Source organism: Mesorhizobium sp. M1338 (assembly GCF_040318045.1).
Taxonomy (GTDB): domain Bacteria; phylum Pseudomonadota; class Alphaproteobacteria; order Rhizobiales; family Rhizobiaceae; genus Mesorhizobium.
Window position 1 is genome coordinate 1 of record NZ_JAMYLL010000017.1, and the last position, 57,671, is coordinate 57,671.

The 57,671-nt window shown below is 59.1% G+C and carries 37 protein-coding genes and 3 pseudogenes (1 of these 40 running past the window's edge); 15 read left to right on the forward strand and 25 right to left on the reverse strand.

Annotated elements, in window-relative coordinates; genetic code table 11:
* Positions 1–646: 646 nt before the first annotated feature.
* The 3 genes from NKH19_RS17025 to NKH19_RS17035 all read left to right on the forward strand — a co-directional run bounded on the left by NKH19_RS17025 (position 647) and on the right by NKH19_RS17035 (position 3,003).
* Positions 647–850: a hypothetical protein gene (locus tag NKH19_RS17025; protein ID WP_352982430.1), complete on the forward strand. Its 204-nt coding sequence runs from the start codon at positions 647–649 to the stop codon at positions 848–850.
* A gap of 225 nt (positions 851–1,075) precedes the next feature.
* Positions 1,076–2,161 carry a PIN domain-containing protein gene (locus NKH19_RS17030; RefSeq protein ID WP_352841104.1) on the forward strand — a complete coding sequence of 362 codons (1,086 nt, stop codon included), beginning with the start codon at positions 1,076–1,078 and terminating at the stop codon, positions 2,159–2,161.
* 20 nt (positions 2,162–2,181) lie between these two features.
* Positions 2,182–3,003, forward strand: a complete 822-nt coding sequence (locus NKH19_RS17035) for a hypothetical protein (RefSeq protein ID WP_352982431.1) — start codon at positions 2,182–2,184, stop codon at positions 3,001–3,003.
* Positions 3,004–3,412: 409 nt separating this feature from the next.
* Here NKH19_RS17035 and NKH19_RS17040 read toward each other — a convergent pair whose 3' ends face one another.
* Together NKH19_RS17040 and NKH19_RS17045 are read right to left on the reverse strand one after the other, a co-directional pair.
* Positions 3,413–5,332 (reverse strand): hypothetical protein, encoded by a 1,920-nt coding sequence (locus tag NKH19_RS17040; protein ID WP_352982432.1) that lies wholly within the window; start codon positions 5,330–5,332, stop codon positions 3,413–3,415.
* On the reverse strand, positions 5,316–9,905 hold the full coding sequence (locus tag NKH19_RS17045; RefSeq protein WP_352982433.1) for an HTH domain-containing protein: 4,590 nt from the start codon (positions 9,903–9,905) through the stop codon (positions 5,316–5,318). The genes NKH19_RS17040 and NKH19_RS17045 overlap by 17 nt, the downstream gene beginning before the upstream one ends.
* A gap of 489 nt (positions 9,906–10,394) precedes the next feature.
* On the opposite strand from NKH19_RS17045, the gene NKH19_RS17050 reads away from it, so the two are divergent.
* Complete coding sequence (locus NKH19_RS17050) at positions 10,395–11,102, forward strand: hypothetical protein (RefSeq protein WP_023829598.1); 708 nt, start codon at positions 10,395–10,397, stop codon at positions 11,100–11,102.
* A gap of 474 nt (positions 11,103–11,576) precedes the next feature.
* Here NKH19_RS17050 and NKH19_RS17055 read toward each other — a convergent pair whose 3' ends face one another.
* From NKH19_RS17055 to NKH19_RS17070, 4 genes are all read right to left on the reverse strand, one after another.
* Positions 11,577–13,151, reverse strand: coding sequence for a hypothetical protein (locus tag NKH19_RS17055; protein ID WP_155923847.1), 1,575 nt, complete (start codon positions 13,149–13,151; stop codon positions 11,577–11,579).
* 11 nt (positions 13,152–13,162) lie between these two features.
* The gene (locus tag NKH19_RS17060) at positions 13,163–16,126 is read right to left on the reverse strand and encodes a TrlF family AAA-like ATPase (protein ID WP_352982434.1); all 2,964 of its coding nucleotides are present in this window, start codon (positions 16,124–16,126) and stop codon (positions 13,163–13,165) included.
* On the reverse strand, positions 16,123–17,175 hold the full coding sequence (locus NKH19_RS17065; RefSeq protein WP_352841088.1) for a hypothetical protein: 1,053 nt from the start codon (positions 17,173–17,175) through the stop codon (positions 16,123–16,125). Before NKH19_RS17065 ends, NKH19_RS17060 begins: the two co-directional genes overlap by 4 nt.
* 541 nt (positions 17,176–17,716) lie before the next feature.
* Positions 17,717–18,070 carry a plasmid partitioning protein RepB C-terminal domain-containing protein gene (locus NKH19_RS17070; protein WP_245270344.1) on the reverse strand — a complete coding sequence of 118 codons (354 nt, stop codon included), beginning with the start codon at positions 18,068–18,070 and terminating at the stop codon, positions 17,717–17,719.
* Here NKH19_RS17070 and NKH19_RS17075 point away from each other — a divergent pair.
* Positions 18,051–18,359 carry a hypothetical protein gene (locus NKH19_RS17075; protein WP_155923848.1) on the forward strand — a complete coding sequence of 103 codons (309 nt, stop codon included), beginning with the start codon at positions 18,051–18,053 and terminating at the stop codon, positions 18,357–18,359. The two genes, NKH19_RS17070 and NKH19_RS17075, sit on opposite strands and share 20 nt — an antisense overlap.
* A 148-nt stretch (positions 18,360–18,507) precedes the next feature.
* On the opposite strand, the gene NKH19_RS17080 is transcribed toward NKH19_RS17075, so the two are convergent.
* From NKH19_RS17080 to NKH19_RS17120, 9 genes and pseudogenes are all read right to left on the reverse strand, one after another.
* Positions 18,508–20,103 (reverse strand): glycoside hydrolase domain-containing protein, encoded by a 1,596-nt coding sequence (locus NKH19_RS17080; RefSeq protein ID WP_352982436.1) that lies wholly within the window; start codon positions 20,101–20,103, stop codon positions 18,508–18,510.
* 361 nt (positions 20,104–20,464) lie between these two features.
* Positions 20,465–22,195: an amidohydrolase family protein gene (locus NKH19_RS17085; RefSeq protein ID WP_081731035.1), complete on the reverse strand. Its 1,731-nt coding sequence runs from the start codon at positions 22,193–22,195 to the stop codon at positions 20,465–20,467.
* 495 nt (positions 22,196–22,690) lie between these two features.
* A complete protein-coding gene (locus tag NKH19_RS17090; protein ID WP_023829607.1) occupies positions 22,691–22,822 on the reverse strand; it encodes a hypothetical protein in 132 nt (43 codons plus the stop codon).
* A 29-nt stretch (positions 22,823–22,851) separates the two neighbouring features.
* Positions 22,852–23,298 carry a hypothetical protein gene (locus NKH19_RS17095; RefSeq protein WP_352982438.1) on the reverse strand — a complete coding sequence of 149 codons (447 nt, stop codon included), beginning with the start codon at positions 23,296–23,298 and terminating at the stop codon, positions 22,852–22,854.
* Positions 23,288–24,388, reverse strand: coding sequence for a hypothetical protein (locus tag NKH19_RS17100; RefSeq protein ID WP_352982440.1), 1,101 nt, complete (start codon positions 24,386–24,388; stop codon positions 23,288–23,290). Before NKH19_RS17100 ends, NKH19_RS17095 begins: the two co-directional genes overlap by 11 nt.
* A gap of 795 nt (positions 24,389–25,183) precedes the next feature.
* The gene (locus NKH19_RS17105) at positions 25,184–25,366 is read right to left on the reverse strand and encodes an effector-associated domain EAD1-containing protein (RefSeq protein ID WP_352982477.1); all 183 of its coding nucleotides are present in this window, start codon (positions 25,364–25,366) and stop codon (positions 25,184–25,186) included.
* 178 nt (positions 25,367–25,544) lie between these two features.
* Positions 25,545–26,060: pseudogene (locus NKH19_RS17110) on the reverse strand (caspase family protein); the annotation flags it as partial.
* Positions 26,061–26,625: 565 nt separating this feature from the next.
* The gene (locus tag NKH19_RS17115) at positions 26,626–28,041 is read right to left on the reverse strand and encodes a mannose-1-phosphate guanylyltransferase/mannose-6-phosphate isomerase (RefSeq protein ID WP_023776443.1); all 1,416 of its coding nucleotides are present in this window, start codon (positions 28,039–28,041) and stop codon (positions 26,626–26,628) included.
* A gap of 195 nt (positions 28,042–28,236) precedes the next feature.
* The gene (locus tag NKH19_RS17120) at positions 28,237–29,268 is read right to left on the reverse strand and encodes a nodulation protein NodZ (protein ID WP_023735778.1); all 1,032 of its coding nucleotides are present in this window, start codon (positions 29,266–29,268) and stop codon (positions 28,237–28,239) included.
* A 973-nt stretch (positions 29,269–30,241) separates the two neighbouring features.
* Between NKH19_RS17120 and gmd the strand changes: the two genes are divergently transcribed.
* The 3 genes from gmd (at position 30,242) to NKH19_RS17135 (ending at position 34,030) form a co-directional block, all read left to right on the forward strand.
* Positions 30,242–31,312, forward strand: a complete 1,071-nt coding sequence (gene gmd, locus NKH19_RS17125) for a GDP-mannose 4,6-dehydratase (protein ID WP_023692482.1) — start codon at positions 30,242–30,244, stop codon at positions 31,310–31,312.
* The gene (gene fcl / locus NKH19_RS17130) at positions 31,312–32,256 is read left to right on the forward strand and encodes a GDP-L-fucose synthase (protein ID WP_023689384.1); all 945 of its coding nucleotides are present in this window, start codon (positions 31,312–31,314) and stop codon (positions 32,254–32,256) included. Before gmd ends, fcl begins: the two co-directional genes overlap by 1 nt.
* A gap of 352 nt (positions 32,257–32,608) precedes the next feature.
* Complete coding sequence (locus tag NKH19_RS17135) at positions 32,609–34,030, forward strand: phosphomannomutase (protein ID WP_023735779.1); 1,422 nt, start codon at positions 32,609–32,611, stop codon at positions 34,028–34,030.
* A gap of 168 nt (positions 34,031–34,198) precedes the next feature.
* Here NKH19_RS17135 and NKH19_RS17140 read toward each other — a convergent pair.
* The 4 genes and pseudogenes from NKH19_RS17140 to pdxR form a co-directional block, all read right to left on the reverse strand.
* A pseudogene (locus NKH19_RS17140) lies at positions 34,199–36,597 on the reverse strand (transketolase).
* 51 nt (positions 36,598–36,648) lie between these two features.
* On the reverse strand, positions 36,649–37,599 hold the full coding sequence (locus NKH19_RS17145; protein ID WP_023735781.1) for a PDR/VanB family oxidoreductase: 951 nt from the start codon (positions 37,597–37,599) through the stop codon (positions 36,649–36,651).
* A gap of 6 nt (positions 37,600–37,605) precedes the next feature.
* The gene (locus tag NKH19_RS17150; protein WP_023735782.1) at positions 37,606–38,097 is read right to left on the reverse strand and encodes an MOSC domain-containing protein; all 492 of its coding nucleotides are present in this window, start codon (positions 38,095–38,097) and stop codon (positions 37,606–37,608) included.
* Between the two features lie 159 nt (positions 38,098–38,256).
* Positions 38,257–39,762, reverse strand: coding sequence for a MocR-like pyridoxine biosynthesis transcription factor PdxR (gene pdxR, locus NKH19_RS17155; protein ID WP_031249775.1), 1,506 nt, complete (start codon positions 39,760–39,762; stop codon positions 38,257–38,259).
* 74 nt (positions 39,763–39,836) lie between these two features.
* Here pdxR and NKH19_RS17160 point away from each other — a divergent pair, with 74 nt between their 5' ends.
* The gene (locus tag NKH19_RS17160; protein ID WP_023672390.1) at positions 39,837–41,069 is read left to right on the forward strand and encodes a trans-sulfuration enzyme family protein; all 1,233 of its coding nucleotides are present in this window, start codon (positions 39,837–39,839) and stop codon (positions 41,067–41,069) included.
* Between the two features lie 52 nt (positions 41,070–41,121).
* Complete coding sequence (locus NKH19_RS17165; RefSeq protein ID WP_023735784.1) at positions 41,122–42,024, forward strand: dihydrodipicolinate synthase family protein; 903 nt, start codon at positions 41,122–41,124, stop codon at positions 42,022–42,024.
* A gap of 253 nt (positions 42,025–42,277) precedes the next feature.
* Here NKH19_RS17165 and NKH19_RS17170 read toward each other — a convergent pair whose 3' ends face one another.
* Positions 42,278–42,418, reverse strand: coding sequence for a hypothetical protein (locus NKH19_RS17170; RefSeq protein ID WP_023689392.1), 141 nt, complete (start codon positions 42,416–42,418; stop codon positions 42,278–42,280).
* A gap of 3 nt (positions 42,419–42,421) precedes the next feature.
* Positions 42,422–42,802 carry an ATP-dependent DNA ligase gene (locus tag NKH19_RS17175; RefSeq protein WP_023689393.1) on the reverse strand — a complete coding sequence of 127 codons (381 nt, stop codon included), beginning with the start codon at positions 42,800–42,802 and terminating at the stop codon, positions 42,422–42,424.
* 391 nt (positions 42,803–43,193) lie between these two features.
* On the opposite strand from NKH19_RS17175, the gene NKH19_RS17180 reads away from it, so the two are divergent.
* The 3 genes from NKH19_RS17180 (at position 43,194) to NKH19_RS17190 (ending at position 49,074) form a co-directional block, all read left to right on the forward strand.
* The gene (locus tag NKH19_RS17180; RefSeq protein ID WP_023689394.1) at positions 43,194–43,652 is read left to right on the forward strand and encodes a (2Fe-2S)-binding protein; all 459 of its coding nucleotides are present in this window, start codon (positions 43,194–43,196) and stop codon (positions 43,650–43,652) included.
* 3 nt (positions 43,653–43,655) lie between these two features.
* Positions 43,656–45,866: a xanthine dehydrogenase family protein molybdopterin-binding subunit gene (locus NKH19_RS17185; protein WP_023776439.1), complete on the forward strand. Its 2,211-nt coding sequence runs from the start codon at positions 43,656–43,658 to the stop codon at positions 45,864–45,866.
* Positions 45,867–47,010: 1,144 nt separating this feature from the next.
* Complete coding sequence (locus NKH19_RS17190) at positions 47,011–49,074, forward strand: carbamoyltransferase family protein (RefSeq protein WP_023689396.1); 2,064 nt, start codon at positions 47,011–47,013, stop codon at positions 49,072–49,074.
* Between the two features lie 148 nt (positions 49,075–49,222).
* On the opposite strand, the pseudogene NKH19_RS17195 reads toward NKH19_RS17190, so the two are convergent.
* The 3 genes and pseudogenes from NKH19_RS17195 to NKH19_RS17205 form a co-directional block, all read right to left on the reverse strand.
* Positions 49,223–49,883 (reverse strand): annotated as a pseudogene (locus NKH19_RS17195) (transposase); the annotation flags it as partial.
* Positions 49,884–50,681: 798 nt separating this feature from the next.
* Positions 50,682–51,320, reverse strand: a complete 639-nt coding sequence (locus NKH19_RS17200; RefSeq protein ID WP_352982441.1) for an FMN-binding negative transcriptional regulator — start codon at positions 51,318–51,320, stop codon at positions 50,682–50,684.
* A 49-nt stretch (positions 51,321–51,369) separates the two neighbouring features.
* The gene (locus NKH19_RS17205) at positions 51,370–52,014 is read right to left on the reverse strand and encodes a helix-turn-helix domain-containing protein (RefSeq protein WP_352982443.1); all 645 of its coding nucleotides are present in this window, start codon (positions 52,012–52,014) and stop codon (positions 51,370–51,372) included.
* 89 nt (positions 52,015–52,103) lie between these two features.
* On the opposite strand from NKH19_RS17205, the gene NKH19_RS17210 reads away from it, so the two are divergent.
* Entirely contained in the window at positions 52,104–53,249 is a 1,146-nt protein-coding gene (locus NKH19_RS17210; protein WP_352982445.1) for a trans-sulfuration enzyme family protein, read from the forward strand.
* 543 nt (positions 53,250–53,792) lie between these two features.
* On the forward strand, positions 53,793–55,439 hold the full coding sequence (locus NKH19_RS17215) for an MFS transporter (RefSeq protein WP_023809301.1): 1,647 nt from the start codon (positions 53,793–53,795) through the stop codon (positions 55,437–55,439).
* A 752-nt stretch (positions 55,440–56,191) separates the two neighbouring features.
* Here the strand turns inward: NKH19_RS17215 and rlxS are convergent.
* A protein-coding gene (rlxS, locus tag NKH19_RS17220; RefSeq protein WP_352982447.1) for a relaxase/mobilization nuclease RlxS crosses the window boundary here: on the reverse strand, positions 56,192–57,671 show its 3' portion. It continues 491 nt past the right edge of the window; 1,480 of the gene's 1,971 nt are visible here — the last part of the coding sequence; its start codon lies beyond the right edge, outside the window; the stop codon is at positions 56,192–56,194.

Consider the following 57,671-nt stretch of genomic DNA (forward strand, 5'->3'; position numbering starts at 1 on the left):
GAAATCCCCATAGCCATCGACTGTGGCCCGCGGGTTCCTTCCTCGGGGACTTTCGTACGCCTGCCGGCGCCCGAAACTCTTCACGAGAGCGGACTGGCAGCTTACAGTATGATGATGTTCGGACGCAGCCGTTCCGCTGTTGGCCCGCGAGCTGACGTCAAAAACTCCTCGGGCATGCCGGAAAGTGTGAAAATCGCATTTTACACTCACAGACCATTCGAAATATGAGCGGCTTGGCGGCGCCTTCAGGTGCGCCTAACCCGGCAGCCAAGAGCTTCCTGGACTCGCAGAGCCACATCTTTGTGGATGACTTCAGCAAGTAGGTTTCAGACGTGTATAAGGTCCTCGACGGAGGCCTCTTGGGTTTTGAATGGTGGCACATGGCAAAGAAAATCGTTTGGAGAACGGATGGCCGGCTTTTTGAGCCCGGTGACGAGATGACCTCAGCCGGCGACCATGCGCTGACATCCCTGAATGCAGGTCACGCTCCGACCGAGCAGGCTTTCCGGGATGGAATCCCAAATGGACACGACCTTCGCGAACATGGCGAGATGAGAGTTGGGCGCGGTGGACCTGGGACCACGAACCGGACAAGTTTCTCTACAAGCTTGAGATTGACGAGGACGAAACCAGGCACACCGGCGACGTGTGCTGGTATTCCGCAGCCAGGACGCTCATCGGGGAGGGCAAATCTCCCGCCGAAGCCGTGGACGCCTATGCGATCAGCCAACCCCATATCCAGGACCAGCACTACAAGCCGAGGGTGGAAATCCTAGTCAAGCGCGCGACCGTGCTGGAGCGCTACGAAAAGAAGTCCAGGAACGGCCCTTGCGGGCTTGGTACGGGCTAGGACAAGCGGACCAAGATGGGCCTAACACCGTGCTCTGCCTGCGGTGCTTGAGACGCAGGCTGCTCGCAATCCGCTTGACCCCCGAGAACCGGCTAGCCTTTCCCGGATACATGCATGGCGTACGCTTCCCGATATTGGAGTCTTCCGCGCGACCTTGGACGCGTGTACGGAACAAGTTATTAGAACGCAGTCCCGGCAACAGCGCAAATAAAAAGGCCGCTTTGCATGAAGTCTCCAAAAAAAGAAGTTGACGAAGAGCGGATGAAGACCAGGCACGTTTTCCTGGACACCCAGGTTTACCGCGCCTTGGGGCACAGCCCCGCTAATCCGGCCCTGCAACAATTGCAGGCGTTGATACAGGGCGGCCGCGTCGTCCTCCACATCACCGACATCACCTTTGCCGAGGTTGCCCGGCAAATCCGGGAGAAAGTGAATAGCAAAAATCGTGAGTTGCGAGCCATCGAGAAGGAGCTTGCCATCTGGAGAAAGCGAGCGCCCAAGGGGTTTCCAAAGGGCAACTTCGACTTCGACACGAAGGAAGTGACCTCTGCCCTCCAGAATCAGTTCAACGAGTTTATTCTCAGGGAGTGTGACGCCAAGCATCACCAAGCATCTCACCAGACAGCCGAGGCCGTTTTAATCGACTACTTCGACCGTCGGCCACCATTCGACGCCCCGAGCAGCAAGGAGTTTCCGGACGCTTTTGCGCTGAAGGCCCTCGCGGATTGGTGCAGCGCAAACGACAGCCATATGTATATCGTCACCGAGGATAAGGCATTCACAAACGCCGCACTCGCTGAGCCCGAGCTGTTCTTCCACCTCAACTCGATACACAAGGTATTGGATGCGGCGGCAGACCTGGGAGCGGAAGGCGAACAGGCGGTCGAGCAAGCTATCAATCAGCCCGATTTCGACACCACCTTTGAGAGAAGGTTGGGCCTGGAATTGAAGGACGCTCATATCGTCTACATGGGGGATTTAGCCGAGGGTAACGCCTTCGACCCCAGGCTGCTAAAAATCTTCAGTGTTGAGTTCGAGGCTGTCGTTGCCTTGAGCGACAAGCTGGTAGTCGCCACAATGGTGGCAGAGGCTGAAGTTGAGGTTGACCTGGAATATGAAGACCACAGCGAGGGCGGTTACGATAGCGAGGACGGCGTTTGGCACGGCGCCCAAACCGCTACAATCGCGCTGGCTGAGCCGGTGAAAATACGAGTTATGGTTGAGATTGACCGAAACAGCGGCAAGGTTCGGGACGCTAAGCTTATCAAGCGAGATATCTATATGCACCACTCGCTGTACGAGTATCAGTAAGTGCGGCTTGGGGGGCGCAGATGTCTATTGCCGGCTGGTTTCGCACGAAGGTTTTTATCATCGCCTTCAGGTTAGCCCTGACTAAGGCTTCGCCCGGCGGCTTTACCATTGACGAGACCAACGACTTTTTGTCGGTCCGGCTTATCGATAAGGTAACTGACAAGAAGTTCCTGCTGACCGGCTTGGTCAAAGAGGGCGCCGAGGGCCTGTGGTTCAATGGTCATAACGAACACGGTCTTGAGTGCGTTATCCCCATGAAGAACCTTCGGGATTTCAGTTTTCTCGGCATCCACCACTACCGTGGCTATAACATCAAGTGGGACAACGCCCTCGCCTTCGTTTGGAGTTACTACACCCTGGGTTCTTGGAGAATCGAGAAGAAGGATAAGCGCGAGCAAGGCCGATTTAACAAGCGGACGTTGGCGCGGCAGGACCGGATGCAGGTGCTGGCCACTTTTGTCCAGCAGACGATCAAAGACCCGGACTTCAGAGCCAGTTCGTTTGCCTTGTTGGAGATCCTTTACACCCGTCGGTGGTTTCGGCACCCGGAGCAAGAAACCACCGGAGCCTACTACGATTTGGTGCTGGATTCGCTCATCGCCAGCGGCGACCTGAAGAAAGCGGATAATCTTATCTACTCCCTCCAGTCTCAGGGCCTCACCACGCTGGCCAACTACGAGTTGGAGGAGCGAAGGTTTCGAGATGCCGATACCCAGCAGCGGCGGATAGGCTGGCTTACAGCCGTGCTAGTGATTGTCGGGATAGTCCAAGCACTGGCGACTTACTATGCGCCAGGGTCGCCACCTGTGCTGTCGCCTGCGTCGGTTACTTCTGGCCGGTGAATGCGCGCATCGCGTCTTGGTGCCGCCGAAAGGATCTCATAGTAAGCCGTCGACAGGCCTAAGTGATCATCTAGGGCAACGATGGTCGGACTTTAGCGGGGGCTTCGCCTGCAAGTTGGCGGCTTGCTTGATGTGGCGCGATGTAGGCAAGCTCGTGTCGGCTTTCAGGTGATAAGAAATCTCGGCTCAAACGTCCGAGATGAGGCGCAAAACGGACGCCATGAAAAGTCTGGAATTAGGCCGTCAGCGGACGATCCGCCACCGGGGACGTTCAAGAGGAAAGCGGACATACCGTCGATGGAAGCCGGGGCGGAACTGGCCCGGCGCAAAATCTGGTGCCATTTCGAATTACCACCGAATGACGAGTTTCCTTCTTGCACGCTTGCACGGCGGCTCGCAACAAATGCACTTAATACGAAATGGCCGCCAGAGCCGCATCGGCCTTCGATATATGTGGCCAAAGCTGAGGAACAGCGCGGCAAAGCGCAAGAAGGTGGGAACGCAGCTGCGGAGCTTCCCCACGATCGATTTCGCCATCGGCGATTTCAAAGAACCATTCACCGACCGCTTTGCACCACTCTTCCAAATCCGATCTAGAGGCGCAGGCTGTAAGTGCAATTCGCATCTGATTGTCCGCGGCAGAGTCTATGACACCGCGGCGCCGGAGAACTCGCGACAAGATGCGCACCTCGTCGGCAAGCCCGGTATGCCGCGCCGAGGCGGCAATAATCGCGAGCCCTGATATGAGCGAGAAGCCGATATCGGAATCCGGCTCGAGCTTGAGGCGGTATTTCACCTTCCGGAGCAGGCCGGCGATGAGGTCAACGGTCTCCGTGTCGAACCGAAATACTAAGGAGAAGTTCACAACGCTCGCGAAGACACGCGCCTCAAGGGGTTTCTCGTCTCTCGGCTTGCGAAGCTCTTCCAGAAGGTCTTCCGGGAAAGGCAGCGGGGCGTCGATGCCGCCTTCGACAGGGCTAGGCGCGCAAGCCCATGGATGAGAAGTTCGGCTCTGGAGATCGTTCTCACCGTCTCCCAGCAGGAGGGTCTTGAGCGGGCCTTCCAGTAGAGTGTCTTTGGTTTCGTTGGCTACGATGCGGGCCCGCATCAAGAGCTCGACCTGGAATTGCTTCGCGCTTATCAGATCGGGAATACTACGTGGTTCCTGCCGTAGATCGGCGAGCGTTTGCATATAGAAGGGCTCTGCTCGCAAGCTTGCCCAGACGGAAGAGTCATCTCCGGTTCCTCCGAGCGCAACGATCTCCCTTTCGATCATAGACGCTTGCGCGCTCGCAGCGAGACGGCGCCAGAACGGGGGCTCGGCAGCGAAGAGGCGAAGGCGTGACAACTCCCCATCCACGAACACAAAGAGATTGACGGTGAGGGCTAGTCGTCCCGTTCTGTCCTCGGGATCCTCGTCTCGTATTCGCTCCAGCATCCGAACCAAAACGGGCTCAAGGATGGGAAAGCTTTTCAAACATCGGATGCCGATCTCAATGCCGGCAATCTGCGAAAAGAGATCGCCTCGCTCCGAGAGCCAGGCGAAGAAGGCTTCGACATCAGCTGCGGGGGTTTGCGAGATATCGATCAACGCACTGAGTCTCGGATTGGCGCAACGTAAGAGACACTGGGCGAGGCCGCGCTCAAAATCCCATTTTAACAGCCGGCCGATCTGATCCCTTGCATTGCCAGCCGCATAAGCCTCGACATTGTTCGCGTCGCCACGTTCTCCGATAAGACCTCGGTAGTAGCTCGCTTTTCCGGGCACGATCACCGAAACTTGGCCGTCCGGCACGGTGAGCTCGCCACGTACTGCAGCTGCAACCGATTGCGGCGTTAGTTTCAGGTCCTCGCTCAGTGCATCCATCTCGTCTTCGCTGAGCGGACCCTTCTCGATCTTCTCCCTCCAGGCCTCGATCACGTTCGTAAGAAGATTGGCAGAACCGACTTCGTCTTCGAAGTAAGCAAGACGTACGCTTCGATCCTCAGCGAGCATCCAGAACGAAGGCATGCGATGACGCAGTTCGCCCAGCCTCAGGAAGAGCTCAGGTTTAGCGCCCCTTTCGATCGATAGTTCGACAGGCTCTCCCTCGATAGGTTGAACAAGGATCGAAGAATCTGGTCCTTTGAAGAGGGTTCGGATCGCTGGCAACAGCTGGGAGCTTCGGAATGCAATCCCAAGACCGTTGAGGGTCAACACCGAGTCCACCGTCAGCTCGTACTTTGAGCGGAAACTCTCAGAGTAAGAGATATCTTCCCGAATGGACTTCGGAAACAGCTTAAGCAGCTCCAGGGCAACATGACCGCGACGGTCAGGCTTGCTCGTCATCGTCTCCTCCTTCGAGGGTACGGGCAATCTGTTGCCCGACAATCTCGCGGATTGACGTGAGAAGCTCGGCGTACGATTCTGGCTGTTCTTCTTTGAAGCCCTTCAATACGACGCCCTCTAGCCAATCCCGGTACCGCGCTCGGACATCTTCGTCTGGCGTTGGAAGGATCAAAAGCATTAGGACTTGCGCGCGGTATCGCTCGATCGCGCCGAGCCCTGTTGCGGCCGACCTATGTGCCCAGCCGCGCGCATCGAACAGTTCAAGGAGCCAACTCGATCTCGCGCGTGCCGTCTCGTCCAGAACGGACCCCTGCCACTGGCTGCGCAAAGCCGCCGCTGCCTCTCGCGTAAGAGTATCGAGCCAGAGGCCTTCGTTGGGCAATTGAAGACCGTCGGTCATTCTTGCCCGAACGATGCTTTCGCGGATGGCTTTGAGTTCGGCCGTCTCTTGAACGAGGCCCTCGATAACGGGAGCAGCATTCAAGAGTGCGGCGAGCTCGCCGGGACGTAGCGGAACGAAAAGCATTCCTGCCTGCCGAATAACTGTCAGGGCTTCGGTCAGTTCCTCGGGGGTGAGCTCCCCGCTTTCGGTCATCGTTGCCAGTAGATCGATTGAGGTCGCGATGGGGTAGGTCTCGTGAGTCCCGAACCGATTTCCAAATCGATCGTCGACGATCAGAGCGTCGACCTCCGGCCGCCCGGCAAAGAGCAGACGGCTGGGATGCAGATCGAAATGCTCGTCGTCGTCCTCTGCTGGCAGCAACCGACCGAGGCTCACCTTCCCGGATGCGATCCCATCGCGGAGGGCGACTTGTAGGTCCTCAACCATATGCCGGGCGTCATCTGCCGAGGCATCATAGCTGACAAGCTCATTCGCACGGTCGACTTCCGAGGAGGTGACAAAAACCTTAAACCCAGCCATCGGCAGACGGGACAGCAGGCCCAGATGCTGAAAGAACGATAGGGCGACATCGTCTAGATAGACCGTGGCGCCCGGCTGTACGACCGGATTGTGAGGCCAAGCCTGTTCGTGAAGGCGTAAGTATGCGTTGGCATTCGCATTCTCGACATCGGACAGATGTCCGCTGAGTTTGAGCGCCACGAACACATCGCCCACCCCGGCAAAAAAAGACTCGTACCCCGAAATATCCGCAGTCTCTTCGAGGAGAGAACCGGGTTTGGGAAGAGGCGCGGGCCGAACCACGAGCTTTTGCGACTTGTCTTGTTCGTCGAGCGTTTGGGCGGCAACGAGATATTGCGCGATGTCACCTCCGACCCGTAGCTCCAGGTCTTGCGGCGGAACTGCTCCCTCAAATCGGTGCACTCGATCCGCATCGATAAGCTGCTTTACCTCTCGCGCTCTCCGCACCTGACTTGGCTGATGGAACGCCAATTTATCTCGTTCTTCGAAGAGCCAGTCGAGCGTCGTGTGGGCGATCGTGACACTGTCCGCCCAGTTCAGGAACTTTCGAAGCCGGTCCGTTAGGCTGAGCGTAAGGAGGCTTGTAAGATCGATAGCAACGCGTTTACCCACATTCAAGCGTACAGGCTTCGTGCCGCCGAAAGCGAAGATCGGAGACCGTCTCCGAGGGTCCGCTTGTCCTAAGTTGCGCAGAGCGGGGCGCAAGAACACATCGAGCAGAGTGCGCCGGGCGACCTTTGCAGCGGCAAACAGAGGAGCCTCTCCACGAACGACGAGGTCCCAGGTCCGATCCATCCGCTCATCCCAATCGGGCTGCAGGTCCAAAAGCTCCCGAATATCCATGCGCCGAACCGGACCGTCTTCGCCCGACGCAACGATCGCTCCTTCGAGCCAGCCGTGAATTTCTTCCTCGTTTTCCCAGCCTGCCGAGGAAGCCGTGGAATAAGACGTTGAAAGGATGTCGGCATCGCCGTTCGCTTTGCCCGCAGCTTCGCGAACTAACTCTTGCGATCGAGCCGTGGCTCCAATCCGTTGGGCCAGCACACCGGCGCGCAGCAGTTCTGTGGCGCCCCGCTTCTCGCGATTCTGCCATTCGGTTTCGACGAAGGTGTTGAGTGAACTCCAATCGCCGGATGCAATCGCGATGTTCATTGCAAGGTGACGGTCGTTTTGAATGTCCCGTCCGGCGGAAAGCTTTTCTAAGCCGGCCTTAGCGTCGCCGAGCCTGCCAAGGCGGTAGTTGGCCCACGCCACCGTCGCGGCAATTTTGAGAGATGCGGCGACGATCCCCGGATACGTGTCCGCGAACGCAATGATCTTGTCGTCGGCATTCGTCTCGAAGAGAGCGAAGGTATAGGTTTCGGCGCTGGGAACGTTCTTGACCTGTTCGAAGAGAATCTCCGCGAATTCGGCAAGCTTCGAAAAATCCCGGATATGTTCTAGCTCACCCACAAGGTTGAGAAGGGCGGGTACTGTTGGGTTCGCTCGATATTCTGACTCCCTAAGCGCTGCGACATCGGCACCCGTCGCCCCCTCGACGAGATTACGCAATGTCGTGAGAGCGCTGGGCGGAACATCTTTGCCTTCCAGAACGGCGAGCTTCGATCGAGCCTCTTCGGTGCGTCCCGCTTTGACCAGCGATTCAATTTCAATCGAGGTCAAGAAATTCGAATGATAATATTCCAGGAGCTGCTCACGATGCCGGTCGATATAGGCGGCAACGTCCGATGCCTTTCGGTGCAAGGCCACTTCGAAGCGCGCAACCGCGGCGTCGAGCGATTTCCCGCCTGTGAGTGCTGTCGCCCGCTCTATGTCGTCTTCGACTGCCTGCAGGTTCAGATCGAGTTGGAATGCCAAAGCGAGCGGTATTCTACGAAGCCTAATCTTCTCGTCGGCCATGCTCGCTTGCAGATCTTCGAGAGCCTTTCCCACCAGCGAGGGGTCGCGCAACTGCAACCACAGCACTCTATCCGCCGCCGTCGATGCTGCCTGTTTGGCGCCGAGAGGTCCCAAGGCTGCAGCAGCTCTTTTGTAGTAGCCGATCGCTTTCGCGCGATGCGCCATCGCCTGAGTATCCTCGGCCAATGGGAAATCGGCAAGATTGGGAGGTAGCGGCGCCTGGAGCGCACCTCGAAGCTCAGGATGGACGGTCCGCTCCAGATACGCCGTCCCGGAAAGAACAAGGAGCGCAGGTGTTGTCTCGAAATCCGCCTCTCCAATCGCATCGACGACCTTAACCGCGGACTCGATGTCGTCCGCTGTGAGGTGCATACCGAGAATTCGGAACTTGCCGTCCGGATGAAATCTGTCGAGCGATAGACCGGTTCTCTCCAGCCATTGAAGGCCTTCTACCGGCGAAAGATCGTGAATGGCTACGATGAGCGAGGCTGCAAGAGACTCCGGTGTGTTGAGAGGCCCCAGAGCGGCGAGCGCCTTCGCCCTGTCGCCGTTCTGGGCGAAGGCTTCGACGAAGGCGCCCGCAATAGTCGTTTCTTCGCTGGGGCCGAACGCTTGGGCTTTCGATAAAGCATGCCGCGCCTTTTCGTGATCGACTGAAGCGAGAATTCGCGCGCACCAGGCAAAGATCGATTGACGGACGCTCGACGAAGCAGCGGTAAGCTCGCCGGTATCGACGGCCGTTAGAAGCGAATTGCAGGCAGCCGTTGAATCAAACCCGCCGGCGAACCGCGATTGCCGTAGTTCGCGAAGCCGTCTTTCCGCAAAATCGGTGACAACCGAGTTCTCTGCCGGAGCTCCGGAAAGCGCGCGAGCGATCTCCCGCTGGCCTACCAAAATTGCTTGCGTGTCTGCGCTTATGGCGGCCTGCGTTTCCAGAAGGCCTTTCGCAGCGGTCTTGATAAGAAGGCCATCGGCGGCAAGGGACGCTCGAAAGCTCTCGCCATCGAGGCGGCCTCTCTCTGTCATCGCATTTTGGCAATCGCGCTCGATCGCCTTGAACGCAGCCGGAGCCTCGTCCGGAAGCTCAAGCAGCCCCTTGAGCCTATCTTCGGCAAGCTCGCGCTGCGGCCCGCCGAAATCGTAGTCGATTACGTGAATGAACCTTAGGACTGCCTCGAGATCGAGGTCGGCAGGCGCGCCGTGCGCATCGAAAGCCGAACGCACCAACTTCTTGAAAGACGTCAGGAGTGTCCGCTCTGCGTCCGTGAGCGTTGCGGTCGATTGCATCCTCAGCGCATCGAGCGCCTTTGCGAGGCCCACTTTGATGGGGCCGGACGTTTCGTGTCCGACCGCAAGAAGCATCGCGTCTTTGCCGCGGACGAGAGGGCGATCCCATCCTCTCTCGCCTTGGCCGTCTTTGGTCAGCAGCCACAGACGTGCAAACTCATCGCAGGTTTTTCCTAGTTCGCTCGTCAGAACGAAACGTCCCGTGAGCGAGTTTTTCGACTGGATAAACACCCACCCGCCGGAATCTGTTTCTATCAAGACATCGTCCACGGGTACTTCGGTTTCGAACCGGATCGCAGTCGCTTTGGCAGCGCCCAGTCCGAGCCGCTTATCTAACGCGACAGCGGCTAGAAGCCGGACCGCAATCGAGGCGGCAACCGAAGCTTGTATGGTGACGCCGCCGGCGGGCGCATTCCCGCCGCCCTTCGCCAGTAAACTCGTGTTTTCGGTTGCCCTCTTGGCCATCGTTTACTCGCCTAAGCCCGAATTGCTGCGACGGCGCTTCGGGTTCACCCTGCTGCAGTGCACAGCATCGCTGAAGAGGAGACCTACATTTCCGAGTCGCGACACCGTCCTCGATGGCCTTATTCGACGCGCGATTCAAGGATTTCCGCTGGTGGTGCAAAGGTGCCAACTTGCGCGTCTACGCCGATGTCCGCTTCCGGGAAGCTTTCAACACTGCGGCGGTGACCGGAATGCGGCGCAGAGCAGCGCGGTTTGGGGCCGCGAGTGAATCGACGGGTGTGGTCCTAAGTTAGTTACAATCATGCAAAAGTGGCTTGACGTTTTTTGGCGCTGACTGCAACGTGGTGATGGCCTCCCGCACAGGCCTGTGTGCCCACCATGCTAAGCCTCGCAGTGCGCTTTCGCTGAGTTTTAACCCACCATTCCCTCTGGGACGGGTCTGTCAGCAGTGGGCACATGTCGGATCCGTGACCTCGATAGGGATGGATCATGAGCAATAGCGATCAACTGAAAGAACTGAAGACCGCGGCACGGAATATCGCGCATGCCAAGCGGATCAAACACGTCGGCGCACTGGAAGTCGTTGCGCAGGCCTTGGGCTATCCACATTGGAACGCCCTCGCCAACGCGAACAAGAAAGGATGGCGCCCGTCTCCGGAGGATCTTGCCACCGCGGAGGCGCTGGTACTTGCCGAAAACCCGTTGATCTCCATCGACACTGATCCCTGGAGCGCACTTGGCGCTGACAGGTTCGAGGGCGAACTGCAGGGGCACAGCTATCGGGTGAGCACTCAGGCAGATGATGTTCGCATGTGGGGACGAGGTTGGGAACTCACCTTGCCTGAGGCCCCCTTGGCTCCCCCTCGCTTCCGCGTCACGGATCGTCGACTTAGAGCAAACCCGATTGATGGTACGGACTTCCGGAATGCCGCGCTCGATGTAGCCTCGGGTTGGCGCAAGCTTGTCCACGCCCGGATCGCCTCCGATTGGCCTCGCCGCTCAACCGTGCCGGACAGCGCGGGCCGAGCCGAGCATCCCTTGGGTCATGGGGTGAGCGACATCTGGTTTTGCTTGCATTGCGACCGATCGTCTACCGGAGTTGAGATCGCCGCGAACCTCTTTCACTGCCCGCACTGCCTCGCGTCACCGCTTGACATTCACGCGTCGCCCTGGTGGCTTGGCGCGGCAGCGAAGTAGGCACCCTCAGCGACGGCCGGGCTGCTTTTGGAGCGTCAGATCTTGCTGCGCAATGACGCAGCGCGGCGAGATCGCCTCCGCGGGCTCAATGGATCGCAGCGCACAGGCACAGCCAACTAGTGCACGGCAATGTCGGCAAATACTGGAATCCTTGTAGGACATTAGCGGTCACCACCGTCACTGCCGGGTTGCACGACGTTCAAGCAAGAAGCCAGTCAGGGTCGAGAACTGATGTCTGTTCAAGATGCATGCGGTGGATGTCTGAGGAACGACTGATTTGCGGCGCATCGCTGCCAGGAGCATTGGGGCCGCAAGCAGACTGACTGCTTCCGGTTGTGATTGGCTCATAGCGGCCATATGAGGACGTATCCCCCGGCATCCGCTGTTTAGCTTACTCGCTGCCTGGAGCGACGCTCGCACGCTGGTTGACTGACTACTATTTGAACGAAGCCCGTATGCGCCCGTTGCCGCCTCTCACTCATGGTGCGAGGGTGTTGGGGGCGTATCCATCCGAGGCGCCAATGTCATGTTCCTGGGGTCGATAAGGAGCCTCAGATCGCAGGCCGTGGCCTGCTCCCTACCGTATTCTTCAAGGTCATCGACCTGTGGTCGGACATCGAGAGCTTCGAAACGGGTCGACCGATACTGCCATTCCGGATCATCGGACTGCTCGAAGAAGACCTTCGCGCTGAAGGTTATGCTGGTGTCGGCAAACGACGAGCTGCTGAAATACAGGCCTTCGGGCGGCGACGACGGTTCTTCAATCTCGAGGGTCTGGAACTCGAAGCGAGCCTGCGATTTCGGATTGAGCAGGATGTCCACCGCCATACGTGCTTCATTTGCCTCCCAGAACGCATCGAACTTGAATCTAGCGGTGGAGCGAAGGCCTGCATTCGTGAGGAGCTGAAGCCACCCATCCAAGAATGCGGAGATCAGCGGAATCTCCTTGAGGTACGGTCCGGTTATGGGTTGATCGACTGGGAAGGTAATTGACGGGATGCGGTCATTTCCGGCAATCGTCAGGGTCGCTCGCCCCGTCGCCATGAGCGTGAGCGCGCGAAGCAGCTCCGCCCATTCCTCCAGCGAATGCTCCGTGTCATCGATCGAGCCGACGGTCTCGAACCTGAGCGCCGGCCGTGTCAGCCGGATGATGAAGTCTGGGGCGCGGATGAGAAGCTCTGCTCCATGCGGCTCGGCCATCGGAGGGCCGATGAACATTTCGCCGTCGAATCGCGCTGCTTGTCCGAAGCCGGGTCCCCGGATCGAAATCTCGCAGGAACCCAGAGTAGGAGGCGTAAGACGCAGCTCCTCGATGTCGTCGAACAGCGTGCCCTGATAAAGAAGGCGTATGCCGAACCGGCTGTCAAACACGCGGAGCCGGTGCGGCTTCAAGGGCGCGAGGCCAAGCAATAGACTGCTGAAATGCTCCGGACCCTCGATTTGGATAAGTGCCTCGGCCTCGATCTGACCCTTCTCATATCCAAGTTCGGCGAGCTGCCGTTGCTTCTCAATCGTGTAGGCGCCAGGATTTTGACCGCAGGCTGCACTTATGGCCGCCAATAAGCCTGTGGGGGTCGGCTCGAAGCGCACCCCGACTTTCTCATAATCGTAGCTGATATCGGTGTGGTTGATGTCGTGGGCCTTGCTAGCCTCCGCCAGTCTCAATCGCCTGAGTACGCGCGCGAGCTCATTCCCAACAAGGTGGACAAGATAAGCGGATTGGAGTTCACCGTCGGCTCGCAGCCGAAACACAACGATGAGCGCCGGCCGAGGGTCCTTGGCCAAGCGATCGATGGCGGACAGGCTGAGGCGGATACGATTGCCGGTACGGCCGAGCGTCGACTTCAACTGAACCCGGGCGGCGTTGGTGGGGCGTTGATCGAGAGGTAGCGCTTGACCGGCCGGCGCCATCGGGAACTCCACGATGAAATCCCAGCCCATCACGTCGACGACGCTCTTGTTGCAATAGAGGCCTGCGCGCTCGCAGAGCACTTCGAACTGCCGTTCGCCGATGCGACCAATGCGATCGGAATCCAATTCGCTCTCCATGTCGTCCGTCCTCATCGATCGAGACGGACGCGAAGTCGCCGTGCGCGCTCCTTGAAGGCGCGGTCGCCACCTTCCAGGATGTCGCAGACATGCTTGCGCATCTCCGCGCTTTCGAGACCACCCGACAAGTAGCGAATGGGTGGCAGCTTGCCAGGCGTATGCGTGCCGGAAAACGCGACGATGACCTGGTCGGCATCCGTGTTGACGACGAGGTTCGCGTTGTGCGTCACCATGATGACCTGGCGCACATTCTTCGCGGCGATGAACAGCTCGACCAGCTCGTCGAAGATCGACTTCGGATCGAGGTTCTCCTCCGGCTGGTCGATGATTAGCGGGCGGTCATCGCTGTCGTCCAAGGCGAGATATAGCAGCAACAGGACGATGCCGCGCGTGCCTGGAGAGAGCTTGCGGATATCAACGGCTTCGTAGTCGATGCTGTAGATGATCTCGATATGCCTGCTGCCATAGAGCCATTTGGCGAACCGCCTCAACCAGGAGCGGTAATCCGCTTGCTGTGATCGCGGCACCTCGGAGAGATCGAGAAGCTCGGCTTGGTGGGCCTGACGAAATTCCACCATCGCATCGGCTACGGCTTTCGGATCGCCCGATTCCCACGCCGGCTTCAGCAACGCGTTGGCCCAGGTCTCCAACGTGCCCACGCCTTTGAAAGGGCCGGTGCGCCGCTTGTCGAACAAGCCTTCGCCCTCAGTCGCCCAGCGATGAACGTCCGCATGGCGAGACACCGAGAACGATAATTTGCGCAGCGTGCCGGACGCCTGCGCGAGGCGATCCATGAGCGGGCGATACAGCGCATGGAGCACTTGCTCTTCCGCGACGATGGACACGAAGACTCGCAAATAGGCCTGCTCTCGATCGGACTGAAGTTGGGTGGTCCGCACCGCGGCGCCTTCGCAATCCGCCAGCGCTTCCTTCAGGCGCTTCAGTGCAGCGTTCTCGTCCCCGATCTTGGAGGTTATCGTTCGCAGGCGATTGGCGGTGTCGGTATCGATGTTGATGAAGCGCTGAATACGGCCGATCTCAGCCTCAAGTTCGCCGAGCGACAATCGCATCAGGTCGGCATCGTCGGCTACATAAGGCTCCTGGTCGCTCGCCTTACGTGGCATCTCCTTACCCCGCCACCCGGCCGTTGCCTGCTCGGCCTTGGCCAGGCGCTCGGTCAATGTCCCATCGACATTCCCGGCGTAGGTCTGCCGGAATACCTCCCATGCGTTGTCATCCAGATGCGCGCCGACAAAGTTCTGCTTGGTCATCCGCAGCGCCATCGGCGCACGGTTGGTCCGGAAATCCGACACGTCGTTCTGCAAAGACCGCAGGGCTTGGCTCTCCTGCGACCACAACCGCATCTGGGTCCGGGCGTGATCGGACGCTTCGGTCAGTGCGTTCAGCCGCGCGATACGTTCCGCGCTGCCGACGGTCACCAATGTGTCTCGGCTTTTGATGTAGCCGGCGATCAGTGCTTCGTTCTGAGTGATTTGCGACCTGAGGCCGGTGATCTGGCGTTGCTTCTCGCGTTCGAGCCCGATCTGGTCGGAGAGGGTCGCGATGGCGTCCTCGTCGCGGCTGCGGTTGTCGCGCAACACGGTCGTCCTCAGCTCCAGCAGTTCGCCGAAATCGGTCGCGCCGTCGCGTTGAAGCGTGCTGTGGGCTCCAAAGATGACCCGCTCGATCTCGCTCAGCAATTCGTCCTTGAGCCCGTCGGCCGAGCACAGCTCTTCGACGAATTTCTGTGAAAGATAGCGCGCCCGCGGATAGAGCGACGGATCGAAGGCATCGTCGAGCAAAGGGCGCACAGATGGATCCCCGGTCTCCCAGTTCAGCCGGACGCCGACGCCGTCGAGATGCTCACTGGCCCGCACGATAAACGACGCGTTACTCAAGCGGCCGTCCGTGGCGTCGCAGCCCGCCGCAATCGCATCTGCGAGCGCGGTTTTGCCCGAGCCGCGCGCACCAATTATGGCGACCAAACCCGGATTGAGGGCGAGCCTAGGCGTCTGTGCCCAGTCCGCACCCATCAATTCTATCTCCGCAATGACACGTGCGGGGGTGGCCCGAAGCGGGGGATGAGGGCCGACATAGGCCCGACCGGCGGGATCGATATAGGCTTGGCGCAACGCATCGAATTCCATCGTGCCCTTGATCCAGGAATAGCGGTCGCCCACGGGTTTGGCGACGGTAGCTTGCTCATGCGCGTCGCTGCCGTGCAGACAGGGCTTGCAGCCGTCGTATCGCTCGCGAAGCACGTCCTCTCCGACGCCGCTTTTCCGCCCCAGCCAGAAATCGCGCTGCGCCGGACTGCTGGCAAAAATGACGTGCGCGAACTTCTCGATTTCCTGCCGCAAGGTTGCGTCATTGGCATCCCGGATGCCGGAAGTGCCATCGGTTTCGGCCCCTGCGACGGCGATCAGGATGTTTTCTTTCGCCCAATCGCTCTTGCCGTATTCTTCGCGCAACTTCCCGAAGTTGACTTTAAACTGCGAAGCCCCGTGGCGGAACGCGGTCCGCTCGTCGCTCAGCTCCGGCTTGGATTTCCGGCCCAGTTTCGCGAGGTCTTCTCGCGTGCAGGCGAAGTTGTCGCCAAAGGCTTCGAATCTCAGTCGGCTGAGAAATCGCTCCACCTCCGCCACATGCTTCGGATCGTCGGGGCAGACGAGCAGGTGGATGTTGGTCCAGCGTTCTTTCACCGTCGCCACGTCGAGCCGGAGCTCGACATTGGGGAAAACAAGCGCAACCTTTGGCAGGCGGCCGTTCTCCCTCATCTCCCGGACGACGTCCTGATAGGTGTCGGCGCAATAATAGTCTGTCACCGCGATCGCGCGGATAACCGGCATCGCCTGTTCAAGGTTGGTTAGATAGTCGCCCCAGGCGTTCGGGCCTTTGAACTGGTTGTTGAACAGGGTGCCGGGCGCATGGATATGCGGCTCCCATCGATGCCATTCGGAACCGCGATTGATCATACACCCCCCTGTTTTTCTTCCTTCTGGTTGTCTTGCGAAGCCGCGTCCGTTGCGGCCAGCGGCGGATCGGCCGGGAAGTCGACACCCGAGACGAACAGCTTCACGGTGTTTCCTTCGATGAAGATGCTGTCAGCATCATTGGTAATGAAGCCGGTGGCTGCGTCCCGGCTTCCCCTGATCCGCCCATGCGGCGTGTCGAAGGAAACTGCCTCGCAGATCGCGTAGCCGTAGCGAACGAAGTCGGAGCCGTAGAGGCCGTCCGTGCCCTTCGGGTAGCTCGCGAACCTCACCACATTGTAATCGGGCTTCAGGAGGCTAACGAAGGCCTTCTCGGCGTCGGCGACGATGCGCTTATGATCGTAGGCGCCGCTGAAATCCTCTTTCTCGAAGTCATGCTCCGGTTCGAAGGTCGTCATGATCAGCGGCTGGACGTTGAACAGGAACAAATAGATTTCGTCGGTCACCCGCGCTCCGGGATAGCGCTGGGGCTCGTTGCCAAGAATCGCCGTGCGGGCCTTGTGCCCATTGCTTATGAGGCGGTCGAAGCTGTCTCCGACTTTGGCGATGCCGACATAGAGGAGATCGTAGGTCGCGGCCTCGCGGTAACGATCGAAGCGTTGGATACCGGCGCGACCCCGTGACCGATTCCAGATCAACTTCTCGGTCGTGAACCACTCCAGAACGTTAGAGCCGAGCTCGCCGATAGGTCCGTCCCAGACCCTGATACCCTTCTCGCCAGCTTCGATCCAAAAGGATTCGGCTTCCGATAGCCCAACGGCCGGCAGGTCGCGGATGCGGATCTCGACGGGGTCGCGGAAATCGTCCCCAATCGCGAAGTCGAAGGTTATAACGTAGGTGTCGGGGTCGATGACGAGGTTCAAGTATTTGGCTTCGGCGCGACCGGCGATCACGTAGAAGTCGCTCTGCCTGAACAGCGCCTCAACCTCTGGATCATTTTGAAGCCAGACGGCCTCCTGATTGGAAATCGGCGGATAGACCGTTTCCAGGATGGTTAGCTTGGATTTTGTGCTCGTGGCTCGTTCGGACATGATCAACAGCCATAGTTGGAGACGAAGCAAAAAAGTCCTAGGCGTGTTGCCCGCGCGCAGTGTATCAGAGCAAACAATACTGGTTCATTATCGTATAGCTAAAATGCATACGTAGCGAGCCGGGGTCGATAGCTGAGATCGCCCGGCCGACCATCGCAATGGCAGCGAAAGAAGCGGCGTGTTTCTGAATGACCGGCATGCGGCGCGAAGCGGCCGTTCAAAACATGGTACTTGGAAGTCGTGCCGTCGCGCTATCGGGCGCAACGCGCCAAGGGGTCGATCCCTTCCAGAGCCATGCAAAAGCCGAATCTAGTATCCTACTTTGTCCATGAGCACCCGCAATTCGGACTGCGAAGCGACCCAGAAAGTTCGAAAAGCTTCCGGGAACCCCAGTCGATCGCGAATTGTAGAACTATCTGACGACCGGTTTGGGGCCCGACGCGGACCGATGGCATTGCAGTTACCTGCCATCGATCGATTTGAAAGTCGCGTCGCCTCGACATCGAAGCAAAGCCGCCGTCGCTGCCATGCGCCGTGCGGACTAGCCAGGACGTATGATGGTTACGCCAATCCACTCATTTGGGCGCGGCATCGCCAAATTGTGAAACTCTTCGAAATGGCACGGAAAATTGCGCGCCAGATATCGCACTACCCTGGCATTATCCATCAGTCGGTCAAAATAGCGACTGGCCACGACCAGTATCAGGCTCACGGAGCCACGTCGCTCCACAGCGCTCAAAAACTCACTGCTTAGCCCGCCAAGTTCAGCCGTCATCGCGCCCAGTTGGTCTTCAGACACGTTGGCAATCATCGCCGGATCGAAACCCTCGGCCAGCAGCGGGCGCGGCGTAAAAGCGACAAGGATCTTTGCGTACGTGAACGTGACCCGCTCCATAGCAACCATCAGCCGGGCAATTTCCAATCCCGTCAGGACCCGTCTTCGACGAAAGCTTATCCACGGCAACCGGGAGGAGCTTCGCAATGCTCGCCATATCGTCGGCAGCCCTCGTCGAAACTTCCTCTTCCTCGATTTTCTTTCGGCGACCTATCGACGGCTTTTCCTTGGGCTCCTCTTTGGCCGTAATGCGCACGATCGTGTCGCCGGCGACGACGACCCAGCCTTCCTCGCGTTGCTCGAAGAGCACCTGTCCCCCGTCGTGGAGCCCGCGCTGCGTCACGACTAGTACGTCACGTCGCCGACGCGCGCCTCCGTCGCATCGTCTCGTAGTCATCCGTGTCGTCGAGGAACGGCACGATCTCCGGGTATCGATACAGGAGCGGCATGATGCTACTCCGAGCGAGCGACGCAAGGACGCCCGCGACTTGGGATTTCTACTCTTTGTTGATCCCGGAGATCATAATCTTGGCAGACCCGGGAATTGCCAAGCTTGGGTTGTTTGCTCCCTCTTCCGACGAAGCTCCTCCACCTATCCCCAAGGTAAGTTCGACCTTGTAGATGCCATCCGGGAACAAATAGGGTTTGTTGCTCACGGCCGTGCCGCTCGCCTCGCGTAGATCGGTTATGACATTCCGGAATGCTTCCACAAATCCAGTCTCGTCCGCCTGTGCATAACCGCCCTCATGCGGCTCGAAGAGGTCGGGTCCGACGTCGAGGCGCTCGCCGTACAGATCCTTCATACGCTTATCGATTTCCTTAACAGTATAAAGGCTCTTAGGGCCTGCCGCCTTTCTGAGCTGGACATGCGGCCAGTCCTTAAAGCTCGACCAATGCCCCCCTGCGTTAAGCCCGATCTGCTTGGTCTCGGCGAGGTCGGCGTAAACGTGATACCCTTTCACCCCGCCATGAACGGCATCAGGATCCCATTCGGGCTTGCCGTTGACTTCCCAGTAGCAATCCACCGCTTCGCCCCATTGGTGCCAACTCATGCCTGGTAGCGCGTTCGTCACATGCTGCCCTTTGGGTGCACTCGTCTGCTCAAGCACATCTGCAAGAAAGGGCGCGCCTTGCGCCCGAAGGGAGGAAACAGCCGCCTTGATCTGCGTAGCACTTCGCGATTGCTTCCAAAGCTTGGCCTGAACCTGAGGCGTTCTAACTCCGCCGGACGCCACCATCTTGACGCCCTGCTTCGCGCATTCCTGGATGAGCAAAAGGGTGCGGGCTTCCATGTCCGGATCGAGACCTTGTAGTGCACCCGCGGCGAGCAGGATTTCCCACTCTTCGTCAGCGGCCGCCGCAGTTGGCTTTACGAGAGCAGCAAGACTGCTAAACGCGCCGAAATCTTTGCCACCTTGAGCTTCGTTATAGTCAACGCCGATCCTGCACAGGTTAGTGGACGGGTACTTCTGCAGAAGGCTCCAAAGATTGCTGTCTTTGAAGGCCCCATAACCGCTCCAACCAGTGGACTGTGCAAGCCATGTAAACTCAACAAGGCCCTTTTTGAGCAGCGTCGAGCAAGTTAGCCCACTTCCATACACGCCGATTTTGTAAATAGAGCCGGCAGCAGCCATTGAATCCCTGATACCTTGAAAGTACGGGACAATGCGCTGCTTTATGCTTGACTCGCTGACATCGAAGTCGATGGCAAAATAGATGGCTGAGCCGCTGGGCTGGCCGATCGCCTCACGCCCATACTTAATCGAATAGTCGGCATCCAACTTCCCAGATGCATAAGAAAAGAGCGAAAGGCTCGTTCCGATCTCATGGACGACCGCAATGCTCAGCTTTTCCGCAATAAGCTTTGTTGCTTCCGGTTCCCTGATGATTTTCCACGATCCCTGTGAGGCGCGACAATAATAACGTATGACTGTGTTTATACCCTCCTTCTTTAGGCACTTAGTGATATTTGTCGTTTTACTGCTGGCATCTATGATCGGAAATTTCCCTCCCAATCTCTGGTACTCGATTACAAATTCGTCATATTCATACTCAGAGATATCAAGATCGAGGCCCTCGAGCTCTGCTACCATAACTCATCCTCCCCCTTAACATTGGCGACGACAAACTGAACTCGCCACATTAGAAAGTCAAGATATGCATCTCGACTGCACTGATATGCATTCTCAGTGGATTTTGAAATATTGACCAACCATTTGATTTGCTTAAGAATTTCATATTTTGCTGCGGCGCACTAAGACAGCTAAGAGGTACTTCAGACTGCAAATTGCATCCTGCGTTGTATATTCATCAACCCGAGGCCAATTTCTGATCCCATTGTGGTTGTTCTGTTATGCCCTTTGCTTGCGCTTGCGAGCGCATTGTTGGCTTTCGGCTGGTTCGCTATCCGCGAGATGATCAACCACATGTTCCGCGAAATCCAATTTGAAGCGCTCAACCTGCATCGAAGGCCATCAGCCAAGCGTCAGGGAGGTGTCGTTTGGCGCAGTAGCGCTGCAAGCGACCGCGTGTCCTTTCTCCGCGACCCAAGCCCAGATACCGGACGGCGTTGCGCCAGTAGATATTCTGCAACTGGTCCGGCGTGAAGCCGGCGAGGCGAAGTTGCGCGTCGAGATTTGCGAGATAGTTGTTGTTGTCGAGTTCCTTGGCGATCATAGTCCAGTCGGTGCCGTACATCAGGTGGCGCACGTCTGGATCGTAAGCAATACGGAACGCTTCCAAACGGCGGCGGATCTCAGGGCGCTCTTCTTCTTGGCTATCCGGGATTGTCAGTTCGCTGAGATAGCTCAAATCAGCGAACAGAAAGTCACGACCATCGTCCTTGATCGTCTCACCGATAATTTCCTCCCACACTGGCCCAGAGTACTTATCTGCCTCGCATCTTAGTCCCTGAGGGGCATTGGCCCCAATGTCGAGTGCTTCGTCGAAGCCGCCGAAATGGGCAAGGTTGATTCGAAGGTGAGCATAGTTCGGCTTGGCAAGCACTTTGCGCCACCACTCGGGGCTTGCACGACGCCCATAGCCGCAAACTGAACCAAGGCTGTTTTCCGCATGCGCCATGATCGGCACATCTTCGGCCGCGCACCAATCGTATAGTTCCATAAGCGCGTGTTCAATGCTCTCCCCTTTTGGGCCTTCTGGCACTTTCGGAACGCCGAGCTTGCGGTTCTCAATGGGCTGAAATCCCATCGGCGGATAGAGCTTGACGCCAACGAAGCCGCAGTCGTTGATGGCATGCTTGACTACCTTTAAAACGTCGCGGTCTTCTGCCGAGCGGCGCGGATCGAAGCCCACCATGCTGTGCATGTGCATTCCGGTAGATTGCGCTATGGAAACCTGAAGCGCATCCATGACATCCACTTGTTCGGCGATGGACGAGATTGGCGGCTTGCCCAACCAACGATGCATATCGAGAAAGCTCGGCGTGATCATCTGCACGCAGCGCTTGTCTGCGAAGACCCGGATATATTCCCGCGCGATGGCCTCACGGCTGCCCAGCAGCAGACGAGCGAAATCTATATAACGTGCGATTTTCGAACCTTTGCCCTTTAGCTGACGGGCCACCTCAACCGATTTGGCTTTGTCGAGCGGCTCTCCACGTGCCTTGGCCGTCACAACGCCGGCTTCGGCGTAGATCTGGTTGAGCAGATCAGAGTAGTCGGGCTCGGCCTGGTCGCCGGCGATCGATTGAACGACCTTGTTTGGCGTGCGCTGGCTTTGATCAAGAGTCAGCAGTGCATCTGCCACTGCCTCGGTCTGGCGGTTGTCCAAGTGTTCGGGTGTTTCCATCGGCTGATGGCGGCGCAGATTGGCGGCTTCTCGCTTCGCGGTAATCGTATTGGCACTGAGGATTAAAACCAGCAACACAACCAGCGCGTCGACAATACCGCCCGCCCGGGCAACTTTTAGTTCCGGAATGACCTCTTCCCGGTGCTCGCCGAGCACGACATATCTGACAAAGCCTTCAACTGACACGTCCGAAGCGTTGAAGAGGTGGCAGTGGACATCAATGATGTTGCCCCGTCCATCTGCAACGCAGATTCCCGGGGGTAGCGGTCGCGTTACGCAGGCGGGCAGTATCGCGGCGGCTGCCGCACCACCCAGCCACTGTAGCAGTATCCGTCGATTTGGGATGCCCACAGCATCCACAACCAAGTTGCGCATTTGGCTGCCCCCTCGTTTCCCCAAGGTAATGTGCGTCAAAAAGGACCTGCTGTCGATCTGTCCGATCGCCCAGCATCACAGCTCTAATAGAGAACAATCGCCTGACGCGGGCCGATGCACAGCCTTTGGGGAATGAACGTCTGCGGTCCCAAAAATGGCTAGATTGAGCGAGCATAAAAGCAAGAGTTTCGCTGCGAACCGCGGAACGGGGTGTGGCACGTACGCGCCTGAGGTGCCACAACAGGAGTCGCGGGATCTAAGAGACAACAACCGCCGATATTGAGTTTGGAGGCGACTACCCCCATAACGAGATTCTCTCGATCGTCCGCAGCCACATCACCAATGCAGATGAGAAACTTCAGGTCTCAGTTCGTCGAGCGGACCGATCTCGCTATGAGCGGTGGGGCGACAATTCGCTCCTATCCGACGAGAAGTTGGAACTTTTCAACTATATCTTCAAAGAGCGGGAAAGGTTTATCAGACAGACCCGCTGGGTCACCAATTCCGAAACATAAGCCGGTCGCCGCTCTGCTCCAGCCACTCTTTGGCAGCCTTGTCGGCCTCCTCTTCCATGTTCTTCAACTGAGAAATCCGGTTGTAGATTTCACCCCCTTCGACCTCGAACACGGCAAGGGCACCGATCCAGTGGACATCGACTACGTTGCTGCCGAGGGTGGTTCACCTTGACCCGTGCTGCTCGGCTGTGGCCTTGTGAGATGGTCCAGCACCTCATCTAGGATCCGCTCCAGCTTGTCAGCCGGATAAGACAATCCAAATTTTCGGAGTTTTTTTATAGCGCGCTCAACGATACTAAGCTGGATACTTCGATCGGCTATAATGTCAGTAATTTTATCTACCTTATCGATAACATCATATATGGAATAGACGACAGAGCAGAACGTAACAATCTCATAGAGAAAAAGGTATATCGGCGCCCTCGGATTGTACTGGCCAGAGCGTGCTTTTATCGCCTCGCCTAATTTCGGATCGCCCTCATAGAACTCCGTCAGGAGGCGATCGAGCGACTGCGATGATATCGCACTGGCCGCCTCAGGGCGCAACGCCTTCACAATCTCTAGACATTGGTCGATTTCAGATGGCATGGTGACTTTCTCCCAGCATTTTTTGGATGGCCATGTCGAGCGTGAGCATCTTCCGGACGGCCTGATTGCGAGCGAAGATCGTTAGTATCACGAGGAGGGCGAATACTGTAGCCAACAGTCCGGTGGCGGGACGATGGATATCGGCATTCAGATAGATCCATAAGAACAATAGGCAGGCTGACGCATAGTGCGGCCAATTTGTCGGACGATGTCCGGCAAATTTCTCGACGGAAATTCCCCGCTCTAGTCTATTGAGATAGCCCGCGAGGTTAGCAACACGGGATTTGTTAATCAGTCGATCATATTGCGAAGTGAAGCTATTTGAATCGACAATTCGCTCCAGAAGTTTCCGAATCAAGGCCATCGCTAACTCCGGACTCTCGCGAGCGATATGAGTGAGCGCATAACCGTCTGCGAAGGTCTCGGCTGCGCTTTCGACTACGACCTTTCGAGAAAACACAAATGCGACAAGCAGCGTCAGCGCTATGGAGGCGCCGCCGAACCATGAGAGTCTAGCAACCGCGAGGCCAAAGACGCACGCGACGACTCCACTCAAGATCACCCATTTTGCGCCAACCCATATGACACCTCCCAACATAGATCCGTGAGCGATTTCGTGAAGCATAAGGTATTTCTGCAAGACCGGCATAGTCTTCATACTTAGGTCGCTGGCGATAAATAGGTACGAGTTTCCGAACATGTTAAAACCGCATTGATAATCCATTAATCGACCTGTCGAATCATAAAGTATTGTCATGTTGCCCGCATTTTTCGCAAACGGTCCAAACCTAAATGCCCTATGCAGGTAGCCGTACTCTGTCGCCAGAACTTCGTTGGGGATGACGTCTGCGGTCCGGATTGAGTTCTTTTCGGAGTTGTGGACTATCCAATAGATCGACCAAAGGGACTTGGTCCCTTCAAAAATCGCTACCGCATTTGGAACAGATACAATGAAAAGGAACCCGGCAAACGCTACTGCCGCAGCGCTCCAGGTGGCGCTCGCTAACAAGTAGGCGAGTAGGGCTGCCTTCAGTTCGATAAAGGCCGGTTCGATGGCAAACCTGAGCAAAGCTCCGATGAGACGAACCATAAGGCGCTCCAAGCATGGATGGTCATGACCCCCGCGTGCGGGCTGCATTGAAAATCGTCCGGCATCGTTCGGCTTTGAGCAAGCTGAAACGCACAGAATTCATTGCGAAACCGCTCTGGACTTCATCGAACACGTTGTGGCACATACGCGATCGGGGAGCCACGCAGGAGTCGCGGGGGTCCCTGCAAAGACCATGAACGGACTGGCTGGTTGCATCCGGGTATGGTGGAATTGAAAGACGCGCTGGATTCAAAATGTAGCGTGTCTATCTGTCGGTTGCTTGAATGAATGTCGATCGACGCCCATGCGCTTTGGGTAGCCGTCGGACTGATGACGATAGAGGGCGCAACCGCTACCTGCCATCGCTGAACATCAGCAATGTCCGCTTTCGGGGAATGGTAACGCCCGGGCCTATGACCGACATTGGGCGCGTTCCCGCCTGGCAGCTTTGGGGCCGACTGCGGACTGTCCTCTTTCGGCTGTGAATTGGCGAATAGCTGCCATTAGATGCTGGTAGGAACCACCACTTTTGACCCCAAGTCGGATGCTTTCCTCAAGTTGTATCATGGTTTGATGATGTACCGCCGCCATCCCGTCTCTTTCCTCGAAGGCTAGTCGCCGCCGCCGATCGACAGACTGAAGAACATCGACGCAATCTTGCTCGCGGTTTCCCCAAAAGATATTGTCCAGCTGCGCCATTTGCTTGACCATTTCTGAAGCTGGACTTCCGTCTTCCTGCCGAAGGCATGCGACATTGGCTTGAACGAGACATCGCTGACCCCGGGGCCGAGCGGATTAGCGCAACGCCTTGAGCTCGCGGTGGGCAGGGAATTCGTCCAGTGCCGCGTCGATCACGCTCTCGCGCGAAATGCTGCCGCCACCGCCCAGGGAGATCAGGCGGAGCGCGGCGAACCACTGCGCTCGTCCGTTGCCGCTCAGCCTGAGGCGCGAGACGTCGCCCCCCGCCCGCAGCCAGATGTCCTGGTCCGTCGGGCCGAGCGGGAAGAGGTCCCCTCATGATCTGCTCGAGGTCCCGGTGGCGCTGATTGACGCCCGGCGAGATCGACTTGGTGCCGCCGAGCGCGAGTGCGACGGGGAAGTTCTCCTCAAGGTCGCTAGCCTTGAACACTGGGTGCTGCCTTCCCGGGACGGACTGCCTGACCGTCTCAGACACGTGGTTGAACAGGTCAAACCCGATGGTCCCGTCGCTGGCGGCGGTGGCAGCGCCCTTGAGGCCGGAGAGCATCGCGGTCGTGAACACGCTGTTCCGCTCGCGTCTGAGCACCAGAGACGTCTCGGTCGCACGCGACGACGCGAGCACAACCCGGCCTGTCCCCCGCGCCAGTTTCCGCAGAGACTTCTCGTCGAACCCTTCGTCGTTCCCGTCCTGCCCATCATCGCCCAGGCCGGACTTAAGCGTGGCGGTGCCGGCGGCATGGCACGCGTCGACGACGAGGATGACCCGCGGTGCCTTGATGGCGGCGATCGCAGCGGACAGCTCGGCCTCGCCGAGCGACGTTCCTGCGACGTCCGTGAGCTTGCAATCGTAGGGGAGGAGCGCGCTCGTCGCCTCGGCGCCACTGCCGATGCGCGCCCCGTGGCCCGAGAAGAAGATCGCGACGGTGTCGTCGGCGGTCGCGGTCGCCGCGAGGTAGGCAAGCGCTTTGCGGATGTTTTCGAGCGTGGACGCGTCGTCGGTGAGGACAGTGACGTTCGCCTCCGGATATCTGCGGCGGTCTGGTGTTCCAGCTTAGCGATGGAAGTCGTCTCGTTCGAACCGTGGTTCCGATGGCCTTTCAATCAGCGCTTGCCGGGATCATGCTTGCCGCAGACCTGGTCAAGCATAGTGCGGGTTTTCCGATGAGTCGGACAACCAGCACTCGCATGAATCTACTGCGCCCCCTTGGTTCTCACCTCCATGATCCGAAAGCCAAAGATTCCAGCGGCCGCTGCATCTGCAGCGATGAGGATTTCATTGCCGCCTACAGGCTGAAACACGGCTGTGCCGTTGGACAGCTGAGCAACGGGTCCGCCTAAGAAATATCTGAAGTCTTCGTTACCGCGGACGGCGAGCTGTCAAGCGCTCACCGATGTTTTCGACCACGATCGAGTGCCTGATGAGAGTGCGGGCGGATACTATGACACGCTCGGCCCGCTGCTTGCCAATGTCAGGCCCAGAACCCACGACAGAGATCCTTGAGCGACGGCTCGCCGTTTAACGTTTTTTGTACTGTTATCTACGTTCGACCATATTCGTCGTCGAAGCGAACGATATCATCCTCGGCGAGATAATCGCCGCTCTGCACTTCAATGATAACCAGGTCAATTCTGCCTGGGTTCTCGAGCCGATGCTTATGGCCGCAGGGGATGTAAGTAGATTCGTTTGTCCCCAGGAACAACTCCTGCTCGCCATTGACGATTTTGGCGGAGCCGCTGACCACGACCCAGTGCTCCGAACGATGATAGTGCATCTGCAGGCTCAACTGGCGACCGGGCTTCACCTCGATGCGTTTGATCTTGAAGCGCTCGCCTTCCTCCAGAACCGTATAGGTACCCCAGGGCCGGTGTACCGTGCTATGGACCAGATGAGCTTCATGTCCCGAAGCCTTGAGGCCCTCGAAGAGCTTCTTAACGTCCTGAACGCGGTCGCGGGATGTGACAAGCAAAGCGTCCGGAGAATCCACGATCACCAGATCGCTTACGCCCACCGTGCCGATGACGCGCTTGTCGGAGCTCACATAGGTGCCGGTCGTGTCGACCATATGCACATCGCCGCGTATCCTGTTCCCGCTTTCGTCGGGGGCGATCAAATCGGCCATTGCGTTCCAGGATCCGATGTCGTTCCAATCCATGTCGCAGGGAACCACGGCAAGTCTGTTAGTCTTCTCCATGACAGCGTGGTCGAGCGAGATTCGCGGCGCGGAACCGAAATGCTCAGGCGCGAGTTCGATTTTGGCAAAGCCTTGGCATTGACTGGCGCGGCCGTTCTCGTAGCTGTCGGCGACGGCCTGGAGCACCTCGGGACAATGCAAAACCATCTCGTCGAGCATGGTTTGCGCACTGAAGCAGAAGATGCCGGCGTTCCAGAAGAAGCATTTGGACGCGACATAGGCTTTGGCTGTCTCCAGATCCGGTTTTTCAACGAAACGGACGACGTTCTCACCATCTGCTTCGATGTAGCCGAATGCGGTTTCCGGTCTGGTTGGGGTGATGCCCAATGTGGCGATCCGCCCGAGCTTCGCATGTTCCATGGCCAGGCCCATGACGTCTAGAAACGCAGGCAGGTTGCTAATCAGGTGATCGGCCGGGAAGACGCACAGGATCGCGTCAGGGCCTTGCGTTGCCCTCGCATGGATCGCGGCTGCAGCCACGGCGGCGGCCGTATCCCGAGCTTCGGGCTCGAGCAGAAAGGTGCGTGGCAGGACCACGGAATCCAGTTCGTCAAATTCGTCCTTGGTCAGGAAGAGGTGGTCCCCGGATGTCACAGCGACGAGTTCCACGACACCTTCTATCGAAGCGGCGCGCAGCACAGTGTGCTGAATGAGAGAATATCCATCCGCTACTTTGAGGAAAGGTTTGGGGTGCGATTGCCTTGAGGCGGGCCATAGCCGCGATCCGGCTCCGCCGCTGATGATCACGGGAATGACTTTCATAACCAACCTCAATCTCGTCTCTGGAGTGATCGCCCGCGTTCTTTCGAGCGTCAGCGTCACGATCGCCGTCGCTCTGGCTTGTCTGCGGCCCCCGCGTAACAGCGAAGTTCTGGCGCGTTGCGGGCGGCGTCAGATGACGACGCTATCGGTAATGTACGACGCCTCCACTGGCGTCGGTGAGAAATGCGCATTCAACTATGCCTGTTGGTTGCGTCTGCCGAATTGCGCAGGTGGCGGGTCATAACTGAGATCAGAGACTTGGCTGTCTTCTATCAAAGTCAAACGACTTGGCTCTTTCAGATCGAATTCAATTACCCGTGGTGCGAAAAGGCGTGCATATCGTGTAAAGGCGCTCGTCGGGGGAAACCGAATTACGGTATCGCAGCGCCCGAGAAGATACATCTCAACGAGGGCGGAAATTCCGCCGTCAATCCCGAGTGCTGCAGTGTGTAAGGGGCCAGCTTGATTGGGTCCGAAGTGCTTCGGGACAGTGAGCAGATCGGGAAACCTGGCCGACAGAAGATCCAGTATCCGCGCGCTGTCCGTGCATAAGAACAGCCGCACAGGCCTGGGGTGCGGTAACGCCTTAGCCTTGTCAATTGCAGCGCACACTTGCCGAACGGCGAGCTCCGGATCGGCCCAGTAGGGCGCATGCTCCATGATGTCTTCACCGTTACCGTGCCGAACATGAATCCCGATGATGCTGTGCCCCTCAAAACGTTCCTGATAAATGGCATCTATGCGGGCTTGAATTTCTGGCCGAGGCTGGACACTCTGGAACACCTGCCGCTCTGCATCCTCATCGCACCGCCACATCAGACAAGCGTCACACACTACTGTGTTCGCTTCGACATCGTGTTCGGCCTGAAAGAGCTCGCCCAACTCATCGCGCTCTTGGAAAATCTGCTCATCTGGCCGGTAAAGGCACTCGATCGCCGGCCTGTTCCACCACTCCGGGAAGAATGGACCAGGGAAGGAAACGTCGTTGATCCGGTCGTCGGAAATAGCCGGCACGCCAGCGATGTCATTGATCGGCTGGAAGAACACCGGAAACGCATTTGTGAAGGGTTGGTCGAGGTAGCAGGCCCCCCGCCAGTCGATGACTAGAGTTCGTCCCGACCGCTGCGCGTAGCGCCAAGCGGCCGCCAATGACCACAGACAGTCACCGAACCCCGTACGCCTCCGAGAGACGACGAACCGGCGCTTTTCCAATCCACTAACATGCATTTTCGGAAATCTCGTTCAGAGAGGAGGTTGCCCGGTTTGGTATCCTTAGTCGACACGTAGACCCTGACGCCGGGCGCTTGGCAGAGGCCGGGCCATAGGGCAGAAGAGCTCACTCAGCACTGCCCACTAATCCCGTGACGCTCGCACAGCTTGAAGCCGATGCCCTCGCTTCCGGTTCCGCCTTCTCTACTGGGCCTCCGCGGCATATGTAAAATCTATTGAGTGGATGCCGGCCATCCATGTGTTGGATGCCATGATGAAGGGGCTCGGCTGACGCGGGCCCGGCCAATAGAGCCGAAACAGCCGGGAAACGCTGCGACACTGCCTGCCGGAGCAAATCGTTCCGTCGACGCCATACGCCAAGGGTTCAAGGCTGCATACAGCAACCGGTACCGGGCGAGATGAGGTCGACAGCTCGACGCGCCTGGAACCAGCTGATCGACAGAATCTGCAGTCTGCTCCCAAAGTTCTGCACGACCTGTGCCGGATGCTGTGGTGAGGGCTCGCGGCCACGAACGTCGTCCTCGCCCCGAACGGAAGCTCGCGCCTACGACTCCGGGCCGGCGATGCGCCCCCGCTGCTCGGTCGGACCATCCATTCTGTGGATGCACTTTATCCAAACAATCGATTTCACTGATCCAAACAATTCCCATTAGAAGACGCTGAAGCAAGAAAGAAAGGCGTCCTCACTCGCTGATGGATGAGCAAATCAGCTGCAAGGTGCTGGGAGTACATGTCGCTCACGGCGTGAGCTGAGCGGCACTCAGACCGCATGTACGAAGCCGACAGGTTAGCGGCGCAACTCTATTTTGCTGTGACTCCAAGCAAGAGGTGTGCTCGGCTGGCGGACTGTCAATGACGAGCTTCGCGCCGCATCTGTCGAAGTGCTCCATAGCGCACGGGGCTGGCCGCACATTCTGTCGGCCTGGCGAGCCGGAGCCGAAACTTTAAACTTTAATAGGGCAGGAATAGAATGGGCGATAGCAGGAAAGTTGCTCTTATTACGGGCATAACTGGACAGGATGGTGCCTATCTTGCCCGTCTTCTTCTCAAAAAAGGCTACATCGTTCATGGGATTAAGCGACGTTCCTCTTCCTTCAACACGGGTCGTATCGAAGACCTCTACCAAGACCCGCACGAATCCGATCCGCGCCTGATCTTGCATTACGGTGACCTCACTGATTCGACTAACCTCATCCGCGTGGTTCAGGAATCTCAGCCAGACGAAATTTACAACTTGGCTGCTCAGAGCCATGTGCAGGTGTCGTTCGAAACACCTGAGTACACAGCAAACGCGGACGGTATCGGTACATTGCGACTTCTTGAGGCGATTCGCCTCCTCGGTCTGACGGACAAGACCCGCTTCTATCAAGCCTCGACTTCGGAGCTATACGGCCTCGTGCAGTCCGTACCGCAGAACGAAACGACGCCCTTTTATCCGCGCAGCCCTTACGCCGCCGCCAAGCTCTACGCCTACTGGATGGTCGTCAATTATCGCGAGGGCTATGGTATGCACGCTTCCAACGGCATTCTTTTTAATCACGAAAGCCCCCTTCGTGGCGAAACTTTTGTGACGCGCAAGATCAGCCGCGCTGCCGCTGCTATCTACCTGGGCAAGCAGGACAAGCTTTATCTCGGCAATCTCGATGCTCAACGCGATTGGGGCCATGCGCGTGAGTACGTGCGAGGTATGTGGATGATGATACAGCAGGATCAACCGGATGATTACGTGCTGGCTACGGGCAAAACGACTCCTGTCCGCCAATTCGTCGAGTGGGCTTTCGAAGATATCGGCGTCGAGATCGAATGGCGTGGCAAGGGTGTCGGCGAAAAGGGCTATGATGTAGCGAGCGGCAGATGCCTAGTCCAAGTGGACCCACGCTACTTCCGCCCCACGGAAGTCGATCTTCTCCTGGGTGACGCTACCAAGGCGAAGGAGAAGCTCGGCTGGGTGCATGAGACATCCGTGCGCGAGCTTGCTGCGGAAATGGTACGCGAAGACCTGAAGGTCATGCAGACATCTGTAGTCATGAAGGAAGCGTAATGTATGATCTGAACGGAAAAACCGTGTGGGTCGCTGGCCACAAAGGTATGGTGGGCAGCGCTGTTGTACGCCGACTCGCGTCTGAAGACTGCAAAGTTGTGGCCGCCCCTCGGGGAGAGCTAGACCTCAAGCGACAGACCGAAGTTGAAAACTTCGTGGCAGTGATGAAACCGGACGCTATCATTATGGCGGCGGCAAAGGTAGGTGGTATTCTCGCGAACGCCACCTATCCGGTCGACTTTCTTTACGACAATCTGATGATCGAGGCCAATATCTTCGCGGCAGCCCACGAAAACAATGTCGACCGCGTCCTCTTCCTCGGCTCGTCTTGCATTTATCCGAAGATGGCACCACAGCCCATTCCTGAAAGCGCGCTTTTGACCGGGCCACTAGAGCGCACCAACGAATGCTACGCCGTCGCCAAGATCACCGGCATCAAAATGGCTCAAGCCTATCGCCAGCAATACGGCCGCGACTACATCTCCGCTATGCCGACGAATCTCTACGGGCCAGGCGACAATTATGACTTGCAGTCAAGCCACGTCATCCCAGCGCTGATCCGGAAAGCGCATGAAGCTAAGCTCATAAGTGATAAGCAAATCACCATCTGGGGCACGGGCACACCACGTCGGGAATTCATGCACGTCGACGACTGCGCCGACGCATTAGTCTTCCTTCTGAAGAACTACTCTGACCATGATCACGTCAATCTCGGCTGCGGACAGGACATCACGATCCTAGAGCTGACTAGAATGATCTGCCGTGTAGTCGGATTTACCGGGGAGATCGCGCATGATCACTCTAGACCTGACGGTACACCGCGAAAGCTGATGAGCGTCGACAAGCTGCGCACTTTGGGATGGGCAGCAAAGATCACTCTCATGGAAGGCATCGAGAGTGTCTATCATGCATTTCTAAACGGGAGCTACACCGAACGGCGATAGATAAGAGGATTTGCTGCGTCTCAGGCCTGTACGCGCTTTCGGGACCCAGAGCTAATGTAGACTGAGACAATCACTCGATGGCGATAGCGCTCATGTGAGCCAGCCGCGAGGAGCCCCGCCGGACCCGGACCCCATCCGCTCCAACCTCGTCGCCGTGAAGGTCACGGTGCGCTGCCCACGCCGACGCCGACTGCGTCAATCCTCACAAGGGTAACCGTCGATAACCGAACGCGTCTACGGTAACCGAATGTACTTCTTGTTCTCGTCCGAGGGATCTGTCGATGGGCATTCCGGACGAGCCAAAGTTTGAGCATGTTACCTTCAAAACCCGGTTAGCAACGTCGGATTTGGTATGAAATTCGGAACAAGTGGATTACGGGGCCTGGCGACAGAATTGGCAGGAGCCGCCTCTGCCCTATATGCAACGGCATTCGCGACATTCCTGCTGGAATCCGGCCTGGCCAGAATTGGCGACGAGATACTCATAGGGCGCGACTTTCGCGCCTCGAGTCCGGCCATCGCCGCCGTCTGTGCGGCGGCACTGTCCGCGCTCGGCTTCATCGTAGTCGATTGCGGCGCAGTCCCCACCCCTGCCCTGGCACTGTATGCTCAGGCGCGTAAGAGTGGTTGTTTGATGATCACAGGCTCGCACATTCCGGCCGACCGTAATGGAATAAAATTCTATCGACCCGACGGTGAGATCGACAAGGGTGATGAGCGGGAGATAACGCGCATCGCCTTGCAGTTGGAGAAGCGCGGATACGTCCTTGAAGGTGCTGTTGCACGTCGGCAGCACCGGGAGGCCGAATGCAAGGCCTTTTTCATGGCGCGCAATCGAAAGCTTATGGAGATTAATGCTCTAAAGGGCTTAACGGTGGGCGTATATCAGCACAGCACAGTCGCGCGCGATCTCTTAGTTGACATTCTCTCATATCACTGTGCGACGGTCGTAACCCTGGGACGTTCGGAAGGTTTCATTCCTGTCGACACTGAAGCGGTCTCTGACGAGACTGCTCAACAGTTCAAGCTCTGGGCCAAAGAGCATCGGCTTGATGCGGTCGTCTCGGCAGATGGCGATGGTGACCGCCCACTGGTAGCTGACGACCACGGAGACCCCCTTCGCGGTGATTTGTTAGGCCTGATTACGGCGAACTTCCTGCAAGCGAAGGCAGTCGTCACGCCGGTCACATCAAACTCTGGTATCGAGACCGCAGGTTCTTTTAAAGTCGTGCGTACCAAGGTTGGATCGCCATTTGTTATTGCTGCCATGCTCGATTTGGTTGCGTCGGGTCACGAGCGCGTGGTTGGTTTCGAAGCAAACGGTGGTTTGTTGACCGGCACGGACTTTGACCCGAACGGAACTAAACTGACAGCGCTACCTACACGCGACAGTTTTCTCCCCATCCTTGCGGCACTTTCCCTTGTTAGTACAAGTGGGCAGCCACTGTCGGAGATTGGCAGTTCCTTTCAATTGCCGGCAGCGGCGGCGGATCGCTTGGAAAATTTTTCCGTCGAAAGCAGCACTCGCCTCATGACATACCTTCGTACAGCGGAAACTAACATCGCCGCCTTCGTCGGGTCGATAGGAGTGGTAAGCAAGGTTAGCGATGTTGACGGACTTCGTATCACTCTCGCGGATAAGCGTGTCTTGCATTTGCGTCCATCCGGAAATGCCCCGGAAATGCGGTGCTACGTCGAAGCCGAAAATCGGGAGGACGCGGAGCTTTTGCTCCGGACTGGATTGGATCGAATTCGTAATTGGACGCAAGGCTAAATAAAAGCCGCCTCCCTGCGTATTCCAGGTGACCCTGGGGGTCGCACAAGCTACTCAAGCGCGATCAGAACGTCCACAGTGTCCCGGCCCTGTCCGCTTTGAAGCAAACCGGAACGCCCGTGGAAACAGCCGATCCGTACCAGCCACGGAGCATCCGGTAGCTCATGGTCAAGGCAGCGCCTTCCGGTAGCGAACAGCCGGTCCCGCACTCACCGCCTGTGCCGCATGTACGATGGCGTTGGTGTCCAGGCCGTGGTGACGGTATAGGTCCGCAATAGTCCCCGTCTGGCCGAACTGCTCGACCCCGAGCGCCTTCACGCGATGCCCGTTAACCCCACCGAGCCACGCGAGCGTCGCCGGGTGGCCGTCGATCACGGTGACGATGCCGCAGTCACGCGATAGCGGCGCGAGCAGCCGCTCGATATGACTCAGGGCGCCAATCGCGCCACGCTGCCGGGCACGTTCCGCCGCCTGCCAGCCCGCATTAAGCCGGTCCGCGGAGGTGATCGCGAGCAGCCCGACATCGCGCCGGTCCTCCGCCAGAAGACCCGTCGCGGCAATCGCCTCCGGCGCGACGACGCCTTGATAAGCAATGACGACACTCGCGTTGGGCCCAGGCGGACGCAGCCAATAGGCGCCATTGACGATGTCCCGCGCGAGCGCCGGGTGTTCATGTCGCGCGGCGGCTGCTCGAGCGGCCGGGTTGACAGGCGAAGATAGACCGATCCTCCGGTCTGATCACGCAGCCACGTCGTCTCATCCGGATCCCCCTCGCCATTACGTTGCATGTAATCGAAGGCAAAGCGCATGATCACGGACAGTTCGTCGACGAAGGCCGGTTCGAAGGCGCAAAGCCCATCCTGCGCCATGCCGATCAATGGGGTGCCGATCGACTGGTGTGCTCCGCCCTCGGGCGCTAGCGTCACGCCCGAGGGCGTTGCGACCAGCATGAAGCGCGCATCCTGATAGCAGGCGTAGTTTAGCTGGTCGGCCGATCGGTAGATGAAGGGATCATAGACTGTCCCGATCGGCAGCAGGCGCACGCCATTGATCGAGTGCGAGAGACCGAGCGCCCCGAGCATGATCATCAGGTTCGACTCGGCGATCCCGAGCTCGAGGTGCTGCCCCTTCGGCCCAAATTCCCAGGTAAAGGTCGACGGAATGCGTTCGGCCTTGAAGGTGTCCGCCATGGTCTCCCGGGCGAAAAGGCCGCGCCGGTTGACCCAGCCACCGAGATTGGTCGAGACCGTCACATCGGGCGAGGTGGTGACAATGCGATCGGCAAGCAGACTGCGCTCGCGTGCGATGTCGTTCAGGATCTGTCCGAACCCCATCTGGGTCGAGAGCGGCTTGCCGGGCTGCCCCGGTGACGGAAGGGTTTCAGGCACCGGCACCGACGGCGCAGACAGCCTCCTACGCCCCTCACTGAAGAACGGCGCCTTTGCGAAGAAGGCGTCAAGTTCCGCTTCCGGCAAGGTGGCGGCCGCCCATTTGTCCCACTCCTCACCCCGCTTTACGCCCATTTGCAGGCGGTAGTCTTCCATCTGCGTGGGCGTCATCTGCCCCGCGTGGTTGTCCTTGTGTCCGGCAAGCGGCAGACCGTAGCCCTTGATGGTGTAACAGATGAAGCAGACGGGACGGTCATGCCTGGACGCCGCCTCGAAGGCTTCGAGGAGGCTCGGCATGTCATGCCCGCCAAGGTTCGTCATCAACGCCTGCAACTCGTCGTCGGAGCGGCGTTCGATCAGAGTGGTGACCGGCCCTTGGTCTCCGATCTCGTCGAGCAGCCGCTTGCGCCAGGCAGCACCCCCTTGGAAGGTCAGCGCCGAATAGAGCTGGTTCGGACAGCGCTCTATCCACTCGAGCAGCTTCTCGCCCCCCGGCTCGGCAAAGGCAGCCTCTTGCAGAGCCCCGTGGCGCAGGACCATCACGTCCCAGCCGAAGTTGCGAAAAATCTGCTCGAACCGCTGCCAGAGGCCCTCCCGGATCACGGCGTCGAGCGACTGGCGATTGTAGTCGACCACCCACCAGCAGTTCCTGAGCCCGTGCTTCCAGCCTTCGATCAGGGCCTCGTAGATGTTGCCCTCATCCATCTCGGCGTCGCCGATCAGGCTGACCATTCGGCCCTCGGCACGCTCCTTCATCCAGCCGTGACCCGAGACGTAGTCCTGCACCAGCGACGAGAACAGCGTCTGAGCAACGCCGAGACCCACCGACCCGGTCGAGAAGTCGACATCGTCGACATCCTTCGTCCGCGAAGGGTAGCTCTGCGCGCCCTTGTAGCCGCGGAAGTTCATGAGCTTTTCGTGCGTCTGGTTGCCCGCCAGATACTGAAGTGCATGGAAGATCGGCGCCGCATGGGGTTTGACCGCCACTCGATCCTGCGGGCGCAGGACCGAACCGTAGAGCGCGGTCATGATGGTACTCAGCGACGCGGACGAGGCCTGATGCCCCCCGACCTTGATCTCATCGCCCTCGCGGACGTGGTTGGCGTGGTGGATCGTCCAGGCTGCGAGCCAGGAGACGCAGCGCTCGATCTCGTGCAGATATTCCAGTTTCCTCGTCATTCAGTTTCCCGCAAATCAGCTGCCGGTCTCACAGGACCCCCGCCCAAATGGTCAAAGATCGAGTTTCAACACACCTGTCGCGCGCGACACACAGGGGATGAAGCGGTGGTCGCGTGCCTCCTTGGACAGGACGGCATCCCGATGGATCGGCTGTCCCGCCAGCATTGCGCATTCGCAGGTCCCGCACACCCCGTTCTCACACGAGGCCATCAACGGCACACCGGCCGCACGCAAGGCGGCCAGTGCCGTGGTCTCAGCCGAAACCTCAATCACCCTGCCCGCACGGAGTTCTATGACGAATGGTTCCGGTGGCGCGCCATCAAACTCGGGAGGCTGGAAAGTTTCGAAATGAACCGTGCCCTCGGGCCAGGGTTCAGCCGCCCGCCCCACGGCGGCCATGAATCCGGGCGGCCCGCAATAGTAAACCTGAGCCTCGGCCGAACGGTTCGCCAGCAGCGCGGCGATGTCCTGGCGGGTCGCCGGCTCGTCGTCGAAATGGATCCGCACATTGCCGCCAGGAAGATCGCTCCCGATCGCCGCCAAGAGTGGGGTGAGCGCCCGGCTGCGGGTGAAATAGTGCAACTCGAAGGGCTTGGCCTGCCGGGTGAGCGCGCGCGCCATGGCCAGAATCGGGGTGATCCCGATTCCCCCTGCCAGCAGCAAAGTCGGCCCCTCGCCTGGCTTGAGCGCAAAATGGTTGCGTGGCGCGGAGACAGGCAGTGTGGAACCGACGGCAATGGTTTCGTGGATCCACGCCGAGCCGCCACGGCCGTCATTCTCGCGCTTCACCGCGATGGTGTAGCGGCCAAGCTCGGTCGGGTCGCCGCAAAGTGAATACTGACGCACCTTCCCTTCAGGCAGATGGACGTCGACGTGAGAACCCGCTTCGAACGCCGGCAGCACAGGTTTGCGTGGGTGTTTCAGGTCGATGACCAGCACCTCGCCCGGCTCCTTGCGGGCGGCGGTCACGGTCAGCTTCATGATGATGCGCGGCGAGGCCATGGCGTTTCACTCGTCGATGGGCAAGATCAGATCACCGGGGCGGATCACGCCCCCGACCTCGATTGTGCAGTTCAGGCCGGAGCGGTTCAGAAGCCCCTCGTAGAGACCCGGAAGCCCGAGCAACTCCTCGATATACTTGCACGGCACATTCATCCGGGCGGCCCTGAGAATCGTTTCCCCGACCCGGAAGCGTTTGCCGACAAGATGGCTAAGCGGAACGCCTCGTGTCGTCAGATTGCGCCGGTGATCTTCGGGTCCGAGCTTGGCCTTGAAGCCCGGAATCCTGGGCTCGCCCTTCGCGATGGCGTCCAGAACTTCAGCTTCGATCAATGTCACCTCCCGAACGTCGGGACGCGCCGAATAGGTCCCCGTCCCCAGGTAGTAGCGGTCTCCGACAATGCCTTGGCCGGCAATAAGCTGCGCCTGCGCCAGCTCCTCCATTTCATAGGAGGCGGCAGGCGCGATATGGACGTGAAGCAGCTTTCCTCGCCAGGTCATCATCGCTCTCGGAAATTCGTCTCGTGGAAACCTGCTGCAAAACTGGCCTGATCAACAGCGCCAGTTGCATGGCATTTTCCCGGTCCAGTTGGCTGTTTGGAAAGAAATACGGCGGGCCCTCGGACCGTTTTCAGCGCCAGCTTTCGGCGTCGCCCCGTCTCAGTTGTTCCGCGCCGGCATCGCGTCTTGCACCTGCTTGACAACCTCTCGCAGGACCTCAACGCCCTTCCCGATCTGCCGAATGCTCAAGGCGGCATAGCCCATGACAAGTCCGACGCGATCGGTGCGGCCTTGGTCCGATGGCCGTTCGTAGAGCGGCGAGATCAGGTGTAGCCCCAGGCCAGCGTCGCGGGCGGATTCGACCAAGGCCGTTTCCCGCGATCGTGGCAGGTCATTGAACCAAACCGCGACGTGCAGTCCCGCATCTGCTCCCTGGACAGTGATGCGATCCCCGAAGCTGTGCTGCAAGGCACCCAACAACGTTTCCCGACGCTCGCCGTTCAGCCTGCGCACACGGCGCACATGGCTTTCGTAGCCGCCGCTCTCGATCAACGATGCCAGCGCTTCCTGTTCAGCGACCGGCGAATGCCGGTCTGCGAATTGTTTGGCGGTTGCGAAGACCTCCTGCAATTCGGGCGGGACGACGAGGTAGCCGATGCGCAGCATCGGCGAGAGCGTTTTGGAGATCGTGCCGAGGTAGATGACAGCCCCGTGGTCCTCGAGACTGTGCAGCGGAGGGACCGGATTGATGTCGTAGCGATATTCGCTGTCGTAGTCGTCCTCGATCACATAGGCGTTGTTGTGCCGCGCCCATTTCAGAAGCTGATGGCGGCGCGCGATCGGCATGACGCCGCCAAGCGGAAACTGATGCGATGGCGTCACATACGCCAGTCGTGCTCCGATCCCCGCCAGCAACTCGGTCCTCATCCCGTCTTCGTCCACGATGACCGGGATGGGTGAGGCACCCGTACTGGCAAAGACCTGACGCGCCATCCTGTAGCACGGATCCTCGATGACGAAACGGTCGGCGGGATCGAGAAGCAGGCGCGCGCACAGATCAAGGCCCTGCTGCGAACCGTTCACAACTATGATCTGGTCGAGGTCGCAGCTCAGGGTCCGGGCGCGCCAGAGATAGCCCTGAAGCGCCTGGCGAAGCCGGCGCGAGCCGCGAGGATCGTCATAGGCAAGACGCAGCGGGCGCTGCCCCATCGCCTCGTTCATCGCGCGTTTCCAGACCAATGAAGGGAAATCCGACGGCGCGAGGTCGCCATAGCGGAACTCGACCTTCAGCCCAGTCGGCAGATAATCTGGCCAGGGTGACGTCGCGCGCAGCCGCTCGCCATATGCGGACAGGTGGATCGGGCCGACCCGTTGCGCGTGAGTGCGCCCCGTCCCATGGCCCATCAACGAAGACGCAACGCGAGGTCGTGCGCCTTGACGGACTTCGATGAAACCCTCCGCAGCCAGTTGCTCATAGGCGACCGTCACCGTGGTTCGCGAAACGCCGAGGTCATTTGCCAGGGCCCGGGAGGATGGCAACTGACTGCCGGTTTCGTAGACGCCGCCGAGGATTTGCTCGCGAAGGGCTTCGTATATCTGGCGTGCACCCATCGCGTGCGAGCGCGCTGCAGACCCGGCACTTGAAGACTGGACCATCTCTTTCATCGCCAACTGGATATTTCACATTGGCCAGGTTGCCGTCAATCTTTCGGAACCCCAAGAGAGATCGCAGAGGCCGAATGACCAGCTCCCATCAATCCGAAACCGATGCTCCCACGGGGTCGCTCAACCGCACCAGCCCCGGATTTGCCACCCGGGCGATCCATCATGGCTACGATCCGGCCGGCTTTTCCAATGCCGTCCAGCCGCCAGTGTTCCTGACGTCAACCTATGGGTTCGAAAGCGTGGCAGCAAACGATGCCGCCGCCGCCCTTGGTGGACGGCTCTATGCGCGCGAATACAATCCCACGACCGAGATCCTCGAGCAGCGGCTCGCGAATCTGGAAGGAGCCGAGGCGGGGCTGGTTGTTGCCTCGGGGATGGCGGCCTTCGGCACTCTGATCCTGTCGCTCCTGTCCCAGGGCGATGAACTCATCGTCCACAAGACGCTTTATGCGAACACGCTTGCCATGGTCGAACAGGCGGTCCCCCGCTTCGGCATCAAGGTCGTCGCGGTCGATCTGTCAGATCCCCAAAATCTCGATGCCGCGATCACCGAGCGGACGCGGCTGGTTTTCTTCGAGACGCCGGTGAATCCGCTGAGCCGCATCGTCGATATCTCTGCCATTGCCAAGCGCGCCCACGCGCGCGGTGTGAAGGTTGCCGTGGACAGCACCTTCGCCTCGCCCGCGCTCCAGCGACCGCTTGAGCACGGGGCGGACATCGTGCTCCATTCGCTGACCAAGTACATCAATGGTCATGGCGATGCGCTTGGCGGGGCGCTTCTCGGCGACGCCCAAACGCTCCGTACGCTGCATGAAACGGGCCTGCGCTACATCACCGGCGCAGCGCTCTCGCCCATGTCAGCTTTCCTGATCCTGCGCGGTCTGAAGACGCTGACGCTGCGTATGGAACGGCACAGCGCCACGGCCCTTGCGGTGGCTCGGGCGCTGGAAGCGCACCCGGCGGTGGCATTTGTGAGTTATCCGTTCCTCGACTCGCACCCTGATCAGGTGACGGCGCGAAAACAGATGTCCAACGGATCGGGCATGTTGGCCTTTGGCCTCCACGCTGGATACGAAGGAGCGCGCCGGATGATGGACCGGCTCAACCTGATCATTCGCGCCGTCAGCCTCGGCGATGCCGACAGCCTCATCTATCATCCAGCAAGCCTCACCCGTGCTCGGCAGCCGATCCGCAAGGATGCCCATTTGGCCGATGGAGTCGGCGAGGATCTCATGCGTCTCTCGGTGGGGCTTGAAGACGCTGATGACCTGATCGCCGATCTGCGGCGGGCTTTGGACGTCTTGTAATGACCTGGCGTGCGGCCATCTCTGCGCTCACACATAGATCTGGAGCCTTGCCATGGCATTCCTGAGCGGTCTTTCCGCGTTCCCCATCACCCCGACCAATCGTGACGGCCGCGTCGATAGCGTTGCCCTGCGCAGGCTGATTGCTCGGCTTGGCATTGCTCAGGTCGATTCCATCGGTCTTCTCGGCAGCACCGGCACATACATCTATCTGTCGCGCGAGCAACGGCGGCGGGCGCTCTCCGAGACCTTGGACCAAACGGCGGGGCAAATGCCGGTCGTGGTGGGTGTGGGCGCGCTGCGCACCGATGAAGCCGTGGGGCTCGCGCAAGACGCCAAGGCCCTTGGAGCAGCTGCGGGTTTGCTTGCCGCCGCCTCCTACACCCCGCTTACTGATGACGAGGTGTTCGAACATTTCTCCACTGTGGCGCGCGAAAGTGGCCTGCCGATCGTCGTCTACGACAATCCAGGAACGACGCATTTCCATTTCAGTCCACCCCTTGTCAGCCGCCTGGCAAAGGTGGCTGGGATTGTCGCCATCAAGAATCCGACAGACAAAAGCGATGCGATCAAGAACCACCTGACCGCCCAGAGGCGCACACTGCCGGAAGGGTTCTCGATTGGCTACAGCGGCGACTGGAACGCCGCCGAGGCCATGATCGCCGGCGCCGACACATGGTACAGCGTCCTTGCGGGCATCCTGCCCGAGGTCTGCATGACGATCGTCACAGCGGCGCAACAGGGCGATGCGGCCGAAGCGCGACGGATCAATGCCGCGCTGGTCCCGATCTGGAGCCTCTTCAAGGAGTTCTCGAGCCTTCGCGTCGTCCATGCACTCGCTGAATTGCTCGACGTTTGCAGTGCCGAACCCCCGCGTCCCATCCTGCCTCTGCCCCCAGCAGCGAAGCGCCAGATCGCCGCCGCGTTGAAAGGTTTGCCATCGGATGCCAGCCGGTGAACAGCAAACCCCGTTCGGCAAGTGAAAGGAAGTGCATGTATTTACCCGCTCATTTCGAGAATTGATCGAAAACAACGCACTCGGCGTGCTGATAGCCATGGCTGGAGCGGTCTCGACGCCAATCACACCCCTTCGAACTCGACAATCGACTGCGGAGGTACAGACTGCGCAGGGCACTCCGCCCATGCCGCACCGTTCGCCTTCAAACTAGGAATCGGTGGTTTGTCCATTTGAATGGCATCGAGCCGGCGCTTTACTCCGGCCCGGTGCGCGCATTGAAGCCGGTGCCAATGCCGCCGGCGAACACCAGATTTCCGTCCTCGACATTCGCCAGAGCACGCTTCCCGACCGCCGTAACTGTTGCCGGGTTCGCAGCCGATGACGATGAACTCATCACTCAGCACGCATTTTGTCTCACCCATTCTTGGCGCCGGCCGGATCGATATGGACTGACACGCAGCTTGGAGACGATGCCGTCGAGGCCGAACTGGCAGACTTGCGCGAGAATGTCGCTGCCGCCGCTGATCTCGTCGCTCAGAACGATGCCGTTTGGGCGGCGTCTCAGCAGGTTAACTAGCGCTTTGCGCCGATCGACGAGTGGCCGATCGCGAAGACCCTCGCCGTCGATCTTGAGCAGGTCGAAGCCGGCAAGCATGGTCCTGACGTCTCCCGCCGCGGCCAAGAACCCGCTGAAGACTGGGAATGCGCGACAAGCCTTCTGGTCAACGACGAACGCCTCACCGTCTATTATCGCGTCCGAGGCGCCGAGCTCGGCCACCGCCCGGGACGATAGTCGGAAACCTGAGGGTCCAGTCGTGGAGGTTGCGGGTCGAGGTAGGCCCCCATCGATAGTCGTCCCATTTCATTTCGTGTAGCCAATCAGGGCCCTGCCGGACGCGGCCGACCAGCGGTCGATGTTCGCGACGACCCGAATGTCCAGTCTCGTGTAACTCAGCCTAAAGCGGCCTGTCCGCCCAAAAAATGACATTCAGTTGCCTCCAGCCTTTCGACACGACCCACTTCACGATCTCGTAACTCGCCAACCTAGCGGCTTGTTGCTTGAGCTGCGCGTTCCTAGGGTGTGGTCGCTAGGCCTCAGCAACAAGAGCTGGTTGCCAGGCGGGCGGAGGCTCAACGAGATAGCCAGCTCAGGACAAGGAGAGCAAGCAATGGTCGCTTTTACCCTCAATGGCGAGGCGCGAACACTCGACGTCGATCCAGAGATGCCGCTGCTCTGGGCGGTCCGTGACGTCATCGGACTCACGGGAACGAAATTCGGTTGCGGGCTTGCCCAGTGCGGCGCTTGCACGGTTCACGTTAACGGCATGCCGACGCGCTCGTGCCAGACCGCAGTCGGCGACATCGAAGGAGCCTCGATCACCACCATTGAGGGTGTGTCGGGCAAGATAGGCGAAACGGTCCAGGCCGTGTGGGCCGAGTTCGACGTACCTCAATGCGGCTATTGCCAGTCTGGCCAGATCATGTCGGCCGTGGCCCTCCTTACAGAAACGCCTAAGCCGACGGACGATGATATTGATTCGGCGATGAGCGGCAATCTGTGCCGCTGCGCCACCTATCATCGCATCCGCGCGGCCATCCACGAGACCGCCAACCGGCTGGAGACTTGAGGCATGTCGCAGTTTCTCTCGAAGCATAACTCCGTGCGGCCCACGCGCCGCCGGTTCCTCGTCGGCGCGGGCGTCACCACCGCTGGCCTCGCCGTGGGCTACCGGCTAGTGCTGGCGGCGTCCGACATCGCACAAACGACTACTGCAAAGGTTCAGGCGAACCCCTTCCAGACCTATGTCGAGATCACAAAGGAGAACCGGATCATCATCTACTCCTCGCAGTTCGAGATGGGACAAGGCTCCTATTTCGGCATCGCCACCCTGGTTATGGAAGAGCTCGACGGCGACTGGGCGCAGGTGGACGTGGTCGGCGGATATGGCAATACCGCGCTCTACGGCAATGTCGCCTGGGGCGGGGCCGCACAGGTAACTGGTGGCTCCACGTCGATGAGTTCGTCGTGGGAACGCTACCGCAAGGCGGGTGCTGCCGCACGGGCCTTGCTGGTGGCGGCCGCGGCGCAGCGGTGGGATGTGCCAGCCGGCGAGATCAAAGTCGCTTCCGGGGTCGTGTCGCACGCCTCAGGGATGCAGGCGCGCTACGGTGACCTGGCTGAAGCCGCAGCGGGAATGCCGGTTCCCGACGACGTGCCGCTAAAGCCGCGCGACAAGTGGGCCCAGATCGGATCGGACAGCCTCAAGCGCTACGATTCCGCCGGCAAGACCAACGGCGCGCAGACCTACACGATCGACCTCATGATGGAGGGACTCCAGACGGCCGTTATGATCCATCCGCCGAAGTTCGGCGCCGAGATCGAGAGCTTCGACGCAACCAAGGCCAAGGCACTCGACGGCATTGTCGATGTCGTCCAGACGCCGCGAGGCATTGCCGTGGTTGGCAGGGACACCTGGACGGCGCTGAAGGGCCGCGACCTCGTGGAGGTGACCTGGAACGAGGAGAAGGCCGAAGAGCGCGGCACGGCCGAGATCATGGCCGAATACAACAAGGCAGCAGACGATCTGGGCGCGGCCACCGCGCGCGACGACGGTAACACTCCCGCAGCGTTCGCCAGTGCTGAGAAAATCATCGAGGGGCACTACGAATTCCCCTATCTTGTCCATGCTTCGATCGAGCCACTCAACGCGGCCGCCCGAATCAACGAAGACGGCACCATCGACGTCTGGGGCGGACACCAGATGCCCGACCTTTATCAGGCGGCTGCCGCTCAGGTAGGCGGCACCACGCCGGACAAGGTGAGGCTGCACGTGATGAAGACCGGCGGCAGTTTCGGCCGCCGCGCGGTCTTGGATGCAGATGTCATCATCGAAGCTGTTTCCACAGCGCGTGCACTGGGACGCGGCAAGCCAGTGAAGGTGCAGTGGACCCGCGAGAATGACATGCGGGGTGGGCGGTACCGGCCGGCCTATGTGCACGCAGTCAAGGCGGGGCTCGACAAGAAAGGCAATGTCGTCGCTCTCCATGACCACATCGTGGGCCAATCGGTCTTGGGCGGTTCGACCTCTGCGGCGATGATCAAGAACGGCATCGATCCAACCTCCGTAGAGGGCGCCACCAACCTGCCCTATGCGATCCCGAACCTGAAGGTCGAGCTGACCACCACGGACGTGAACATCCCGGTGCTGTGGTGGCGTTCGGTAGGCTCCACCCACACCGCTTACGCGGTGGAAACCCTGATCGATGAGCTCGCCGCCGCTGCGAACCGTGATCCGGTCGACTTCCGCTTGTCAATGCTCGGTCACCATCCACGGCATGCCGCCGTGCTTAAAGTGGCTGCTGAGAAGGCAGGCTGGGACAAGCCTCTGCCGGAAGGCCGTTTCCGCGGCGTGGCCCTGCATGAAAGCCTCTCGACCTATGTCGCCGATGTGGTGGAGATCACCCTCAACGATGAAAATGGTTTCAAGGTCGACCGCGTCGTCTGCGCGGTAGATTGCGGCACCGCGATAAATCCTGACCAGATTCGCGCTCAGATGGAGGGCGGTATCGGATTCGGGCTAGGCGCGATCCTCCAGGAGGAGCTGACCCTGAAGGGCGGTGTCGTAGACCAAGAGAACTACGATACCTATACACCGCTCAGGATCGAGCAGATGCCGCGAGTCGAGGTGCACATTGTGCCGTCCGAGGAGCCGCCCACGGGAGTTGGTGAGCCAGGTGTGCCGCCGATCGGCCCGGCCGTCGCCAACGCGCTACGGGCGGCGACGGGCAAGACTATCCGCAAGCTGCCGATTATAAAGAACATGTCAGGAATGACACCATGAAACAGCCGCGATGAAGATCGCGCCGTTTTCGAACGCCTCCTGACAGGCGCTCATTTCCATGGGTCAAATTCCGGCGGCTGCCCGCTCCAATAGCCGGTTTGGAGACGGCACCCCGTGTTCTGAACGACCACAGACGGGCCTTGGCGCCGGTTCCACTGAAGAACCGCTTTCGAGACGCAAATGCGTCCACTCCATTGAAGAGCACAACCGTATAGCACCAGGAAGGCTAGCTACCTCCATCGCTTCGGAGACCCAGGAACCCTCAGAAAACCGAACCTCCCGAGCTCAGAGGCGCTCGTGATCACAATCGCGCTGGTGCGTGGATCATTGTTCAAGGGTTTGCCGATAGGCAGGCGAGATGGCCGATCGACATGATCTTCGCCCGATGCCCTACAAACACAATGCCAGCCGCTGTCACGGAGTCGCGAAGACGAAGGCAACAATGAGGGTCGACGCCGATACTCGTCGTTTGGTTGACAGAGCGCTTGGAATGCCATGCGCTTCACATCGGAGTAGCCATCCGGGAAGCCTGAAGCGCTTTGAAAACGCATGTGCTGCGGCTGTTATTCATAGCGTGGATGACTTTGATCAAAACAATCGATTTCATCACTCTTCCGGAATCGTGCATGGACAAAAAAGAGCCTCACGCACCAATCACACGCTGCTCTATCGCGTGACGAAAGCTGCCTTAGGAATAATCCAAAGGAGAAAATCTTCGATGCGCCCTGACGTGCAGTGGAGGTCGTGCCGAGAAAGTGAGTTGCAACTGGCCGACAAAGTCGGGCGGTGCGACCATGGTCGCTTCGGAGAATGAAATCGGGCCAGTTCACGGGGGCGGTACTGTTATTCGTCGACGGCCGCCCTTCCCAAGAACAGGCGGCATCGCAAGTTGGTTCTGCCGATGAAAACGACATCGCCGGATACATTTCAGCAGCCGCTCAGGATTGGATGATCCAGCCAAGCTCTCGGCGTGATGGCACTGTAGGCGTCACAGTCGAAGCATCTCATTGATCGTTTATGAGGCTTTCTTCGATGCCGCTGATGCCTGACGGGCGGTCGCAGCTGCAGGCGACAACACGGCCTATTTAGTTGGAAACAGTCGAGGTAAGCCAATTTGGCTTCCCGTTACTATTTGGAGAAAGAAATGCTGTGCCTAGGAATCAGCGGCGGACTTGACCAAGTCCATGAAAACCGATTCGAGCGTCCGAACGCCTTTATGCACGATGGCGCCGCGGTGCTCGTCCGAGACGGAAAGGTGATAGCCGCCGTAGAAGAGGAACGCCTCAATCGAATCAAGCACTCGAACAAGCTGCCAAGTGGTTCGATTCAATACTGTCTCTCGACGGCCGGGGTTCAGCTCAGCGACATTGATCGTGTCGCGGTCTACGCCAGCGAGCCCTATGCCAACGCCATGCTTGAAGGTATGTCCGCTTCCCAACCGGACATTCTCTCCACTCCGTTGGATGCTAAAATGTTGGTGCAGAACCTGTTAGCGCGTGAGTTCGGCACTAAGTTGGACAGTTCGCGTATTTCATTCGTAGGTCATCATCAGGCGCACGCCGTGAGCGCCTTTGCAATGTCGGGCTTCGAACAAAGTCTCATTCTAGCGATTGATGGCTGTGGTGATTTCCTGTCGGGCCTTGTGGCGGTAGGGTCTGGCACAGAAATTACGCAAATCGAGGCTTTCCCGGAGGACAATTCTCTTGGGCTGTTTTATCTCGAGACGATCCGCTGTCTCGGCTACGGCATGTTCGACGAGTATAAGGTAATGGGACTCGCGCCCTATGGCGACCCCGCTCCCTATCGCGAGCTCTTCGAGCAGTTCTACGAGCTCTCCGCCAACGGTGGCTACCGTGTTCACCTCGACCGCATCGGTCCGGCGTTGCTCCGCAACATCGAGATCAGGCGAAAGGGAATGCCTTTCACCCAGCAGCATCGAGATGTGAGTGCGTCACTGCAGGAAGCGCTTGAGCGGATCGTGTTCCACATTCTCCGGCACCACCGTGAGGCCACCGGCATGAAGCGGTTGTGTCTGGCGGGAGGGGTAGCCCACAACTGCACGATGAACGGCAAGCTGCTGTATTCAGGGCTTTTCGAAGACATCTTCGTGCAACCCGCGTCTCACGACGCTGGCTGCGCATTGGGAGCTGCGCTGATAGTCTCTAACGAGATGGGCCGCCCCGCGCCGCGTGAGCGACTGCAGGAGGTCTATTGGGGTCCTGATCTCGGGAGCGACCGCGCCGTGGAACAGGAACTGAATGCATGGTCCGGACATCTCGAGGTTGAACGCTCTTATGACGTAGCGAGCAGTGCAGCCCACTGGATCACCAACGGCGCCGTGATCGGCTGGGTGCAGGGTCGTTCGGAGTTTGGGCCACGTGCGCTGGGCAACCGCAGCATTCTTGCCGACCCTCGGCCCGCTGCAAACAAGGACCGGATCAATGCCATGGTCAAGAAGCGCGAAGGCTATAGGCCTTTCGCACCATCTGTGCTGGAAGAGGATGCGAGCGAATTTTTCGACCTCCCGGACGGTAAGCACGAATTTCCATTCATGAATTTCGTCGTTCGCGTGCGTGACTCAAAGCGCGCCTTGTTGGGTGCCATTACGCACGTCGACGGTACGGCTCGGCTGCAAACAGTATCGCGCGATGCCAACCCCGCTTACTGGGAGGTCATCAATGCGTTCAAGAAGCGGACAGGCACTCCAATTCTGCTCAATACGTCCTTTAACAACAATGCTGAACCGATCGTGGATACGGTTGCAGACGCGATTGCCACATTTTTGACGACAGAGCTGGATGGACTTGTGGTCGGGCCCTTCTTGGTAAAAAAACGGGCTGCAACGCTGCAGGATTGGACTGCGCTTGCGATTTCATTGCCTCCCTCAGTCTCCCTCCATCAAACCCGTGCTTACACAGCGCGAGATCATCAGGAGACTGTCTGCGAGATTATTCCGAACCACTCCAGCATTGACAGTGTGCGAATTTCAAACGACCTGTTTAATCTGCTGATGCGGATTGAGGGCGAAGCCGTGTTAAGCGATCACCTCAATATAATTGCGCCGGATAAGGCTAAGCATGAAGCTCTGCTGGAGGACCTGCGAAGACTGTGGGAGCAGCGCCTGGTTCGGCTGCATCCCTCACAAGCTGCTCGGATGGATCATGGGTCCGATAAAACGCCGGACCAGCCTAATAGGCTATCAATGTGATAGAGATGCCGCTCAAGCTCGGCCAATCAATAGTGTTCATCGACCCCGCCTGCGAGCTCACCGCTGTGATTAGGGGGGTCGAGGTCGCCCTGGTCAGTATGCTTAGGAATGCTATTGAATGGGTCGTGTGCCTGGGTTGGAAGGCGGGTCTGGCCTCACCGGACTTCTGTGTCGAGAGGTCCAGCCCGCAAAACTTTAGAAACTGGCGATGATGACCTAAGCGGCGAAGATCGCCGGCTTCGGCAATGACGGTCAATGCCTCGATCGGTCCGATGCCCGGGATTTGTCGCAGGAGCTGATAATCCTGGCTGTGCCGCAGCAGATCGTCGGCCTGTGCTTCGATCTCATTGCGGTGCCGGATCAGGCTGCGTGCTTCGTCAATGACCATCTGGAACATGCGAATGGCAGGCGCATCAAGTCATCCAGTGGCAGCGGCAATCCGATCGATGGGCGCGCTGTCTCGAAAACATCGTCAGAATCTGTGTCTTGCTGACCTTGCGGCCGACGGCATCCCAAGCTGCTGCCACAAACTCCTCCTTCGTCAGCGCCGTGAAGCTTGCTGGGGTCGGAAAGGCATGGAGGAAGGCAAAGAACCGATCGCTGCGGCTGTTCCCCCGGAAGCGATCGATCTCGGGAAAATACAGCGGCTGGTAGTGTGTCAGCATGCGGTGCTGGATCTCGGTCTAGGCCCTGGCGATCGCTTCATGTGTCTTCGACAGTTCATGCACTTCGTTGATGCCGGCTCGCAGCGGATCATGGTAGACCTGCGTCGCCTGTATCCTGAGCATGTGTAGGATCACCTGGGCATCGATCTTCTTGCCGAATATGACGCCGAAGGCCTTAAGAAGCCCAGGCATCTGTTCGCTGACGAGAAGGTCACGTGCCGACAGCAGCACCCGCACGACACAGGTGCCGTGGCTCTTGATGCGAACCTCCTTAAACCATCCGGTCCGTCCGATCTGAGCAAGGCCCGCCGCTCGTGGCGGCCCGATTTGTCCGGCATCATCGAGAGGGCGGCGCTTGACACGATCGGAAGTCCGCGCTTCCTTAACTCGTTCCAGAGCCAGATCGCAAGCGGTCACGGCTCCATGCCGATCCGCTCCGTCTCCGCAGCTCCACAGTCCCGCCCGCATCTCCCAGTCGCGCCCGGGTAGCCATTGCGCTGCAAGGCGGGTCTGATCGCTACGGCGGCGCCGCCACCATCTCCATCAGTCGGTTCGGCGACAAAGCCAATCATCTCCCGTAAGAGAAGTGCTTTCGGGCAAGTTCCGCAGGTTCAAGGAGATCGTTGACGGGGCCGCACTTGGAGCTGCGTCGAGCGCATGGTCGAGCTTGCCGCCCAAGGTACGTGGCTTCGAAACGCGTGCGATTGCGCCTCATAAACCGCTGCGCGGCTGGTCGCGGACATACGAGGGGGCGCAGGCGCCTGAAACGAACCCGTCGGTCACGACGGAGCAATCCTGCCGCCTGACCAGGCGCGTGGAAAAGGATCACAACGGTGACCACAGCGTCGCTTCAGGCCGTCAAAAGCTATTGCCGTGCGTCAAGGCGGGCTAGGTGACCCGTCGGAAGCCGGCACCAGCGGCTTTGTCGGGACAAGACACATGCTATTGGGATTTGGCCGCCGCAGCCGCGAGCATCGCTTCTCCCATCGCAATGGCCCCTTGGGCACGCAGCATTTCACCAGGGTTCTGAATGTCGCGCAAGTCTTTGTTCTGGCTGAGTTTTGATTTTCCAACCAGGCCGGTGATCTCGATCTCCAGAGCGACGATTGCCTTAACCATCGTGTCGATGAAGTCCTTCGGTGCGTCGCCCATCTTCCACGGGGCAGGCTGCGAGGCTTCTTGCATATGAGTGAGCTTCGCCACGTTACGGCGTACATATCGCTCTTCATCCCGGACAGTGATGCGTCCGTGGGCATGGACGACGAGATAGTTCCACGTCGGCACCTGCTTGTGGAATTCATGCTTGCTCGGATACCAGTTCGGCGAGATGTAAGCGTCGGCCGCACGGAAGATTACGAGAACCTCATCGCCATTGGCGACTTCCTCCCAGACTGGGTTCTTGCGAGCGACATGGCAATTGAGAACGCCCTTGTCTCCCTTCGAGCGGTCAAGCTCGAAGGGGAGGTGGTTCGCGTCCAGTGTGCCTTTGCTTTGGGTGACGAGGATACCGAGCGGGTGTTTGTCGATAAGCTCGAACAGGGCGTTCTGATCAGGGACGGCAAAATGAGGCGGAACGTACAACGGTTTATCTCCTGTCGCGAATGTGCGGTTGTTAGTAATCGGCGGAGCCTTACGGAACGGGCCCCTGAATCTTCGCTGCCGTCGACGAGTGCCCCGGATCTCGGTGTCCACCACGCTCAAGCACCGCCATCGTGAAGTGGGCGGGCACATCAGATGCCGCCGCATATGAGTGCGGTTGGTCAGTGACAAGCCGCGCACTCTCGCCTTCGCTTAAAATTACCACATGGGCACCTACCACAACGCTCAGGGCACCCTGACTGACCGAGATCAGCTCGCGCGTATCCGGACTATGAGCGTCCGCGGAAAACACGTCGCCCGGCATCATGACCCAGCTCCACAGTTCGAACATCGTGCGTCCCGAGGTCGACGAATGCAGTTGTGCAGAGCTTCCCTTGGCGCTCGTCCAAAGCCTCCTGGTCTCTGTCCGCTCGATGGGAAGGCACACCGTGGAAGGGTGCTCGTTCAACAAATCGGCCACGGAGAGCGAAAACGCCGCCGCCAATCGGCAAAGTATGCCGATACTGGGGTTCGCCCTACCCTGCTCCAGCGCGACCACGGTTCCCTTGGACAGGCCGCTTAGTTTAGCCAGTCGATCCAGGGTCAGGTTTTGGTCACGCCTCAAGTCTCGGATCCGGGCCGCTATCACTTGCCCAAGGACCTGCTCGGCATCAAAGGCTGTCGTAACATCGGTCATTATATTGACTTAGGACCTCGGCTCACCTATTACGGTCAGTATAATGACCGGGGCGAAATTGCAACTGCCCGTTAGGAAGGAAATAACCGATGCGTTTTGAGACGAAGGCGATCCACTGCGGCCGAGGGGTCGACGCGTCCACGGGGGCCGTATCCATGCCGCTGCACACCAGCACGACGTTCGAACGCGGCGCCAACGGGTCATTTCCGTCCGGCTTCGAATACACAAGGGATGGAAATCCTACACGCAATGCGTTCGAGGCGGCCATGGCGACGCTTGAGGGAGGGGAAGACGGCATCGCCTTCGCTTCGGGCATGGCCGCAATCGCTGCAGTTTTCGAGAGCCATCCGTCGGCGGGTCGGATCGTTCTGCCGGATGACATGTATTTCGGCATTCGTTCGCTGATCGAAGAGACCGACATTGGGTCTCGCTTCGACTTTGCCCCAGTCGACATGCGCGATTTGGACGCTTTGCGCGCCGCGGTGACATCGAAGCGGACTGGCCTCGTCTGGATCGAGACGCCGTCAAACCCGATGATCCGCGTTGTCGACATTGCGGCCATCTGCGCAATCGCGCACGAGGCAAACGCCTTGGCGGTGGTGGACAATACGTGGGCCACACCAGTGCTTCAACTGCCACTCGAAATCGGGGCAGACGCGGTGATGCACTCGGCGACAAAGTACATTGGCGGCCACTCGGATTTGATGGCCGGTGTCGTCATTGTCCCAAACGCGTCACCCCTCGGTCGCCCATTGCGGATGGTCCAGAAACACAAGGGCAGCGTCGCAGCGCCCTTCGACTGTTGGCTGGCGTTGCGGGGCCTGCAGACATTGCCGGTCCGCATGCGCGCCCATTGCGAAGGCGCCCAGAAAGTGGCCGAGGCCCTGGCGTCTCATCCGCGCGTCGAAAAAGTGCTCTTTCCTGGTCTGCAAACTGACCCGGGACACGATCTTGCTACGCGGCAAATGAGCCATTACGGAGCGATGCTATCCTTTATCGTCGAAGGCGGAGCCGATGCTGCAATGGCCGTGGCCGGCCGCCTGAAGATTGTTGTCCGGGCGACAAGCCTTGGCGGGACGCATTCTCTGATAGAGCATCGCGCATCCGTAGAAGGTGCGAAGTCCAAAGCGCCAGGCGGATTGCTGCGAATTTCTGTAGGGCTTGAACATCCTCAGGACATTATCGATGACCTGATGCAGGCCCTAGGCGAAACCTGCAAAGCGGGAGTCCAATGACGGGTGCAAGAACTCTGGCGCCGCTTTATGTGGCGGCTGGCGCAGCCGACGATCGGCAGAACAATGTTCCTGCTGAGTAGAACGCACGTCCTCTGGTGAACCGCTACCGCCGTGTCGCATCGTCTCGGGCGCGTGGTCGCATGGGTGATGAACGTCTTCGGGTTTCTGGACGATGGCCACGCGCCCGACCGGAAGCGGAAATACCCAGATTTGCCGTTGACCTGCTGATGCTCAACCTCGTCGGAGATCGCGGTCAGCAGATGGGATGGATGTGCTGGCACTACGGCAGTTTGACAAGCCGGCCATCGGGGCGCTAGCACCGTCCAAAGCCAATAGTCGCAGGGCAGAACTGACCGCACCAAGCGGGCTGCGGACCCATCAGCTAACGGCCAGGTTGGTACCTCAACGCGCATCAGCACCGTGGATGCCACATTGTCCTTGTTGCGAGCGCGATCTCGGAACTTTTGTGACGCAGTCAGTGCACAGAGCGCACCGCTGTAAGCAAATGAGCGGAAGAACGACACCCAGTGGAGGTGAGAAGTGATGCGGCGTCAAGATCCTCCGCGCTTTGCGGCAAACACACTGATCCCTCTTCACAACCCGGTCTTTCGTTCTATCTGGACAGCCACGCAGATATCCAGCCTTGGCTGGCTGGTGCAGAGCGTGGCTATAAGCTGGCTCATGGCCACGATTTCAGCCTCCGATCTGATGGTTGCGCTCGTACAGGCTGCATCGACGCTGCCCGCGTTCTTCTTGTCGATCCTTGCTGGAGCCATTGCAGACAGCTTCAGCCGCCGTGGCGTGATGCTTGCCGGACACTGCCTGATCGCACTGGCATCCACGGCGCTGGCACTCTCTGTGGGACTGGGCTTTGCTAGTCCATGGCTGATCCTGGGACTGAGTTTCTTGGCCGGATGCGGCTTTGCCTTGAACGATCCAGCCTGGCACGCCTCGGTCGGCGATATCCTGGAAAAGCGCGACATACCCGCTGCAGTGACGCTGATGTCGGTGGGGTACAACGTGGTTCGGAGCATAGGACCGGCGCTGGGCGGTGTAATCTTAGCTTTGCTGGGCCCCCTTACGGCTTTCGCCCTCGCTGCGCTAAGTGACCTGGTCCCGTTGAGCGCTGTTTTGCGCTCACAGTGGCAAGTTCGCTCTTCGCCTCTTCCGCGCGAGCGGATGACTACGGCCATTCATGATGGCATGCGATTCACGGCGATATCCTCAGAGATCAGAGTGGCGATCGTGCGTGCAACCCTGTTCGGGCTATCAAGCATCTCGATCCTTGCTTTGCTCCCCCTCCTGGTTCGCGACCAGCTGGCGGGAGGGCCAATTGTGTACGGCGTGCTATTGGCCGGCTTCGGCACAGGCGCCTTCATCGCCGGCATTGGCAGCAGCTACTTGAGACGCATCACGTCCCAGAACCGATTGATCACGCTCGCATCCGTTGCTTGCGCAACGTGCTGCCTTTTGATGGCCCTCACATCGTCGGTGGCTGTGGCGGCGATCGCGCTTGCAATCGGTGGCGCTGGCTGGGTTGTCACCTGGACCGGAACCGACGTGTGTGTGCAGTTGGCAAGCCCAAGGTGGGTCGTTGGTCGCACTCTGTCCATCTATTACGCCCTGACCTACGGCGGCATGGCAGCGGGTAGCTGGATCTGGGGTGCTGTCGCGCAGTACTATTCGCTGACGTGGGCTTTGGAAGGTGCTGCAGCGGCACTGTTGCTGGTCGCGGCTGTGGGAAAGCTATTGCCGGTGCGGCTATGGGAGGAATCGGATCAAGCGGCCGTCGACTTCAGGCCACCAGAACTGGCCCTCCCTTTGAAGCCCAGGAGCGGTCCGATCGTGATCAAGATGGAGTACTCGATACTCGAGGAGAGTATCGATGAATTTCTGAGCTGCATGCGCGAAAGGCGGCGCGTTCAGAGCCGCGCCGGTGCGCGGGACTGGACCCTCCAGCGCGACCTTCAGAAGTCGACGCTTTGGACCGAGACATTCCGCACGCCGACATGGACGGACTATCTTCGTCTAAACCATCGACTAACGGTGAATGACAGGGACATAGGCGAGCGCCTTGCCGCTCTGCACATGGGTGATTCTCCGCCTCGCATCTCACTTTCAATCGAGCGGTCGACAAGCCCCGCCCCCGGCAGCCAAGTCCAGCCTGTGCCTTTTGTATCGCGCCCGTGAGAAAATCAAGACTTGTCTGGGCTTGGACACGGAACGAGCTACTCCTTAATTTGTTGAGCCTGCCCGGATTGCAAATCGTTCCGGCCGGTTAGGCGAGCATGAGGATTCGCGTGGCAATTATGTCCATCACGGGTCCCATGTTCAGCCCGAGACCCCCCTCTCTGCCGCCAGATCGGCTTGAGCACGGATTCAGGTCGCCTGTCCTTTGCATAGCGGCGGGCAACGAATAGCAAGGGGGCGGAGGGTATCCCCGTCTGCGAAGCGGGCAGAGGAGGATCCGCAAGGCGGGTTGCTGGGGAGACGGGCCGCGCGCCTCTTTGCGCCTAGTTTTCTCCGTTACAAAGTCCCCCGGGACGGACTGCCAGTTCACGCCAGGGCCAACAGCATGCTCGCACGGGCGACCGCCGCGTCTGCCGGTCCTGCGAGTAGAATAAGATCGGGAAGTGCGGCTTCATCCTCGATGCCAGAACTCGCGTCGCCGTACCGCGGCCGCCAGAGCCCCTTGCGCTGTCACGAGTCAGCCCACCTTTCTAGCTGGCAGCCCATCGGGAGCCGATCCGCAGCACCTGTCGGCGCGCCTTCCGTGTCAACGCAGAACATGATGCATATTCCCAGCGCTTTTTGACAGAGCGAACTACAAAATGCAGAACACTGACTCTCCGCCAAATGAATGCTGCGAGCAAGCAGCAGGCGGAGGAACTCCGTCTGGGCTGAGTATGTGTTTCAACGCGGACAAATAAATTATAGCCAGTTCACGAAACGCCGGGCCCGCTCCTCTGGCGTCCGATCGTCCAGGAAATCCCCTCGGCGCGCACCACGCCAGACACCTCCTTGCCGATATGATGCTCAAGCACCGGCCGCCAAGGCACCAGCGTGAACTCGCGCGATTTCTCGATGACACCGTATTTTCCGCCGGCGAGCTCGACGCAGCAGCGCAGCGTACCGTCTATTCGATTGCCATGCTGCGCTTCAGAATACGAGAGCCCGAGTTCGTCCGAGAGCTGACTGGCAACACGGTTCAGCTCTCGTTGCCGCAGCATCGAAAGCATGTTGGCGCGATAGATGACCCGATCCTGCGCATCATGGGCCAGACCTTGCGCGATCAGCCACTGCTGTCGGCGGGCCTGGACCTGACGTACTTCGCGACCGAAGCCAGAGTCGCGCAAGGACTCAGGGTGGGCTGATACCAGCTCCTGGTCGATCCAGGTGGCGCCGTCGAAGCCTACTTGGCTCTCCAGCGGCATTGATGAGAGCTTGTCGACGACAACAGGCTGGGCCCTCGCTCGCTGACACTCGTAATCCGCGACGCGGTTGAGATGGTCGGGCGCGACTGTCCATGTGCCGTCCGGCTCGCGCTCGACGCCACCGGTCGCACGGCGGATCGCCTCCAGTCGTCGCACGTGCGTTTCGGCAAAGCGTTCGGTGGCCGAGGGGTCATGCTTGAGATGGATATCGATGCTGTAGCGCCCGTCGTTGACCGTGGCGATGCCGGCAATTGTGCGGTCGACTTTTCTTGGCCCGGTGTCCCTCGGCCTGACCCGCACTATGCAGCCCTCTGGTGTCGGTTGGGTGGCCTCGCCTTTGCCGATATCAAAATAGTGGCTTTTGCCGTCCACGCCGTCGACGACGAGGTAATGGCGGTCAGTGATTTCGTCGGCCAGCCCGCGCCCGACGACACGTCCGACCACGGTTTGAGCCGACCCGTCGCATCGATCGTGGATAAGATGGTCGGCGGCACTGCGGACGAGCCCCTTGCCGGTCAGCTCGCGATGGATGGTCTTGACGATGTCGCCGCGCGCGCCGATGCGGCGTAGCGTGGCTTCGAGCTCATCCTCCAAGCGCCAGCGCCCGGCAGGCATCTCCTCGGCGAGGCCCATCCGCTCGAGCTTGCGCAGGCGGCCCTGGTGCAGCGTCTGGCGAAAGGTGTCTCGGCTGGCCGGTGAGACACACCCCTCATCGTCGCGCATGCGCATCAGCTGCCGGTCGATGCTGGTGAAGCGTTCCTGATCCATCTCCTGGCGCAAGCGCTGCTCGATCTCGCGGTCGGTGCGCGGGCCAAGGTCGAGGCTAACCAGTTCGGCTGCGCGCTCGCGCAAGCCAGAGGAGATGTAGTCCCGCGCTATGACGAGGTTCTCGCCGTGATCATCCCTGCCGCGCACGATGATGTGGGTGTGAGGATGGCCGGTGTTGAAATGGTCGACGGCCACCCAGTCTAGCCTGGTGCCGAGGTCT

What these genes read in the sequence shown, in the direction of transcription:
- NKH19_RS17135 (WP_023735779.1), top strand. Translation starts at nt 32,609, where the DNA reads ATGAAATTCGGAACAAGTGGATTACGGGGCCTGGCGACAGAATTGGCA.
- NKH19_RS17050 (WP_023829598.1), top strand. Translation starts at nt 10,395, where the DNA reads ATGAGCAATAGCGATCAACTGAAAGAACTGAAGACCGCGGCACGGAAT.
- NKH19_RS17160 (WP_023672390.1), top strand. Translation starts at nt 39,837, where the DNA reads ATGACCAGCTCCCATCAATCCGAAACCGATGCTCCCACGGGGTCGCTC.
- NKH19_RS17185 (WP_023776439.1), top strand. Translation starts at nt 43,656, where the DNA reads ATGTCGCAGTTTCTCTCGAAGCATAACTCCGTGCGGCCCACGCGCCGC.
- NKH19_RS17190 (WP_023689396.1), top strand. Translation starts at nt 47,011, where the DNA reads ATGCTGTGCCTAGGAATCAGCGGCGGACTTGACCAAGTCCATGAAAAC.
- NKH19_RS17045 (WP_352982433.1), bottom strand. Translation starts at nt 9,905, where the DNA reads ATGGCCAAGAGGGCAACCGAAAACACGAGTTTACTGGCGAAGGGCGGC.
- NKH19_RS17180 (WP_023689394.1), top strand. Translation starts at nt 43,194, where the DNA reads ATGGTCGCTTTTACCCTCAATGGCGAGGCGCGAACACTCGACGTCGAT.
- NKH19_RS17030 (WP_352841104.1), top strand. Translation starts at nt 1,076, where the DNA reads ATGAAGTCTCCAAAAAAAGAAGTTGACGAAGAGCGGATGAAGACCAGG.
- NKH19_RS17085 (WP_081731035.1), bottom strand. Translation starts at nt 22,195, where the DNA reads ATGCGCAACTTGGTTGTGGATGCTGTGGGCATCCCAAATCGACGGATA.
- NKH19_RS17120 (WP_023735778.1), bottom strand. Translation starts at nt 29,268, where the DNA reads ATGCATGTTAGTGGATTGGAAAAGCGCCGGTTCGTCGTCTCTCGGAGG.
- NKH19_RS17205 (WP_352982443.1), bottom strand. Translation starts at nt 52,014, where the DNA reads ATGACCGATGTTACGACAGCCTTTGATGCCGAGCAGGTCCTTGGGCAA.
- NKH19_RS17165 (WP_023735784.1), top strand. Translation starts at nt 41,122, where the DNA reads ATGGCATTCCTGAGCGGTCTTTCCGCGTTCCCCATCACCCCGACCAAT.
- NKH19_RS17070 (WP_245270344.1), bottom strand. Translation starts at nt 18,070, where the DNA reads ATGGAGCGGGTCACGTTCACGTACGCAAAGATCCTTGTCGCTTTTACG.
- NKH19_RS17095 (WP_352982438.1), bottom strand. Translation starts at nt 23,298, where the DNA reads ATGCCATCTGAAATCGACCAATGTCTAGAGATTGTGAAGGCGTTGCGC.
- NKH19_RS17145 (WP_023735781.1), bottom strand. Translation starts at nt 37,599, where the DNA reads ATGGCCTCGCCGCGCATCATCATGAAGCTGACCGTGACCGCCGCCCGC.
- NKH19_RS17040 (WP_352982432.1), bottom strand. Translation starts at nt 5,332, where the DNA reads ATGACGAGCAAGCCTGACCGTCGCGGTCATGTTGCCCTGGAGCTGCTT.
- pdxR (WP_031249775.1), bottom strand. Translation starts at nt 39,762, where the DNA reads ATGAAAGAGATGGTCCAGTCTTCAAGTGCCGGGTCTGCAGCGCGCTCG.
- NKH19_RS17215 (WP_023809301.1), top strand. Translation starts at nt 53,793, where the DNA reads ATGCGGCGTCAAGATCCTCCGCGCTTTGCGGCAAACACACTGATCCCT.
- gmd (WP_023692482.1), top strand. Translation starts at nt 30,242, where the DNA reads ATGGGCGATAGCAGGAAAGTTGCTCTTATTACGGGCATAACTGGACAG.
- NKH19_RS17060 (WP_352982434.1), bottom strand. Translation starts at nt 16,126, where the DNA reads ATGATCAATCGCGGTTCCGAATGGCATCGATGGGAGCCGCATATCCAT.
- NKH19_RS17035 (WP_352982431.1), top strand. Translation starts at nt 2,182, where the DNA reads ATGTCTATTGCCGGCTGGTTTCGCACGAAGGTTTTTATCATCGCCTTC.
- NKH19_RS17150 (WP_023735782.1), bottom strand. Translation starts at nt 38,097, where the DNA reads ATGACCTGGCGAGGAAAGCTGCTTCACGTCCATATCGCGCCTGCCGCC.
- fcl (WP_023689384.1), top strand. Translation starts at nt 31,312, where the DNA reads ATGTATGATCTGAACGGAAAAACCGTGTGGGTCGCTGGCCACAAAGGT.
- NKH19_RS17065 (WP_352841088.1), bottom strand. Translation starts at nt 17,175, where the DNA reads ATGTCCGAACGAGCCACGAGCACAAAATCCAAGCTAACCATCCTGGAA.
- NKH19_RS17210 (WP_352982445.1), top strand. Translation starts at nt 52,104, where the DNA reads ATGCGTTTTGAGACGAAGGCGATCCACTGCGGCCGAGGGGTCGACGCG.
- NKH19_RS17115 (WP_023776443.1), bottom strand. Translation starts at nt 28,041, where the DNA reads ATGAAAGTCATTCCCGTGATCATCAGCGGCGGAGCCGGATCGCGGCTA.
- NKH19_RS17170 (WP_023689392.1), bottom strand. Translation starts at nt 42,418, where the DNA reads ATGAGTTCATCGTCATCGGCTGCGAACCCGGCAACAGTTACGGCGGTC.
- NKH19_RS17080 (WP_352982436.1), bottom strand. Translation starts at nt 20,103, where the DNA reads ATGGTAGCAGAGCTCGAGGGCCTCGATCTTGATATCTCTGAGTATGAA.
- NKH19_RS17055 (WP_155923847.1), bottom strand. Translation starts at nt 13,151, where the DNA reads ATGGAGAGCGAATTGGATTCCGATCGCATTGGTCGCATCGGCGAACGG.
- NKH19_RS17100 (WP_352982440.1), bottom strand. Translation starts at nt 24,388, where the DNA reads ATGGTTCGTCTCATCGGAGCTTTGCTCAGGTTTGCCATCGAACCGGCC.